The sequence below is a fragment of the Streptosporangium nondiastaticum genome (genome assembly GCF_003011965.1).
In the GTDB taxonomy this organism is placed as follows: Bacteria; Actinomycetota; Actinomycetes; order Streptomycetales; family Streptomycetaceae; genus Streptomyces; species Streptomyces nondiastaticus.
The window spans coordinates 1-41053 of record NZ_PXWG01000055.1; the positions used below are offsets into that span (position 1 = coordinate 1).

41 protein-coding genes and 1 tRNA gene are annotated in these 41053 nt (G+C 68.9%); 28 read left to right on the plus strand and 14 right to left on the minus strand.

The genetic code is table 11. The features are described 5' to 3' along the window. The 3 genes from B7P34_RS20020 to B7P34_RS20030 all read left to right on the plus strand — a co-directional run. Nucleotides 1-761 (plus strand): CAP domain-containing protein (locus B7P34_RS20020; protein WP_146166867.1); only part of this gene is annotated, 761 nt, incomplete at its 5' end. Between the two features lie 77 nt (nt 762-838). Continuing rightward, nucleotides 839-1477 carry an ABC transporter ATP-binding protein gene (locus B7P34_RS20025; RefSeq protein WP_223268031.1) on the plus strand — a complete coding sequence of 213 codons (639 nt, stop codon included), beginning with the start codon at nt 839-841 and terminating at the stop codon, nt 1475-1477. 4 nt (nt 1478-1481) lie between these two features. Further along, a complete protein-coding gene (locus B7P34_RS20030) occupies nt 1482-2282 on the plus strand; it encodes a hypothetical protein (RefSeq protein ID WP_106678323.1) in 801 nt (266 codons plus the stop codon). Here B7P34_RS20030 and B7P34_RS20035 read toward each other — a convergent pair. Further along, on the minus strand, nt 2260-3012 hold the full coding sequence (locus tag B7P34_RS20035; protein WP_106678324.1) for a succinate dehydrogenase/fumarate reductase iron-sulfur subunit: 753 nt from the start codon (nt 3010-3012) through the stop codon (nt 2260-2262). The genes B7P34_RS20030 and B7P34_RS20035 overlap by 23 nt on opposite strands. Nucleotides 3013-3296: 284 nt before the next feature. Between B7P34_RS20035 and B7P34_RS20040 the strand changes: the two genes are divergently transcribed. Beyond that, nucleotides 3297-4505, plus strand: a complete 1209-nt coding sequence (locus B7P34_RS20040) for an RNA-guided endonuclease InsQ/TnpB family protein (RefSeq protein WP_106678326.1) — start codon at nt 3297-3299, stop codon at nt 4503-4505. A gap of 44 nt (nt 4506-4549) precedes the next feature. Here B7P34_RS20040 and B7P34_RS20045 read toward each other — a convergent pair whose 3' ends face one another. Further along, nucleotides 4550-6514, minus strand: a complete 1965-nt coding sequence (locus tag B7P34_RS20045) for a fumarate reductase/succinate dehydrogenase flavoprotein subunit (protein WP_106678328.1) — start codon at nt 6512-6514, stop codon at nt 4550-4552. Between the two features lie 2 nt (nt 6515-6516). After that, nucleotides 6517-7230, minus strand: coding sequence for a succinate dehydrogenase cytochrome b subunit (locus tag B7P34_RS20050; RefSeq protein WP_106678330.1), 714 nt, complete (start codon nt 7228-7230; stop codon nt 6517-6519). An 89-nt stretch (nt 7231-7319) separates the two neighbouring features. Between B7P34_RS20050 and B7P34_RS20055 the strand changes: the two genes are divergently transcribed. Beyond that, nucleotides 7320-8219 (plus strand): LysR substrate-binding domain-containing protein, encoded by a 900-nt coding sequence (locus B7P34_RS20055; RefSeq protein WP_106678375.1) that lies wholly within the window; start codon nt 7320-7322, stop codon nt 8217-8219. A gap of 7 nt (nt 8220-8226) precedes the next feature. Here B7P34_RS20055 and crcB read toward each other — a convergent pair whose 3' ends face one another. Genes crcB through B7P34_RS20070 form a run of 3 tightly spaced genes read right to left on the minus strand, consistent with a single transcriptional unit; the run spans nt 8227 to nt 9418 of the window. Continuing rightward, on the minus strand, nt 8227-8586 hold the full coding sequence (gene crcB / locus B7P34_RS20060; RefSeq protein WP_106678332.1) for a fluoride efflux transporter CrcB: 360 nt from the start codon (nt 8584-8586) through the stop codon (nt 8227-8229). After that, entirely contained in the window at nt 8583-8942 is a 360-nt protein-coding gene (locus B7P34_RS20065) for a DUF190 domain-containing protein (RefSeq protein ID WP_106678376.1), read from the minus strand. The genes crcB and B7P34_RS20065 overlap by 4 nt, the downstream gene beginning before the upstream one ends. Further along, complete coding sequence (locus B7P34_RS20070) at nt 8939-9418, minus strand: fluoride efflux transporter FluC (RefSeq protein ID WP_106678335.1); 480 nt, start codon at nt 9416-9418, stop codon at nt 8939-8941. Before B7P34_RS20070 ends, B7P34_RS20065 begins: the two co-directional genes overlap by 4 nt. Nucleotides 9419-10183: 765 nt before the next feature. On the opposite strand from B7P34_RS20070, the gene B7P34_RS20075 reads away from it, so the two are divergent. The 3 genes from B7P34_RS20075 (at nt 10184) to B7P34_RS20085 (ending at nt 14667) form a co-directional block, all read left to right on the plus strand. Further along, nucleotides 10184-11152 carry a polyprenyl synthetase family protein gene (locus B7P34_RS20075; RefSeq protein ID WP_223268032.1) on the plus strand — a complete coding sequence of 323 codons (969 nt, stop codon included), beginning with the start codon at nt 10184-10186 and terminating at the stop codon, nt 11150-11152. A gap of 449 nt (nt 11153-11601) precedes the next feature. Further along, nucleotides 11602-11841 (plus strand): chaplin, encoded by a 240-nt coding sequence (locus B7P34_RS20080; RefSeq protein ID WP_106678337.1) that lies wholly within the window; start codon nt 11602-11604, stop codon nt 11839-11841. A 297-nt stretch (nt 11842-12138) separates the two neighbouring features. Then, nucleotides 12139-14667, plus strand: coding sequence for a tetratricopeptide repeat protein (locus tag B7P34_RS20085; RefSeq protein ID WP_223268033.1), 2529 nt, complete (start codon nt 12139-12141; stop codon nt 14665-14667). Between the two features lie 22 nt (nt 14668-14689). Here the strand turns inward: B7P34_RS20085 and B7P34_RS38720 are convergent, their stop codons facing one another. Next, nucleotides 14690-15877 (minus strand): hypothetical protein, encoded by a 1188-nt coding sequence (locus tag B7P34_RS38720; RefSeq protein ID WP_223268034.1) that lies wholly within the window; start codon nt 15875-15877, stop codon nt 14690-14692. 852 nt (nt 15878-16729) lie between these two features. Between B7P34_RS38720 and B7P34_RS20095 the strand changes: the two genes are divergently transcribed. From B7P34_RS20095 to B7P34_RS20110, 8 genes are all read left to right on the plus strand, one after another. Continuing rightward, nucleotides 16730-18241: a DNA-3-methyladenine glycosylase 2 gene (locus tag B7P34_RS20095; protein ID WP_286157494.1), complete on the plus strand. Its 1512-nt coding sequence runs from the start codon at nt 16730-16732 to the stop codon at nt 18239-18241. Nucleotides 18242-18302: 61 nt separating this feature from the next. Next, nucleotides 18303-18848 carry a methylated-DNA--[protein]-cysteine S-methyltransferase gene (locus tag B7P34_RS20100; protein ID WP_106678341.1) on the plus strand — a complete coding sequence of 182 codons (546 nt, stop codon included), beginning with the start codon at nt 18303-18305 and terminating at the stop codon, nt 18846-18848. Between the two features lie 4 nt (nt 18849-18852). Further along, on the plus strand, nt 18853-19971 hold the full coding sequence (locus tag B7P34_RS20105; protein ID WP_223268035.1) for a DUF5937 family protein: 1119 nt from the start codon (nt 18853-18855) through the stop codon (nt 19969-19971). A gap of 1322 nt (nt 19972-21293) precedes the next feature. Next, entirely contained in the window at nt 21294-22001 is a 708-nt protein-coding gene (locus B7P34_RS36800) for a hypothetical protein (RefSeq protein WP_146166869.1), read from the plus strand. Continuing rightward, nucleotides 21985-22971, plus strand: a complete 987-nt coding sequence (locus tag B7P34_RS36805; RefSeq protein ID WP_146166870.1) for a hypothetical protein — start codon at nt 21985-21987, stop codon at nt 22969-22971. Before B7P34_RS36800 ends, B7P34_RS36805 begins: the two co-directional genes overlap by 17 nt. Nucleotides 22972-23627: 656 nt before the next feature. Next, complete coding sequence (locus B7P34_RS36810) at nt 23628-23996, plus strand: hypothetical protein (RefSeq protein ID WP_146166871.1); 369 nt, start codon at nt 23628-23630, stop codon at nt 23994-23996. Between the two features lie 57 nt (nt 23997-24053). After that, entirely contained in the window at nt 24054-25046 is a 993-nt protein-coding gene (locus B7P34_RS36815) for an LPO_1073/Vpar_1526 family protein (RefSeq protein ID WP_146166872.1), read from the plus strand. 337 nt (nt 25047-25383) lie between these two features. After that, on the plus strand, nt 25384-26079 hold the full coding sequence (locus B7P34_RS20110; protein ID WP_223268036.1) for an FkbM family methyltransferase: 696 nt from the start codon (nt 25384-25386) through the stop codon (nt 26077-26079). Nucleotides 26080-26523: 444 nt separating this feature from the next. Here the strand turns inward: B7P34_RS20110 and B7P34_RS20120 are convergent, their stop codons facing one another. Genes B7P34_RS20120 through B7P34_RS37565 form a run of 3 tightly spaced genes read right to left on the minus strand, consistent with a single transcriptional unit; the run spans nt 26524 to nt 27655 of the window. Further along, entirely contained in the window at nt 26524-27267 is a 744-nt protein-coding gene (locus B7P34_RS20120) for a GntR family transcriptional regulator (RefSeq protein WP_106678344.1), read from the minus strand. Continuing rightward, nucleotides 27264-27494, minus strand: a complete 231-nt coding sequence (locus B7P34_RS20125; protein ID WP_106678346.1) for a hypothetical protein — start codon at nt 27492-27494, stop codon at nt 27264-27266. The genes B7P34_RS20120 and B7P34_RS20125 overlap by 4 nt, the downstream gene beginning before the upstream one ends. Next, nucleotides 27494-27655 carry a hypothetical protein gene (locus tag B7P34_RS37565; RefSeq protein ID WP_189382911.1) on the minus strand — a complete coding sequence of 54 codons (162 nt, stop codon included), beginning with the start codon at nt 27653-27655 and terminating at the stop codon, nt 27494-27496. The genes B7P34_RS20125 and B7P34_RS37565 overlap by 1 nt, the downstream gene beginning before the upstream one ends. Nucleotides 27656-28195: 540 nt before the next feature. Between B7P34_RS37565 and B7P34_RS20135 the strand changes: the two genes are divergently transcribed. Next, nucleotides 28196-28951, plus strand: a complete 756-nt coding sequence (locus tag B7P34_RS20135; RefSeq protein ID WP_106678350.1) for a GntR family transcriptional regulator — start codon at nt 28196-28198, stop codon at nt 28949-28951. On the opposite strand, the gene B7P34_RS20140 is transcribed toward B7P34_RS20135, so the two are convergent. Together B7P34_RS20140 and B7P34_RS20145 are read right to left on the minus strand one after the other, a co-directional pair. Continuing rightward, entirely contained in the window at nt 28941-29699 is a 759-nt protein-coding gene (locus tag B7P34_RS20140) for a glycosyltransferase family 2 protein (RefSeq protein ID WP_223268037.1), read from the minus strand. The genes B7P34_RS20135 and B7P34_RS20140 overlap by 11 nt on opposite strands. Before the next feature lie 5 nt (nt 29700-29704). Next, nucleotides 29705-30493 carry a GntR family transcriptional regulator gene (locus tag B7P34_RS20145; RefSeq protein ID WP_106678354.1) on the minus strand — a complete coding sequence of 263 codons (789 nt, stop codon included), beginning with the start codon at nt 30491-30493 and terminating at the stop codon, nt 29705-29707. Between the two features lie 216 nt (nt 30494-30709). Here B7P34_RS20145 and B7P34_RS20150 point away from each other — a divergent pair, with 216 nt between their 5' ends. The 9 genes from B7P34_RS20150 (at nt 30710) to B7P34_RS20190 (ending at nt 36869) form a co-directional block, all read left to right on the plus strand. Then, complete coding sequence (locus tag B7P34_RS20150; RefSeq protein WP_106678356.1) at nt 30710-31084, plus strand: hypothetical protein; 375 nt, start codon at nt 30710-30712, stop codon at nt 31082-31084. 48 nt (nt 31085-31132) lie between these two features. Further along, nucleotides 31133-33205, plus strand: coding sequence for a cell division protein FtsK (locus tag B7P34_RS20155; RefSeq protein WP_223268038.1), 2073 nt, complete (start codon nt 31133-31135; stop codon nt 33203-33205). Between the two features lie 140 nt (nt 33206-33345). Further along, complete coding sequence (locus B7P34_RS20160) at nt 33346-33609, plus strand: hypothetical protein (RefSeq protein WP_106678358.1); 264 nt, start codon at nt 33346-33348, stop codon at nt 33607-33609. A gap of 19 nt (nt 33610-33628) precedes the next feature. Further along, nucleotides 33629-33823 carry a hypothetical protein gene (locus tag B7P34_RS20165; protein ID WP_106678360.1) on the plus strand — a complete coding sequence of 65 codons (195 nt, stop codon included), beginning with the start codon at nt 33629-33631 and terminating at the stop codon, nt 33821-33823. Between the two features lie 21 nt (nt 33824-33844). Further along, nucleotides 33845-34060, plus strand: coding sequence for a hypothetical protein (locus B7P34_RS20170; RefSeq protein WP_106678362.1), 216 nt, complete (start codon nt 33845-33847; stop codon nt 34058-34060). Between the two features lie 94 nt (nt 34061-34154). Continuing rightward, nucleotides 34155-34769 carry a hypothetical protein gene (locus tag B7P34_RS20175; protein WP_106678364.1) on the plus strand — a complete coding sequence of 205 codons (615 nt, stop codon included), beginning with the start codon at nt 34155-34157 and terminating at the stop codon, nt 34767-34769. Then, complete coding sequence (locus B7P34_RS20180; protein WP_106678365.1) at nt 34766-35137, plus strand: hypothetical protein; 372 nt, start codon at nt 34766-34768, stop codon at nt 35135-35137. Before B7P34_RS20175 ends, B7P34_RS20180 begins: the two co-directional genes overlap by 4 nt. 149 nt (nt 35138-35286) lie before the next feature. Beyond that, nucleotides 35287-35484, plus strand: a complete 198-nt coding sequence (locus B7P34_RS20185; RefSeq protein WP_106678367.1) for a helix-turn-helix transcriptional regulator — start codon at nt 35287-35289, stop codon at nt 35482-35484. Further along, nucleotides 35481-36869, plus strand: coding sequence for a tyrosine-type recombinase/integrase (locus B7P34_RS20190; protein WP_106678369.1), 1389 nt, complete (start codon nt 35481-35483; stop codon nt 36867-36869). The genes B7P34_RS20185 and B7P34_RS20190 overlap by 4 nt, the downstream gene beginning before the upstream one ends. Before the next feature lie 374 nt (nt 36870-37243). Here the strand turns inward: B7P34_RS20190 and B7P34_RS20195 are convergent, their stop codons facing one another. After that, on the minus strand, nt 37244-38257 hold the full coding sequence (locus tag B7P34_RS20195) for a DUF262 domain-containing protein (RefSeq protein ID WP_106678371.1): 1014 nt from the start codon (nt 38255-38257) through the stop codon (nt 37244-37246). Nucleotides 38258-39320: 1063 nt separating this feature from the next. Between B7P34_RS20195 and B7P34_RS20200 the strand changes: the two genes are divergently transcribed. Then, on the plus strand, nt 39321-39557 hold the full coding sequence (locus tag B7P34_RS20200; protein WP_223268039.1) for an integrase: 237 nt from the start codon (nt 39321-39323) through the stop codon (nt 39555-39557). Between the two features lie 193 nt (nt 39558-39750). Here the strand turns inward: B7P34_RS20200 and B7P34_RS20205 are convergent. Further along, a tRNA-Arg gene (locus B7P34_RS20205) sits at nt 39751-39823 on the minus strand. A 298-nt stretch (nt 39824-40121) separates the two neighbouring features. On the opposite strand from B7P34_RS20205, the gene B7P34_RS20210 reads away from it, so the two are divergent. Beyond that, the coding region (locus B7P34_RS20210) for a dynamin family protein (RefSeq protein WP_223268040.1) at nt 40122-41053 on the plus strand (932 nt) is incomplete at its 3' end.

Sequence of the window (41053 nt, forward strand, 5' to 3'; positions counted from 1 at the left end):
GCGCGAGCCGCCCCCGCACCGCCCGCCGGGCCGCGGCCGGCGCCGCCGTCCTGGCCGTCCTCGCCGGCGGCGGCCTCTACCTCTTCTCCGACTCCTCGGACGGCAGGAGCGTCTCGGCCAAGGACGGGCAGACGGCGCAGAACCGGGTCCAGGCCCTCGACGCCAGCACGGCCGCGCTGCCGCCCAGCGCCTCGCCGTCCCCGTCGGCGAGCGCGTCCGCCTCCGCCTCCGCGTCGGCCAAGCCGTCCGCGTCCGCGTCGTCCTCCGCCCCGCCCTCGTCCTCCGCGCCCGAGCCGAGCCGGTCCGCCGCGAAGCCCTCGCCCGAGGAGAAGACCGCGGCCCCGGCCAAGAGCGCCCCCAAGGCCGCGGGCCCCGGCGGCGGCTCCCTCGGCCAGCAGGTCACGGCCCTCGTGAACGCCGAGCGCGCCAAGGCCGGCTGCTCGCCCCTGACCGAGAACAGCACGCTGGACCGGGCCGCCCAGGGCCACTCCGACGACATGGCCGCCCGCGGCTTCTTCGACCACACCAACCCCGACGGCAAGGGCCCCGGCGACCGCATCACCGCCGCCGGCTACAGCTGGAGCACCTACGGCGAGAACATCGCCTACGGGCAGCAGACGCCGGCGTCCGTCATGGACTCGTGGATGCACAGCGACGGCCACCGCAAGAACATCCTCAACTGCTCCTTCAAGGAGATCGGCGTGGGCGTCAACCAGGCCCCGGGCGGTCCCCGCTGGACCCAGGTCTTCGGCGCCCGCTGACCCGTCCGCCGGTCCCGCCGCCGGCCGGAGTCCGCCGCCCGTCCGCAACGAGGCGCCCCGTCCGTCGTTGGACAGGCGTGTCCGCACCGCACGCACCCCCGCACGCCCTGCGCGTCAGCGGCGTGCACAAGTCGTACGGTGCCCGCCGGGTGCTGCGCGGCGTCTCGCTCGCACTCGGCCCCGGCACCCTCGCCGGCGTCGTCGGCGAGAACGGCGCCGGGAAGACGACGCTGCTGCGCATCCTGTGCGGGCAGACCGCCGCCGACTCCGGTGCCGTCGAGCACCGGGGCCGGCTCGGCTACTGCCCGCAGGAGACGGTCCTCAACGACTTCCTCACCGTCGAGCAGCACCTGCGCTACTTCCAGGTCGCCTACGGGCTGAGCAGCATGCGGCGTGCCGAGGAGCTCATGGAGGAGCTCCACTTCTCCGGGTACCGGCAGTCCCGCGTCGCCGTGCTGAGCGGCGGGACCCGGCAGAAGCTCAACCTGACCCTCGCCCTCATGCACGACCCGCAGGTGCTGCTCCTCGACGAGCCGTACCAGGGCTTCGACTGGGAGACCTACCTGCGGTTCTGGAGCGTCGCCGGCCGCCTGCGCGACCGCGGCTGCTGCGTCCTGGTCGTCTCCCACCTCGCCTGGGACGCCGACCGGCTCGACGCCCTCTACCGCCTGCACGACGGCGTCGCCGCGCCGTGGCGGCCCGGCCGGGGCGGGTGAGCGGATGGACAACCCGGGACGCCGCTTCGCCACGGCCGCCGCCTTCGCCCTGCTGGAGCACACCCGCAACCGCTTCGCGCTCGTGCTCGTCGTCTTCTACATCCCGTTCTGGCTGACGATGGAGCACTGGTTCGTCGCCGGCGCGCCCACCGGCTTCCTGCTGCGGGCCACCGGGCGGCACCTGACCGTCGACGGCAACCGGCTGACGATGGTCTCCGGCGCGATCAACGCCGTCACGCTGATCGTCGGCTTCATGATGTTCATGACGACGTTCAAGTCGCTGGCCTTCGACCGCCGCCTGGTCCTGGCCGGCTACCCGCGCGTCTGCCTGCTCGTCGCCAAGGTGGGCGCGATGCTGCTCGCCGCGGCCCTGATCTCCGCCTACGCGACGGCCGTCATCTGCTGGTACTGGGACCCGGTCCGGCCCTGGCTGCTCATGGCCGGCGTGTTCACGGCCGGCGTCGGCTACGGCGGGATCGGCATCCTGCTCGGGGCCTTCCTGCGCAACGAGCTGGCCGGCCTGTTCGTCATCATCATGACCAGCCTGCTCGACACCATGCTGCAGAACCCGATCAGCAACCCCGGCGCCACCAAGGGCGGCGTGCAGGCCCTGCCCGAGTACGGGCCCACGCAGGTGAGCGTGGCCGCGGGCTTCTCGGGCGACACCCCGTACGGCCATCTGATGCTGGGCCCCGCCTGGTTCGCGGCGATGTGGCTGCTGGGCACCGCCGCCTTCCGCCTGCGCACCCGCGACCACCGCCCGGCCGCGGGGCGGCGGCCGCTCAGCGCCGCCGCCCGCCCTTGAGGGAGGCCCGCAGGTACTCGCGGTTCATCGTGGCGATGGACTGCAGCGGGATCCCCTTCGGGCAGGCGGTGGCGCACTCGCCGGTGTTCGTGCAGCCTCCGAAGCCCTGGTCGTCCATGGCGTCCACCATGCCCAGGACCCGTGACTCCCGCTCGGGCGCGCCCTGGGGCAGGACGTTGAGGTGGACGACCTTCGCGGAGGTGAAGAGCATCGCCGACCCGTTCGGGCAGGCGGCCACGCACGCGCCGCAGCCGATGCACTCCGCGTGCTCGAAGGCGAGGTCCGCCACCGGCTTGGGGACGGGCGTCGCGTGGGCCTCCGGCGCGGAGCCCGTCGGGACGGAGACGTAGCCGCCGGAGCCGATGATGCGGTCGAACGCGGACCGGTCCACGACCAGGTCCTTCACGACCGGGAAGGCCGCCGCGCGCCACGGTTCGACGTCGATGGTGTCGCCGTCGCTGAAGTGGCGCATGTGCAGCTGGCAGGTCGTGGTCCGCTCGGGGCCGTGCGCCTGCCCGTTGATGACCATGCCGCACGCCCCGCAGATGCCCTCGCGGCAGTCGTGGTCGAAGGCGACGGGCTCGTCCCCGGCGAGGATCAGCTCCTCGTTGAGGTGGTCGAGCATCTCCAGGAAGGACATGTCCTCGCTGATGCCCGTGACCCGGTACGTGGTCATGGCGCCCGCCTCGCCGGCGTTGCGCTGGCGCCATATGCGCAGGGTGAGGTCCATCAGCATCCTTTCGAGGGGACCGCCGGCTGCAGCCGGCGGGGGAATCGAATCCGCAAACTGCGCTGCGTAGCGGCGCAGCGTCTGGTCCTGAGTGTGGGCCGGTCCCAAAGTGGTAGCATTTTGGTTGTGGCTAGGGGAGATGTCCGGGAGTCGCTGAATCTGCGTGTCCCCCCGGAACTGAAGCGGAAGGTCGAGGAGTACGCCCGGCTCAAGGGCCTCTCGATCAACGGCGCCGCGTGTGTCCTTCTGGCCGAAGGGCTCCGCTCCGAGAGCCGGCGTGAGAAGTGATCCGCGCCTACAAGTTCCTCCTGCGCCCCACCGCCCGGCAGGAACAGGGTCTCGGCGAGATGCTGGCCGACCACTGCTCCCTCTACAACGGCGCCTTGCAGGAGAGGCGTGGCGCCTACCGGCACGCCTCGAAGACGAGCATCAAGTACGGTGACCAGTCCGCCCAGCTCAAGGAGATCCGGGCGTTCGACCCCGAGAGGCAAGGACGCTGGTCCTTCTCCAGTCAGCAGGCCACTCTGCGGCGCCTCGACAAGGCGTTCCAGGCGTTCTTTCGCCGCGTGAAGGCCGGTCAGGTCCCGGGGTACCCCAGATTCAAGGGTGTCGGGCACTTCGACACCGTGACCTTCCCGAAAGATGGGGACGGCTGCCGGTGGGACTCCACACCGCACGACGCTCAGGTCCGCGTCCGCCTCCAGGGCGTCGGGCACGTCCGTGTGCACCAGCACCGGCCCGTCAAAGGCAGGGTCAAGACGATCTCGGTGAAGCGGGAAGGCCGGCGCTGGTACGTCGTACTCTCCTGTGATGAGGTATCCGCCGAGCCTTTGCCCGTGACCGGCAGTATCGTCGGTATCGACATGGGCACGGTGCACTTCTTCACCGACTCCAACGGCGTGCACAAGGAGAACCCGCGCTTCCTTGTCTCGATGGGTGAGGAGCTGGCTGCTGCTCAGCGGCACCTGGACACCTTCCCCAAGCGCACCAAGCGCCGGACGAAGAAGCACCGGTCTGCCGCGCGGAAGGTCGCGAAGATCCATGTGAAGATCCGGCGTCGACGGCTCGACCACCACCACAAGACCGCTCTCGCTCTGGTCCGCGAGCACGACGTGATCGGGCACGAGAAACTGAACACCGTGGGCATGACCAAGAGACCGCAGCCCAAGCCTGACCCCGAGCACGACGGTGCGTTCCTGCCTAACGGGGCTGCTGTCAAAAAAAGCTTGAGCCGAAGCATCCTCGACGCGGGTTGGGGGCTGTTCCTGGGAATTCTGGCGCAGAAGGCTGAGAGTGCCGCTCGCCGCGTGATTCCGGTGAACGCCCGCAACACCTCCCGCGAGTGTCCCGAATGTGGATACACAAGCGCGGAGAACCGCATCACCCAAGCAAAGTTCGAGTGCGTCACATGCGGCCACGTCGCCAACGCCGATCACGTCGGCGCGCTCAACGTGCTCAAGAGGGCCGGGCTGGTCCTCTGTGCGGAGGCATAGCCAGCGACACAGGAAGCCCGCGCGTCTATGCGTGGGCGGAGTCACTACGCGTAGCTCCGCTGGGTGGGGTGGACGTGTTCGAAGGTCAGGGCTTCCTTGTGGAGGACGGGCGGACTGCCCGTCCCCGTGAACTCCCAGGCCGCCGCGTACGAGAACTCCTCGTCCTTGCGGGCCGCCTCGCCGTCCGGGGTGGCGCTCTCCTCCCGGAAGTGGCCGCCGCAGGACTCCGTGCGGTGGAGGGCGTCCAGGCACATGAGCTCGGCGAGCTCCAGGTAGTCGACGATGCGGTTGGCCTTCTCCAGGGACTGGTTGAGCTCCTCGCCCGTGCCCGGCACCCTGATGCGCCGCCAGAACTCCTCGCGCAGGGCGGGGATGCGGCCGAGGGCCTTGCGCAGGCCCGCGTCCGTGCGGGCCATGCCGCACTCGTCCCACAGCAGCTCGCCGAGCTCGCGGTGGAAGGAGTCCGGGGTGCGGTCGCCGCGGGCGGCCAGCAGGCGCCGCAGCCGGTCCGTCACCTCCGCGACGGCCTCCGTCACGGCGGGGTGGTCCCCGGGCACGGCGTCGTGCGGGTGCCGGGCCAGGAAGTCGTTGATCGTGGACGGCAGGACGAAGTAGCCGTCGGCGAGGCCCTGCATCAGGGCGGACGCGCCGAGCCGGTTCGCGCCGTGGTCGGAGAAGTTGGCCTCGCCGATCGCGAAGAGGCCGGGGACCGTGGTCTGCAGGTCGTAGTCCACCCACAGGCCGCCCATCGTGTAGTGGATGGCCGGGTAGATCCGCATGGGGACCTCGTACGGGTCCTCCGCCGTGATCCGCTCGTACATCTCGAAGAGGTTGCCGTACTTGGCCTCGACCGCGTCGCGGCCCATGCGGGCGATCGCGTCGGCGAAGTCCAGGTAGACGCCCTGCCCGCCGGGGCCGACGCCGCGCCCCTCGTCGCAGACGTTCTTCGCGGCGCGCGAGGCGATGTCGCGCGGGACGAGGTTGCCGAAGGAGGGGTAGATCCGCTCCAGGTAGTAGTCGCGCTCGGCCTCCGGGATCTCGCCCGGCGGGCGGGTGTCGCCCTGTGCCTTCGGCACCCAGATGCGGCCGTCGTTGCGCAGCGACTCGCTCATCAGCGTCAGCTTCGACTGGTGGTCGCCGGAGCGCGGGATGCAGGTGGGGTGGATCTGGGTGAAGCAGGGGTTCGCGAAGTAGGCGCCGCGGCGGTGGGCCCGCCAGATCGCGGTGGCGTTGGAGTTCTTGGCGTTGGTGGAGAGGTAGAAGACGTTGCCGTAGCCGCCGCTCGCGAGGACCACGGCGTCCGCGAGGTGGGTGCTGACGGCGCCCGTGATCAGGTCCCGGGCGACGATGCCGCGCGCCCGCCCGTCGACGACGATCAGGTCGAGCATCTCCGTACGGGCGTGCATCTCGACGTTGCCCGCGTCGATCTGCCGGCTGAGCGCCTGGTACGCGCCGAGGAGCAGCTGCTGGCCGGTCTGCCCGCGGGCGTAGAACGTCCGCGACACCTGCACGCCGCCGAAGGAGCGCGTGTCGAGCAGCCCGCCGTACTCGCGGGCGAAGGGCACGCCCTGCGCGACGCACTGGTCGATGATCTCGACGGAGACCTGGGCGAGGCGGTGGACGTTGGACTCGCGGGCGCGGAAGTCGCCGCCCTTGACCGTGTCGTAGAAGAGGCGGTGCACGGAGTCGCCGTCGTTGCGGTAGTTCTTGGCGGCGTTGATGCCGCCCTGGGCGGCGATGGAGTGGGCGCGGCGCGGCGAGTCCTGATAGCAGAACTGCACGACGTGGTAGCCCTGTTCGGCGAGGGTGGCCCCGGCGGCGCCGCCCGCGAGGCCGGTGCCGACGACGATGACGGTGTGCTTGCGCCGGTTCGCGGGGTTGACCAGCTTCGCCTCGAAGCGGCGGCGGTCCCAGCGCTCCGCGATGGGCCCGGCGGGGGCGGCGGTGTCGGTGACCGGCTCGCCGGTCGTGTAGCGCGTGTAGTCGGAAACACCGGGTGTGTCAGGCATGGTCAGCTCACGACTCCAGTCAGGACGCCCACGGGCACGGCGATGAAGCCGCAGGTCAGCACCAGCGCCAGCGCATCGGCGAGGAATTTCAGCGCCCGGTCGCGGCGCGGCGAGTTGGCGCCCAGCGTCTGCGCGGCGCTCCAGAAGCCGTGCCGGATGTGCAGGCCGAGGGCGAGCATCGCGACGATGTAGAAGGCGCTGACGGCCGGGCGGTCGAAGGAGGCGACGAGGTTCTCGTACGGCCGCCCCTCCTGCGCGTTGGGGTTCACGTCCAGCGTGGTGAAGTCGAGGATGTGCCAGACGATGAACAGGGCCAGGATCACCCCGCCCCAGCGCATCGTGCGGGTCGCGTAGCTCGCGCGCGGGCGGCCCCGCTCGTACTTCCGGGGGCGGGCGGCGCGATCGCGGCGGCTGAGCTGGTACGCGGCCACGCCGTGCAGCACGACCGCCGTTCCCAGGCCGGCGCGGGCGATCCACAGGAACCACTCGTAGTGCAGGAAGGGCTCGCCGATGGTGCGGATCCAGTGCCCGTAGTGGTTGAACTCGCCGGCGCCGAAGAACACCTTCAGGTTGCCCACCACGTGGGCGACCAGATACGCCAGCATGATCACGCCGGTGACCGCCATGACCGCCTTCTTGCCGACGGTCGACCGCCACACGGAGCCGATGAGGGACGGAGGACGTGGAGGACGGTCCGTCCGGGTCGCCAGTGCCATGGCACCAGACGCTAGGCAGCACCCTGTCGATCCGTCCAAGACATGATGAAGCTGGTTTCCATAGGCTCTGCCTATCTATGCTGCTGACCGTGCAACTCCAGCAGCTCCGCTACTTCGCGACCCTGGCCGAAGTCCGTCACTTCACCCGGGCCGCCGAGGTCCTGCACGTGGCCCAGCCCTCCCTCTCCCAGCAGATCCGGGCCCTCGAACGGGAGCTGGGCGCCGAGCTCTTCCAGCGCGCCCGCGGCAACATCACCCTCACCGACGCCGGCGAGGCCCTGCTGCCGTCGGCCCGGCAGATCCTCGCCGACACCGAGACCGCGCGCCGCGAGGTCCAGGAGGTCGCCCAGCTGCGGCGCGGCCGGGTCCGCCTCGGCGCCCCGCCCAGCCTGTGCGCGAGCCTCGTCCCCGACGTGCTGCGCGCCTACCACGCCCGCTACCCCGGCATCGAGCTCGTTGTCGACGAGGGCGGCTCCCAGGACCTCGTGCGCACCCTCGCCGGCGGCGGCCTCGACCTCGCCCTGATCATCACGCCGCTGGCCGTCGGCGCGCCGGCCCTCGCCACGACCGAGCTCCTGCGCGAGGACCTCGTCGTCGTCACCGCCCCCGGCGAGCCCCCGCCCACCCGCCGCCGCGCCCTGCGCGTGGCGGACCTGGAGGGCCTGCCCATGGTGATGTTCCGCCGCGGCTACGACCTCCGCGAGATCACCACCGCGGCCTGCCGCGCCGCCGGCTTCGAACCGTCCTTCACCGTCGAGGGCGGGGAGATGGACGCCGTCCTCGGCTTCGTCCGCGCGGGCCTGGGCCTGGCCGTGGTGCCCGGCATGGTGGCCGCCCGCTCGGGCCTGCGCGTCACGCCCTTCGAGGGCACCCGCATGCGCCGCACGGTCGCGCTCGCCCACCGCAAGGACGTGGCCCCGCCGCGCGCGGCACGGGAGCTGCGGGCGGTGCTGCTGGAGCACCTGGGGCTGGGAGAAGAGGCGGAGTGAGCGGGGCTCAGCCCCACAAGGCCCGCCCCAGCGCCACCCCCGCGAACGCCGCGCCCAGCCCGCACACCACGCTCAGCGCCGCGTTCGCCACGGCGTAGCCGCGCGCGCCCTCGCGGGCCAGCGTCAGCGTCTCGTACGAGAACGTGGAGTACGTCGTGAGCGCGCCGCACAGACCCGTGCCCAGGAGCAGCCGCAGCGGGGACGGGGCGGCGGCGGTGAGGATCCCCAGGATCAGGCTGCCCACGACGTTCACGGTGAACGTGCCCCACGGGAAGACCGAGTCGTGGCGGGCCTGCACCGCACGGTCCGTGAGGTAGCGCAGGGGCGCGCCGGCCATCGCGCCGGCGAGGACGAGGAGCCAGTTCACGCGCCGTCCTCCGGGGCGGCCGGCCCGGACTGCCCGAGGCGCGGCACCTCGACCGGTTCCAGCGTGACGAGCCGCTCCCCGGCGACCTCCCCCAGCGCGGGCAGGAACGCCCGTACGCGCTCCTCCGCGTCCACGATCACCACCGTCACCGGCAGGTCCTCGCTCAGCGAGAGCAGCCGCGCCGTGTGGACGACGGACGAGGCGCCGTAGCCCTCGGTCCCGCGGAAGACCGTCGCGCCCGCGAGCCCGGCGGCGTGCGCGCGGTGCACGATCTCGGTGGACAGCGGCCGGTGGTGCCACCGGTCGGACTCGCCGAGGAAGACCGTCAGGCGCAGCGCCCTGCCGGCGGGCCTCACCGGGCGCTCCCGCGGAGCAGGACCGCCCGCGTCGCCGTCGCGGCCGCCCACACGGCCGCCATCGCGGCGAGCAGCGTGCCCGCCAGATACGCGAGCGCCGTCGCGACGTGCCCGTCCTCGGTCAGCCGCTGGACGTCCACCGCGTACGTCGAGAAGGTGGTGAAGCCGCCGAGCACGCCCGTGCCGAGGAACGGCCGCAGCAGCCGGTGCGGCGCGGCGAGCTCGCCGATCACCGCCAGCAGCACCCCGATCAGGGCGCAGCCGGCGACGTTGATCAGGAAAGTGGTCCAGGGGAAGGCGCCCGCCGGGGTGGTCCACAGCAGCCCGGCGCCGTAGCGGGCCGCGGCCCCGGCGCCGCCGCCGAGCGAGACCGCGCAGACGACCGGGCCCTGCCCGCGCGCCACGGGCCGCCGCCCGGGGTGGCGCGTCTGCGGGGGCGGGCCGTCCGTGACCGTCCCGGGCCGGGTGGTGCTCATGCGGTCCTTCCGCCTCTTCGTCGTCGTGCGCCCAGGCTATCCACCGTCCGCCGGAACCGCCGCGCCGGCCGCTCCCACGGCCGTCAGGTACGTGTCGGCCCGGTACGCGCCCGTGAACCCGCTCCGTGCACCACTCCGGGAAGTCGGCCGGTCCGCCGGCCCGACCGTGCCGTACTGGACGCGTCCGCCCTGCGCCTCGAACCGCTCCAGCCGGCCCGTCGTCTTCGCCCGCAGGTCGACGGACTGCGGAGGCGGGGGCGGTGAGGCTCCCGACGGGGGAGCGGGGCGGGTCCGGACCCCACCCGTTGCCGCGGCGTGCGCCGCGCGCTGTACAGACGGCGCCATCATCGTCCCCGCGGGCCCGACCCCGTACGGTGTTGGCCTGAAGTTGACGGCCTGCGGGGGACGGCTTCACTGCAGGTCACACGGGTGAATCGGCGGATGATACGACCGGTCGCCGGGGAGGCCGGGGCGAATCGGCCCAGGCCGGCCGGGCGGTGACAGCCGATTATGAGCCACACGCGCACCACGCTCGTACGCGCGCACGGGCCGCAAGCCGCCTCCTGGGGCCGTTCCGGCGGCTCGGAGAGGGCGGCGAGAGCGCCATGAAGCAGGAGGGATGACGCATTCCGGTATGGCAGGAAACCGTCGCTTCCCGAGCGCTCCCGTGGGCAGTCTTCTGGCCGGTCAGGCTCCGCCGCCCCGGGCGGGCGCCCGCCCGGCAGGGTCGGTCGCAGGACCGAAACCGATCCAGGGAGGCACACGATGACGACGCAACCCCAGCTGCCCCGCGCGGTGGCGCCCCAGGAACCGGTCCCCCAGCTCCAGCGCGCCGGGATGCTCGACCAGGTCGAGAAACGGCTGCGCGGCCTCCTCAATGACGAGCACCGCCGCTGGCGCACCGCCGACGCGCGGGGCGCCGGCGTCGTCGAATCCCTCGCCGAACTCGTCGCCGTGGGGGCCGACCGGGTCCGCCCGGTCATCCTCCTCACCGGCTATCTGGCGGCGGGCGGCGACGCGGACGCCCCGGCCGCCGTCGAGGCCGCCGCCGCCCTCGAACTCCTCGACACCTGCACCCTCATCCGCAGCGACGTGCGCGACAACGCCGCCCTGCGCCGCGGCATCCCCACCCTGCACGTCAGCCGCGCCGCCGAGCACGAGCGCAACGGCTGGGCCGGCGACGCCCGCCGCTTCGGCGAGTCCACCGCCACCCTGGCCGGCGACCTCGCCCTCTCCCTCGCCGACCGGCTCGCCGCGCGGCTGCCCGCCGCCGCGTGGCAGATCTGGGACGAGATGCGCGTCGAGCGGGTGATCGGCACGTACGCCCACGAGGCGATGGCCGCCGAGTACCTGGACGACCCGTGGCCCGGGCGGTGCATATCGGGATGCGACCGGGGCTGTACCGCGGGCTGGTACGCCCTGCGGCACCCGCTCCGGCTGGGCGCCGCGCTCGCCGACCGGCCCGACCTCGACACCGCCTACGACGCCTACGCCCGCTCGCTGCACGCCGCCTGGCGCCTGCGCGGCTTCCTCGACGGCGGCCCGGAGTACGACTGGGACGCCGAACTGCTGCGGGAGATCCTCCTGGAGCGCGAGGAGCGCGGCATTGCCGAGCGCCTCATCCGCGAGCTGGTGGACCGGGCGTCCCGGACCGCGGCCGCCGCGCGGCTCGCGGCGGGGTGGTGCGAGGAGCTGACGGCCTTCGCGGTGCGGATGGCGGCGGAGCGGGCGTAGGGGCGCGGGACCGGGGGTCCGGCCAGGTGCAGGGGCGCGGGACCGGCGGTCCGGTCAGGCGTAGGGGCGGCAGGACCGGCCGCCCGGTGCGGATTCCCGGGGTCCGCCGCATCGGGCCGCATTGGGCCGTACGGGTAATTCTGCGGAACCGCATTTGTAGGGCTATTCCTATCCGCGACACCGGCCCCTCCGCGGCTGCCGCACAGCGCATTAGACCGACGACCTGCCGAAATGACTGCAGGAGGGCGGGGGATCGCCGCGGATTTCTCCGTGGCCCCGGCACGGACCGGCACACGGACACGGCCGCCCGGAGGGGATAAACCGGTCACCCATCCGCACCACGGACGAAACCTTTGCGAGTACGGGGCGTTGAAAAGCACACCCCGGCCGTCACGGCCGGGTGCCTCCCAGTACGACCGAGCAAGATCAAGCAGCAAAGGTGTCTCCGCATGTCACGAATCGTCAAAACGGCTGCCCTGACCGCCACCGTGGGCGCGGCGCTCGCGGGTATCACCGGTACCGCGCTCGCCGACTCCGTCGCCAAGGGAGCGGCCGTCGGTTCCCCGGGCGTCATCTCGGGCAACGTCATCCAGGTCCCGATCCAGATCCCGATCAACCTGTGCGGCAACACGATCGACATCGTCGGACTGCTGAACCCCGCGTCCGGCAACGTCTGCGTCATCGACTGACGCAGGAGGAAAACCGGCGGATTCGGGGTGCCCCCGCCCCGGGCCGCTTCCGTGTGGCGCCCCCGATTTCCGTCGCGGGCGCCACGCCGTTTTCGCGGGGCGTTTCGCTGTCCCTGCACGGTTTCCCCGCTCCGGTACGGAATCGCGCTCCTCAGCAACTGCTGTCCCAGGCAACTGCCCTCGCCCGCGACTGCTCTCCCCAGCAACTGCTCCCCTCAGCAAGCTCTCCCCAGCAACTGATCTTCCCGCTAGCGTGGTCGGGTCCGTGGGGGCGGGGAGAGCTGGGGGAGGCGTGCGGTGGATCCGTTCACGATGACGGCGGTGCTGGCGGCCGTGGACACGGCGGCGTCGGGGGCGCTGTCGGGCGCGGCAGGGGAGCTGGGGCGGCGGACCGCGGAGGGGCTGGCCGGCCTGGCCCGCCGGGCCCGGCGCAGGGACGGGGGCGGCGAGCCGCTGGCGGCGCCCACCGACGACGGCGAACGCAGGGCCCTCGCCGCCCTGCTGATCGAACGGGCCCGCGCCGAGCCCGGCTTCGCCCGCGACCTGGCCTCCTGGCTCCGCGAGAGCGAGTGGCTGGCGGCTGCCGTCGCCGTCCCCGCGACGGCTGCCGGCGCGGCCCGTCCGCGGATGCTGCCGCCGCTGACGTCGGCCTTCACCGACCGCGAGGACGTCCTGGCAGCGGTCACGGCGCTGCTGGACGAGGGGGACGGCGGCAGCGAGGGGGCCGCCTCCCCGCGCATGGCCGCGTCCATGGCCCTGCTCACCGGCCCCGCCGGCGTCGGCAAGACCGCGGCGGCCGTGCACTGCGCCCGTGCCCTGGCCGCCCGCTTCCCGGACGGCGAGCTGTACGCCGACCTGCGCGGAGCCGCCGCGGCCACGGCCGTCACCCCGTCCGAGGTGCTCGTGCGCTTCCTGCACCGCCTGGGCGTGCCGGCGGACCGGGTGCCCGCCGGCGAGCAGGGCCAGGCCGACCTCTACCGCGAGCGCACCGAGGGCCGGCGCATGGTCGTCCTGCTCGACAACGCCCACAGCGCCGCCCAGCTGGCCCCGCTGCTGACGGCGTCGCCCGGCTCGCTCGTGCTGGTCACCAGCCGCCACCGACTGCCCGAGCTCGTCCGCGACCACGGGGCGCGGATCGTACGGGTCGGCCCGCTGTCCGACGCCGACTCGTTCCTGCTGCTGACCCGCATCGCCGGCCCGGAGCGCGTCGCCGCGCAGCGCACCCACGCGGAGGCGGTGGCCGCGCGGTGCGGTGGCATTCCGCTCGCGCTGTGCGAGACGGGCGCCCGGGTGCAGACGCGGGAGCGGCTGAGCTGGGAGAGCCTGGAGCGCGAATTCGCGGCGGCGGTCGCGGGCTTGAGAGGGAGCGGGCACGGACAGGCTCCCGGAATGCCTGATGATGCTGATGGTCTTGATGACACTGCAACCCCTGATACGCCTGGTGTTACGTCAGGTGGTAGTGATTCACCGGTTGGTGGTGGCGAGTCACCGGTGGAACCGGCCCTCCTCGCCACCGACCTCTCCTACCGCGACCTGGCCCCCGACGCCGCCCGCCTCTACCGGCTGCTGGCCCTGCGCCCCTGGCCGGACATCCCCGTAGGCGCCGCCGCGGCCGCGGCGGACACCGGCGAGGCCGAGGCGCGCCGCCTGCTCGAAACCCTCGCCGCGGCCCACCTCCTGGAGGAGACCGGCGAGGAGCGCTACCGCTTCCACGACCTCGTCCGCCTCCACGCCGAGCGCCGCGCCCACGAGGAGGACGGCCGCGGGGCGACGGCCCTCGCCGTCCGCCGCACCGTCACCTGGTACCTGCGGCTGGCGGCCCGCGCCGACGCCCTCGTCGTCCCCGGCCGGTGGCACCTGGGCCCCGCGTACGCCCGTACGCGGGGCGGCGACGGTCCAGTCGGCCGTACCGCGGGGGCGAGCCGTACCGCGGAGGAGGCCCGCGCGGCCCTGGACGGGCTGCGGCGCGAACGCGCGAACCTCGCCGAGGCCGTACGGGCCGCGGAGGAGTACGGCTTCGACGAGGAGGCCTGGCAACTGTGCGAGGCCATGTGGGGCCTGCACCTGCGCCTCGGCTTCCACGACCAGTGGGTGGCCACGCACCTCCGGGGCGTCGAGGCCGCCCGCCGCTGCGCCGCCGGCATCGGCGACCCGCGGGCGGAGGGCCGGATGCGGACCCAGCTCGCCTTCGGCTACATGGGCCTCGGCCGGTACGCGGAGGCCGAGGCCCAGCTGACCGCCGCCGCGGCGGCCGACGAGCGCGCCGGCCACCACCGCGGCCGCGCCACGGCCACCGAGTCGCTCGGCCTGCTCTGCCTGCGGCAATGGCGGTACGAGGCCGCCGAGGAACACTTCCGGCAGGCCCGGAGCACCCTGGACGGCATCGCCCCGGGCGGCGACGGCGCGGCCGACGTGCCGCGCGCCGACGCGCTCCTCGCCCACCACCTCGGGCGGGCCCTGCGCGGCCAGGGCCGGCACGCCGAGGCCCTGGCGCAACTGGCCGACGCCCTCGCCCGCTTCCGGGCGCTGCCCGACCGCGACCTCTACAACGAGGCCCGCGTCCGGATGAGCCTCGGCGAGACCCACCTCGCCGCCGGCGACCCCGCCGCGGCCCGTACGCCCCTCGACGAGGCACTCGCCGTCATGGCGTCCGAGGGCGCCGTCCTGCAACAGGCCGACGCCGCCGAACTCCGCGCCCGCTGCGCCGAGGACCCGGCCGACGCGGTCCGCCACCTGCGCCTGGCCCGCTCGCTGTACGAGGAGGTGGGCGAGACGGCGGGGGTGTCCCGCACGGGCGCGCTGCTGAGGGAGCGGGGGGCGGACTGACTGATCGGCCCGGGCGGCCTGACTAACCGAGCCGTTCGACGTCCACCCCGTGCCGCACCCTCCCTGTCACCACCGTGATGCCGCTCGCCACCGCCTCCTCCACGGACTTGCCGCCCGCGAGCCAGGCGTGGAGCGCGGAGGCGTGGGCCGCCGGGTCGCACAGGTCGGCCCGGCCGTCCGCGCCGGGGCGGGCGGTGAGCCGGAGCAGGTCGCCGCCGCGGGTGCGGACCGTGCAGCGCCCGGGCCCCGTCACATACGCGGCGAGCGCGCAGCCCGGGTGCTGGCCGAGGACCTCCGCGGTCCAGGCGGCCGGCGGCCCGACGCGCGGGTCGTCGGCCGCCGCGTACCGCACGATCACGTCCGCGATCCGCAGCCGGCCCGGGTCGGGGGTGTCCTCGTGGACGGAGGTGTGGGCGTCCCACCCGATGTCGTCGCCGGAGTCCGGCCCGTATCCGTACCCGGACCCGTATCCGGGCCCCGGCCCGTCGTCGTCCGCCGCGCAGCGCACCACGGCGATCTCCGGAGGCCCGGAGGCGTCGGTCAGCCTGCTGAGGACACGGACGGGTGCCGTGCGCTCGGCCGGCGCGTACGACGGGAGCCGCAGCGGGTCGAGGAGCGCGGGGCGGCCGGCGGGCTCCGGAATGCCGATCAGGCCGTAGAACGCGCGGCGCAGGAGCGCGGCGGAGCGGCCCGGCGCGGAGCTGACGTGCTCGGCCTGGGCGCGGAAGCTGCCGGGGTCGTGGCGGTCGACGGCGCGGTCGACCTGCGCGCGCAGGTCGTCGTACGGGCGCAGCCGCGGCGCGGCCCGGCCGAGGGCGGCGACGGGCGAGTCCGGGTCGAGGGCGCCGCCGGGGAACGCGCCGAGGAGGACGGGCCTGCCGATGGCGGCCGCGTAGTACGTGACGGAGCCGTGGTCGCCGATCACGCAGTCCGCGGCGATCAGCGCCTGCCGCCAGTCCTCCAGCGGGTCCACGAGCGCGAGCCCGGCGTGGCGGGCCCGGTCGAGCCAGGCCCGTATCTGGCCGGGGCCGTGGCCGTGCCAGATGTTGGGGTGGAGGACCGCGGCCGTGCGGTACTCGTCGGCGGGGAGCTCGGCGGCCAGCCGCGGGAGGAGGGACGGCAGCAGATCGCCCTCGGAGTCGTCGTCGCCGAAGAGGGAGCCGGGCGACCAGGTGGAGTTGACGACGACGAGCCGCTGGCCCGCGGCCACGCCGAGGGCCCGGCGGAAGCGGTCCCGGTGGGGGAGGGCGGCGAGGATGCGGTCGTAGCAGGGGTCACCGGCGAGGACGGCGGTGCCGGCCGCCTCCGGGCAGGCGGCGCGCAGGCGGCCGAGCTGCTCGGGGTGCGAGAGGACGGTCGCGGCGGCGAGGGGCCGGCCGTCGTGCAGCAGCCAGTCGGGGGAGAGCCCGAAGACGGGGGCGGGGGCGGAAGGAGGGGCAGCGGCAGCGGGTGTCCGGTGTCCGGTGTCCGGTGTCCGGTGTCCGGTGTCCGGTGTCCGGTGTCCGGTGTGGCCAATCTCTTATTGTAGCCAACGCCGTGCGAGAGGATGGCCAAATCCCCGCGTATCAGCTCCAGTTCACCGCCGTAGCTGGCGGACACGGCCAGGTCGACGGGCGTCTCCTTGGCCTGCTCCCAGGGCAGTACGGGCAGTCCCACGGACGCCAGCAGCTCCGGCACGCCGGCGAGGAACGGCGACGACCCCGTGCAGGTCACGAGCAGCTGCACGCGGAGGTCGTCCCGGAAGAGCGGCAGCACGTCCAGCAGCCGGGTGGCGGAGGTGACGTTGTGCACGACGAACAGGACGCGGCGGCACGAGGCCCGGGTCACCCACCGGTGGGCGTCGTCCCCGACGGGAACCCGCAAGCGTGTCTCTTCACCGGCCCCATGCATCGCTGCAGCCCCCCAAAGATCACCGACAACACTGACAACACCAACAACACTGACAACAACGGAAACGCTGGAAGCACCGGGAACGCCGGCCCCACTGAAGCACAGCACACCTCCGACGTGGATGTCGGATTTCCGCCGGATCGGAGCTGTGACCTCCGCCAATACTGGCGGCATGCGCAACGACGTCATGCACACGGACACGGACCGCTGCGTCCGGGCCGTGCAGTCCAAGGACGCCCGCTTCGACGGGTGGTTCTTCACCGCGGTGACGACCACCCGCATCTACTGCCGCCCGAGCTGTCCCGTCGTGCCGCCCAAGCCGCGGAACATGACCTTCTACCCGAGCGCGGCCGCCGCGCAGCAGGCCGGTTTCCGCGCCTGCAAGCGCTGCCGGCCCGACGCGAGCCCGGGCTCGCCCCGCTGGAACGAGCGGGCCGACCTGGCGGCCCGCGCCATGCGCCTGATCGCCGACGGCGTGGTGGACCGCGAGGGCGTGCCGGGGCTCGGGGCGCGGCTCGGGTACAGCACCCGGCAGGTCGAGCGGCAGCTCCTCGCCGAGCTGGGCGCGGGCCCCCTCGCCCTGGCCCGCGCGCAGCGCGCCCAGACGGCGCGGCTGCTGATCGAGACGACGTCCCTGCCGATGGGGGAGGTCGCGTTCGCCTCCGGGTTCGCGAGCATCCGCGCCTTCAACGACACCGTGCGGGAGGTCTTCGCGCTCTCCCCGAGCGAGCTGCGGACCCGCGCGGCGGGCCGCGGGCGGGGCGGGGCGGCTCCGGCAGCCGCGGCCACCACGCCCGGCACCGTGACCCTGCGCCTGCCCTACCGCGCCCCGCTGTTCCCGGACAACCTGTTCGGGCACCTGGCGGCCACCGCCGTGCCCGGCACGGAGGAGTGGCGGGAGGGCGCGTACCGCTGCACGATGCGGCTGCCGCACGGGCACGGCATCGCGACCCTCCGCCCCGCGGACGGTCACATCGCCTGCCGGCTGACCCTGACGGACCTGCGCGACCTGGCCGCCGCCGTCAGCCGCTGCCGCCGCCTCCTCGACCTCGACGCGGACCCCGAGGCCGTCGACGGGCTCCTGCGCGAGGACCCGCTGCTGGCCCCGCTCGTCGACCGCGCGCCCGGCCGCAGGGTGCCGCACACCGTGGACCCGGCCGAGTTCGCCCTTCGCGCGGTGCTCGGCCAGCAGGTGTCCACGGCCGCGGCCCGCACCCTCGCCGGGCGCCTGGTCACCGCCCACGGCACTCCGGTCGAGGACCCGGACGGCGGCCTCACCCACCTCTTCCCGGCCCCCGGGGAGCTCGCGGAGCTCGACCCCGCCGGCCTCGCCATGCCGGGCACGCGCCGCCGTACGTTCACCGCCCTCGTGGCCGCGCTCGCCTCGTCCGGGCTCGACCTCGGCCCGGGCAGCGACTGGCAGTGCGCCCGGGAGCGGCTCGCCGCGCTGCCGGGCATCGGCCCCTGGACCGTGGAGACGATCGCCATGCGCGCCCTCGGCGACCCGGACGCCTTCGTCGCCACCGACCTCGGCGTCCGCCTCGCCGTGGCGGGCCTCGGCCTGCCCGCCACGCCCGCGGCCCTCACCCGCAGGTCACGGGCCTGGCAGCCCTGGCGGTCGTACGCCGTGCAGCACCTGTGGGCGACGGGCGACCACCCGGTCAACCGCATGCCGGCGGCCTGACCGCACCGCACGCACCTCAGGCCGCACGTACCTCAGGCCACATGCACCTCAGGAGGAACCCATGCCCCACCGATCCCACAGCGTCGTGTCCCACGTCGTGTCCCACACGGTCATCGACAGCCCGTACGGCCCCCTGACCCTGGTGGCCGCTGACGACCGGCTCAGCGGCCTCTACATGGAAGGCCAGCGCCACCGCCCGCCCCAGGAGACCTTCGGCGCGTACGACCCGCAACCGCACGCCCGGGGCTCGGTGTTCGCCCGGACCCGGGAGCAGCTGGAGGAGTACTTCGCCGGCGCCCGCACCGCCTTCGACCTCCCCCTCGCGCTCGCCGGGACCGACTTCCAGCGCACCGTCTGGCACGCCCTCCAGGAGATCCCGTACGGGGAGACCGTCTCGTACGGGCTGCTGGCCGCCCGCATCGGCCGCCCGGCCGCGTCCCGGGCCGTTGGACTGGCCAACGGTCGCAACCCCGTCGGCATCGTCGTCCCCTGCCACCGCGTCGTCGGCGCGACCGGCGCCCTCACCGGCTACGGCGGCGGCCTGCCCCGCAAACAGCGCCTGCTCGCCTGTGAACGCGCAGGTAGCGCGCACGAGGAGGCATCATGACGGGGTGAGCGTGAGCATAGACATCACCGGCCTGGCCACCGAACGGATCGTCTTCGAGACATCCCCGATGGGCGAGTTGTGCCTCGCGCTGCACGTGCTGTCCGAGCCCGGCCACCACCCGGGCACGGCCGGCTGGGCCACGGCCACGGCCGCCGCGCTCCGCCCCGACCTCGCCGACCGCCTCCAGGAAGCCGACTTCCTGTGGCGCACCACCTTCTCCGACCTGTTCATGCCCTGGGCCGGGCTGCGCGGCGGCGAAGGCAGGCCCGGGGCGACCCTCGCCGAGGAACTGGACCTCCTCGACCTGCTGGACGACGACCAGTTCGTCACCACGGCCCTGGAGTTCGCCTGCCTCGCCTCGTACAGCATCGGCGGCCCGTCACCGCTCACCCACCGGCCCACGCGCGCCCGCACCCTGGAACTCGCCGCGGCCCGCGGGCCCCGGCAGGTGGAGTTCGCCGAGCGCCTGCTGAAGGACCCGGCCTCCGTACGGGCCTGGGTGCGCCGCCTGTTCGAGGACTGCGACGAGGCGTTCTTCGCGGACATCTGGCAGCGCGTCGAGCCCCGCCTCGCCGCCGACGTCCGGCACAAGACGGAGCTGCTGCGCCGCAAGGGCCTCCGCGAGGCGCTCGCCGCGGTCTCCCCGGCCCTCCACCTGGAGGACGGCGGCCGCCGCATCCGCGTCGACAAACTGGCCGAGGGCCGCGCCACGGCGACCGGCCCCGCGGTCCGCCCCGGCCTCACCCTCGTCCCCTCCCACTTCGGCTGGCCGCACCTGATGGTCCTGCACCGCCCGCAGTGGCGCCCCGTCGTCCACTACCCGGTCGGCTCGCCCGAACTGCCCGCCCCCACCTCGGTCGACCTCCTCAAACTCCGCCTGGAAGCCCTGGCCCACCCTGTCCGCATACAGGTCTGCCGCAGCACGGCCCGCACCCCGCACACCACGGGCGAACTGGCCGGCGTCCTCGGCATCAGCCCCCCGGAGGTCTCCCGCCACCTCTCGGTCCTCAAGAAGGCGGGCCTCATCACGTCCCGCCGCCGCGGCCGCTACGTCCTCTACCAGCTGGACGTCCGCGCGGTGGCCCGCCTGAGCAGCGACTTCCTGGAAGGAATCCTCCGCTGACCCCCACAGCCCCACGAAACAGCCACTGACCAGCAAAAACGCCCCTCCCGAGGGGAGGGGCGTGCAGTGTGGGTCGAGCGCCCCCGGCAGGACTCGAACCTGCGGCCAAGCGCTTAGAAGGCGCGTGGCGTGGGAGGGTTCGTAAGATCTCTGACCTGCGAGAATGCGCCCAGCTGCTTCTGTCGCTGAGGAAAACTCTTCTGTTCTCGGGAAGGGTGTCAGGTCGCGTGCTGTGACCGTACTGGGTGGGCGGGGCCTTGCCTCCTGCTCCCTTCTTTGTCCCGAAGCGATTTGGATCGGCGCTCTACCTCGGGTTGGGGGCAGCTGCTCTGACGGTCCGCAGGTGCTCGCTCGCGCTAGCCCGCCGCTGCACGGCGGCGCTGTCACGCAGTTACTGAGCTTGAACTTGTGTTGCCAGTACGGCACAGACATGCGGTAAGCGCAGAGTAGTGGACTCACTGACGAGCGGGGGTTCAGAGAGGAGCTTCGTTTCTGACCAGCCGAGCGGTTTGCCCTGGGCGGGAGGAGTTCCGCCCTTCTGAGACACCTGCCGGCCAACCTCTTGGGCGTGATGACGGGCGCCTTCGAAAGAGTGCCACGGTAACGCACAGCTTCGCGATGCGGCACGGGTGTTCCAGAGATAGCCTGAGGTAAGGAAGGACTTCCCATTTATGGGAATGGGGGCGCCTACTATGGGATCTACCTTTTTTCCTCTGCCCGATCCTGAGCAAGACGAGGTAGCTCTGGATCTGGGCACCGCTACAGCTGATGACAGACAGACGGCTTCTGGCGAAATGTTGGCGAATGAGGGAGGGAGTGGGGGAATAGGCGAAGGGGGTGGCGGCGAAGGGGGTGGCGGCGACGGCGGATCTCGTCCCCAACCAGGAAAGACTCCACCCGAGTTGCTGGACGAAATGATCGGATCCAAAGAGACTGCCCCGCTCCAAAGTAGCGGTAAGGCAAGCCGCAATTTCGCGAAGCTGGTCTCAAAAGGAGAGAAAGCGGATCCGCTCCTTGCCGGGATCTTTTGGTGGGGCATCCTACACAGCAGGATTCTGGATCGCCAGCTGCTTCCCTTCCTCGCGAGGCCACGCCTTACGCAGCGCCTTATCGTAGCTCATGCGAATGCCAGCCGATTTGACCTTCTACTGCTAGCTCGCGATTACCATGGGGATCCGATCCAGATGCAACTTCCTTACCGGACGGCACCACCTCTAGCTGGCGCAAGAAGTCGATTTGCTGTCACGTACGGAGCTTTTGTGGATGCCCATGCGCAAGATAGAGGGACTGTAGTAGATCGAATAAAGGAGAGATATCCTCGAGTGACCAATGAGCTTGTGTTCCAGGTCATAGAGGAAGTGGCTGCCAAAGGTGAGTTTGGTGTCGTTTTGGCCAACGCTCCAGAGGAATTGCAAACTGCTTTTGTGCCCGAGCCTGGAGCGGGATTCATTAGGCAACAAGCTACTATGGATCCCCGTCAGCTCCATATTGCCACGGCAGGTATCGTCTTGAGGCGAAACGGAGGATGGTGTGCGACTACTGCCCGGCATAGTTTGCTTCAAGGAAGCACCTTCCTGCCGCGCGTAGAAATAGGCGCTACGACAGGCAGAGTATGCGCAGATGATCTCGTGACTGATTCTTGCTTGGTCGCCCTGGACAGCGATCCAAGAATACCCAGTGCAGCAGACTATGCAGGTGTTCGTCGGTGCATTATGCCTGCAATGGGGGCGGGCGAGCGGGCATGGTTTTGCCGTGTTGATGAGCCAGGAAGGGTTGGCGCTGTTGTTCATGGTGTCGATGCCAGCATTCTCGAACCACAGCAGGATTTTGCATCCTTGGTTTACACGGACCCCGTCACGCGAACGGGCGATTCCGGGGTCGCACTGCTTGATTCACAGAATCGCATGGTTGGCTTTGCTGTTCGCCGTACGAGCATCAGGGCGCCGATAGTTCAGTCCTACTGGATATACGCCGAACAGGCACTAAGTGCCCTGGGTGTCCTGGAGGAAGCTGATGAGTTGGTGGAGTAAATCCCTTCGAGATGAGGCCAAGAGCTGGTACTTTTCGCCAATTCCCCCGGAGCGAACACCGACGCTTGCCGAACAGCGATCAATAACGCCGGAGAGCGGTTACCTTAACGCTTTTCTGGCGTCGATGCGCATTGCGAATGCCCGAGTGGCCACGCGTACCTACTACGGTACAGTAACCAGCTCGTTCGTGGTGTCAACACGCGGCAGTGGGCAATCTGAATTCATAGTTGTCACGACCCCGCAAGCGTTGAAAGATTTGGATTCAAAACACCTAGGTCGTGTTGTTACCATAAATAAGCGACTGCTTGGCCCGCTGCCCTACAGGGGAGGGGATATTGACATCGAAATCGGACTGTTCGGAATGCAGGCAGCAGACCTGCTTGAGCCCTATCTTGAGGTTGTTGAGAAGATCAGCGATCTCGCCGGAGTAGGACTAGTGGCGACAGGGGTCCCCCTCGTGCCGACCATCAAGCTCGCATTGAATGGACTATTGGGATCGAATGATTCACCTAAGCTCGAACTGGGTTTGGTGACCACCTTTGACAGCCCGCAGACTGGCTACTACTGCGCAGTTCGCGCAGATCGCGACGATCAATTTATGGCAGATATCGGGATTGGAAAAGATGGTCGACTGATTCATGCTAACGGAAATGAGGTGAAGGAGCCATACCTTGTCTTCAATCTCGAATACACAGAGCGTCGCGATGACTGGGCGCAGATACCAGGGCTTGCTGCTTCCTACGAGGATGTGAAGAGAGCTTGCCTCCGAGGGGATCTGCCAGAGGCTGAGCGGGCTCTTTCTGCATTTAGCCGCACCGCAGTCTTCTGCCCGGATTTGATTGCGCACGACGGTCAACGTGTTCGCGATCTAGTCAAGCGGGAAGTTGATATGGCCTTTCCGGCCACTCAGACGGCTGGCGGCGTGCCCTACCGGATGCCCGATCTGGCTGCGTTGCCTCTCTACGGGTAGGCCGATCATCGCCCAGGGGGGGATAATGAGCGGAACGCAGCGTGGGTTTTGCGGCTAGCGTTGGCTGGAATGTCACTCGCTCTTTCTTGTCGTGAGGACGGGCGGACAGTCCCCATACCGACCGTCCTCTGCCGTCCCGCTCGACAGCCCGTCGGGCAGTCACCCGGAGGGAGAAGCCTTGCCGGACCAGGAGCTGGGCGGTGTAGGTCGTGTGAAACCCGGCCGATCGCTGCCTTGACCGGGGACGGCGTCCACCGCTGGTCCCCGAACTGGACCTCATCTAGTCTCGGCAGCGAGGCCGGGCCCTTCGAGCGAAGTGCTCCCGGTCGGCTTTGCGCCAGCCCTTTCGCGAACGCTCGACTGACCGCACATGAACCCGTAAGCCCTTCGCGATCACCAAACTTCTCCTGCGCAGGGTGAACCGCTCGGCCGCCTGAAGCCGCAGTTGCTCGTGGAACTCCCCCCTCTCGTCGGTCAGCCCACCACCTGGCGGGTACCGCGTACCCTGGTCGTACCTCAGGGATCAAGACCTGTCAGCCACTACGACACCGCGAGTTGAGCCTCAGTAACACTCACCGGGGCGCCCGCCACCGGTTGCCAGCGAAGCAGTCGGGAACGATCACCGGCACAGGTGTCTATCGGTTGTTCACAGGTTGGTGACAGTTGAGGCGCGGGATGCCATCAATGGTTCTAGCTGGGCCATTCTGGGCTGCATGACACCGCAACGTCGCATGTGGCTCTGGGTCTTGGCAGCTGCCTGTGGGCTGATCTCGGTCGGACTGGGTATCTACTTCATTAAGGTCGGTCTTGACCGGGCCAACGAAATTTCCGGAACCCTAGGCTTGTTTGTGGCCATTGCCGGGCTCGTGGCCTCGATTTGCTCCATCGTGCAAGCAAACTCGACACGTCACGGCGTCCGGGCTGGACATGTTCGGATGGCTCAAAATAGCGGGAGCAACTCCATCAATATTCAGTCTGCTGGCGATGTTAATATCGGCGACAGCAACACGCTGGGAGGTCATTGAATGCCATGGTTTCGCCAGAGGGCTGGCGACAACTCTCAGCTGGTTCAGGCTGACACTGTGAACAATAATTACGGACTTAGCGTAAAGGATGCTGAATGCATCTGCCTCAAATTGATGGAGGAGAGGTTTGTTAGTCACTCCGAGGAGGCGTACAGGATTGCAAAAGGGCGATTCGAGGAGTTCGTCTTCAATTATCTCAAAACGCTGACTGAAAGAGCCCCCCATGCTATTGGGAATCTGAGTGACCCAGGCATCCAGTCGGCGATCCTAGAAGCTGAAGAAGGTTTTGCGAAGACGGGTGATATCGACCTTGGTCAGATTCTTGTTGAAATGCTTGTCAAGCGCACGTCGGAAACTCGAAGAGACGTCAGGCAGCTAGCGTTGAATGAAGCCATCGCTGCTGCCCAGAAGTTGGCTACCAAGCATATAGATGCCCTTTCTCTACTCTTCTTTGTCAGGAGGGTCCAGGTAAACTCGTCGTCTCTTCAAGATTTCATTGAGCGCGCGACGGGCCTGCTGGCCCCCCTCTGTGAGAGCTTCGCTCATTTTTCTGTATCCGATGCTCAATATCTGGAGGCGACTGGGTGTGCCGTGCGTGTCGGTACCATTAGCTGGGCGGCGGCGATGCGGGAGCGGTACCCTGGCTTTTTCTATAGAGGTGTAATCAGGGAGGAAACTCCGGCTGTAGCCCAGATTTTGGACAGAGCCACAGCGCGGGAAGATTTGCTATTTCAGCCCAGCTGGCATGATCCGAATGTGATCCGGGTGAATGCGGTGACTAAGGATCAGGCGCGCGAGTTGGCTGAGTCTTCCGGTCTCGATCGAGAAGATCTCGCTAATCTGATGTCATCATACCCGCTATCTGATGAGCAGATCGCCGAAATGTTTACCGCGGTGACGCCGGCCCTGGGGTCGGTACTGGAGCTATGGTCGACTGTAGGTTTCGATTCGCTCGAAGTGTCTCTCACGGGAATTGCTGTCGGTCATGCAAATTTCAAAAAAACCGTTGGTGATCTATTTAACGCTGAGATAGATGTTTGGATTAACTGAGGTGTATGGAAAATCAAGGTCGCTTCTGAGGCGCCAACATGGAAGAGTGCAAGACTTCGGCTGCAGGGTGCATAAGGGGGCACGCTGAACCCAGTTGGGTAGGTGTTGGATGAGCAGCTGTACCGCAGAGTTATTGGCCTCGATAGGACGCCAGTACGTGCGCCATGGCCCCGAATCGCTGGGGAAGTCCTGGCTGGCCGCTAGGTGCCTCAACCCTTACCTGCGCGACCGGCCCCGCCGGCGCATCGCTCGGACCCGATTTGGGGCGAGTATCGCTGTCGATACGCAAGATCTCATCCAGCGGTACATCTACATGTTCGGGACGTGGGAGCCCCACATGACGCGATGGCTGAGCCGGCGGCTTCGGGCTGGGGATACGTTCGTCGATGTTGGGGCGAACATCGGGTACTTCAGCCTGTTGGCGGCCCGCCTGGTCGGGCCCTCGGGGAGGGTTGTTGCCATTGAGGCCTCTCCTGCGTTCCACCGGAGTGTGTTGGCAAACGTGCGGCGTAACGCCTGTCGTAACGTGCGGGCGGTCAATACGGCAGTGTCCGATGCCCGGGGGGCCTTGAGGTTCACGCTTGCCAGTTCTCGCAACCTGGGGGCGAACAGCGTCGTTCCGTACGACGGGCCGGCGGAGTCCAGTTTCGAGGCGCAGGCACTCCCGCTCACCGAGGTACTTACCGCCTCCGAGGTAGCCGGCGCCCGCGTGATCAAAGTCGACGTAGAAGGGGCCGAAGGGAGCGTGGTCCGAGGCATGGTCCCTTTACTTGATCGGCTTCGTCCCGATGTCGAGGTCACGGTCGAGGTGACCCCCGAGCGCATGGCTCGGTTAGGGGATTCTGCAGAGGAGCTGCTGGCCACCATGCGCGAGCACGGATTCCACGCCTACCGCCAACCCAACGACTACGCCCCGGAGAGCTATCCGGCCGCTCTTCGCTGCGCCGGCACTGCACTCGCCCGCCTCAGGGGGCCCGTCCTGGGGGAGTGCGACCTCGTCTTCTCGCGAGTCGATGCGGACACGCTGCCCTGAACGCGAACGGTCCGGCCCTTCAGGGCCGGACCGTTCCACCAGTACGTAGTCGATGTGGGCGTTACCTCTATAGGCGGAGTGCTCTCTTTCCTGACTCCTCCAGCGGCGCATCTTCCGGGCCTGGCGGAGATAAGCGCACTCCGCGGCTTTCGGCCACTCGTAGGACTTCGCTTAGTGCCTTGGCCGTCCGCTGAAGAGCTATCTGAAGGCGGCGCGGGCACGCTTCCCGGTCTGCGAGAAGTTCCTCCGCTTCGGCCAGAGCATCCGCCCCGATGGCCATCAGCGCGTCCTCTACGTCGTCGGCGTATCGGGAAACCACCCCCTGGCCATCGGAGGTGCTCAGGAGAGATGTTTTGTGATCCGGGGTGTCCCAAGGGAGTAGACGAAGCCAGCTGACGTCGCCGTTCGGCTCCGGCTCGGGGGCTCTGCCGTCCGGGCTGGTTGTCATCCGGCTTCCTCCCGGTTTTCGGCGTGCGTGCGCGTGGTGAAGAGGACTTCCGCGCGGTCGCCTGGAAGGAGCAGGAGCGCCCACTCCACCACTTGCCCAGTGACGTCCATCGACGTCCGTTCCACAGTCAGCACAGGTGCGGGACTGCGGAAGAGCTCCCTCTCCTTGGCGCTCGGCAGTCGGGACGTGACGCGCTCGATGCTGGACGCCACGTGCACTCCGGCCGCGGTCAGCAGCTCCCGGACGTTGTCGCCCCACGGAGATAGCGGGGCTTCGGGACGGTTGAGCCTCGCCACCTTGTGGGGAACGTAAAGGCGAGCAATGCTCCGTACTGAGGTGCCGGCGAAGCTGACGTACTCGTACTCGGTCAGTGGGGAGCCGGCTTGCACCTGCAGGAGCGACGCGACGCCTGCGGAGGCCTTCACACGGCGGATCTCGACGGTGACGCGCAGCGCGGCGCAGGGCTCCGGCGGGCGGTCCGACGTGTGTCGTGCGCTGTCGTAGACAGTGCGGTCTCCGGGGCGCCGTACGAAATTGCCTCGGCCGTGGAACTTCTCCACCAGTCCTTCCGCCTGCAGCAGCTCCAGCGCGCTCCTCAACGTGGGCCGGCTGGTCCTGTACAGCGAGGCGAGTTCCGTCTCCGGCGGGAGCTGCTCGCCTGCACGCCACGTTCCGGCGGCGATGAGCTGGCGGAGGTCTTCCGCGATGGTCTGGTAGCGGCTTCCCACGGTGGTCTTCACCGCTTCCTGAAGGCGCGTACCGCGGACAGTTCTTCATCCGACTCCACGATCAGCTCTTCCCCTGTGCGGAAGCGCAGGCCCGTTTTGCCGCCGCAGAAGCCGAGTACATCGATCACGGTGTACCCCCGACCGCCGAAGTCGATGACGTCTCCGGTCCGGACCGTCTTCCCGGTGACCTGAACGCGTACGTGGTGGTGCGTGGCCATGGACGTGGCGATTTCGAGCATCAGTGCACCTCCGCCACGATCAGGGGAAGATCAACCGTAAGGGGACGCCAGCGCGGCTCCAGTCGCCGTCGGGCACGCTCGTCGTCGGTCATCACGTACAGGCGGACGAGGGCCCTCTGCTCGGCGTCGCGCAGTTCTGCGTACCACTCCGGCTGACGCATGGGCGGGACCGGCAGACTCGTCTTCTCGGCGGGCCGAGGCTCGGCCGGCGCGCGGTGGTGGTGCGGCCCGATGGCGGGAACGAATTGTCGCCTAGCCCAGCCAAGGGCTCGGCGGATAAGGTCAATCACGTTGCTCAGCTCCTTACAGCTGACGGCCACGCCCCCGGGCCTCCACTGCCGCGGGGGTTTCCTTGTTGACGCCTGCCCAAGCTGATCGGCCGCTCTTGTTGCCGGTGGTCATTCCCGACCAGTCGGCTGCGGCTAGAGCCGCTAAGAGCTCCTGCCATGACTCGGCGGTGACCCGCTCGGGTACCTCCGTCTCGATGTGGGTGTGGGTGTCGTGATCTGTCACTCGCGGGGTGAATCCGACGGCGTGGAGGCGTGCAGCGATGTCCTGAACACGAGCGTCGTGCGTGGGCACAGCGCGTTCCTCCGTCGCCGTGTTTCACTGTCGGCAGCGCTAGGCGCGCTAGCTGAAAGCTGTCTAGCTAGCTTAGCTGCTGTAGAGCAAGGTTAGAGCTAAGGGTCTAGATTTTCCACATGCGTGAGCAGCCTCCGTACCTCCAAACCGCTGACCTGCTCCGACAGCGCATCGCGAACCGGGAGTGGGCGCCGGGCGACCGCCTGCCCTCCCGGGCGCAGTTGGCGCAGGAGTGTGGCGTAGGTGAAGCCGTCGTACGTCGCGCCCAGGAGACGCTCATCTCGGAAGGCTTCCTGGAAGGGCGTGCCGGCTCGGGGACCTACGTCGCCGAACCGCGTGAGCGCGTCCGCATCGTTCGCTCGCCGGAACGCGAGCAGGCCGGGGGTGCGCCGTTCGTTGCGGACATGGCGGAGCTGGGCAAAAAGGCGACTTGGGAATGTCGCAGCGACGCGATGGTGCCTGCCCCGCCGGACATTGCCGTGCGTCTCGGTATCCCCGAGGGGGACTACTGCGTGCGGTCGTCGTACGAGTACCTCGCCGACGGCAAGCCCGTGTTGCTGTCGACGAGTTGGGAGCCGTACGCGGTGACGTCAGGCACCCTCGCAGTACTGCCTGAGGGTGGGCCCTACGCAGGGATGGGCGTCGTTCGCCGTATGGCGGAGATCGGGATCACGGTCAGCCGTGCCGTAGAGCGTCCGCAGCCTGGACAAGCGAGTGCCGAGGAGGCGAACCTCCTCGGCATCCAGCGTGGCACGTCCGTGACGCGCATTCAGCGGACCTACTACAGCGATGAAGGGCGCCCGGTAGAGACGGCCGATCTTGTCGTGCCCGCCTCCCTCTGCGAGATCGTCTACGAAGTGCCGATCAGCTCGTAGCCGGGTAGAGCCAGCGGTTGTACGCGAGGGCCTGCGCGCGGGCCTGGACGACGGCCATGCGCGCATCACGCTCCGCGGTATCGGTGTGGGCTGCCTGCCCGGTCGCCTGTCCGGGCCACTTGCGGTAGAGGAGCCCCACCTCGCGCGTGAAGTACCCACGGCTGACCGCATCCAGGGCGAGCAGAAGCCCGGTGTCCTCCGATGCCGGAAGCGCCATCCATCCGCCCAGCGCGACGAGCAGGTCACGACGTACGCAAAGCGTCGCGGGGTGAACCTGCGCCCGGAAGCCGTGCGCCTGCCAGTGCGCAAGTACGGCGCCCAGCTCTATCGGCCCTTCCTCCGGGTCCTGGTCGAAACCGACCGTGGTCCCGTCGGGCAGCAAGTCCAGGACGCGTGATGTCGTCCAGCCGATGCTGGGGTCACGTTCAAGGACGGCGATGTCGCGGGCCAGGGCGCCGGGCGGGAGCTGGTCGTCGGCGTCCAGGATCTTGACGTACTCGCCGTCGGCGTGAGCCAGAGCCATGGTCCGGGCAACCCCGGGGCCGCCGCGCCGTCCCTGCCGGAAGGTCACGCGCTCGTCGTCCGGGACGTGGGGGGCGACATCGTCCGTCTGCCCGTCCTCCTGGATCAACCAGTGCCACTCCCACCCCTCGGGGAGCTCCTGAGCGCACAGCGACTTGTAGGCGTCGTGGAGGTGGTGGGCGGAGGGTCCGTGCACAGCGGTGACGATGATGATGCGCCGGCGCACGGCACTCACCACCTTTCCAGGGGAGTGGTGAAGAGCATCTCCGTCCGGTCGCCGGGCAGCGTGATGTCGGAGAGCTCCACAACGCGGTCGTGGGTGTCGTACGAGGTCTTGCGCAGCAGGATCACGGCGGTGCCGGGCGGGAGTTCCAGCTCCTCCGCCTCTTCCGGCGTGGGCGGCCGGGCGGTGACGTGTTCCTCGATGCGGTCGAGCTCGATGCCGATCGTGAAGAGCTGGTTCTGGGTGCCGCCGGGCCATGGTTCGTTGGACTCGTCCAGGAGGTCCGGGTTCGACGCGACCATGTCGCGGACGAGGTACGAGGTGACCAGTGCGAACGGGGCGCGTTCCGCCGCATAGCGCGTCCGGTAGGTGCGCTCCAGGAGCACTTCGCCTTCCTCGACCCCGAGAGCCTGCGCGAGATATTTGCCCGCCTTGATCTCGCGGTAGGACGCCTGGAAAACGAGATCGTGCAGCGTCAGGCCGGTGTCATGCTCGGTGGCTCCGGTCTTCGCCCGCTGCTCCTCGGGCTGCTGGACGCGGTCCTTCTCCCACTGGTGCCTGACGTTCGTTCGGAGGACGGTCGCCCGGGGCTGCCGGACGAAGTTGCCGCGGCCGTGCTGCTTCTCGATCAGCCCCTCGTCGCGCAGAAGGCGCAGTGCTTCGCGGATCGTGGGGAGGCTGCGGCCGTACTCCTCGGCGAGTGCGGTCTCGGATGGGAGGCGGTCTCCGGCGCTCAGCTGACCTGCGCGGATGGCTTCTCGCAAGCCGTCCGCAATCCGCTCGTACGCCTTCGCCATCGGTGCTCACCCGCCTGTCGTATCGACGGCGCTCAGCATACGACTCCTAAAGAGGACTTGACGAGTTAGTGAGACCCGCGTCATAGTCCCAATCTGAACTCCTCAAGTCCTCAAGAGGACTTGACCTCTTGATGAGTCATCAGCGTCCGATGCGCTCACGACGGACGCACTCGTTCCCTGCTGCCTGCACTGCTCCCAACCTCAGAGGTGGATCACATGCAGCTCACCCTCGGCGACGTCGCCCGCAGCCGCGAGGACATCACCCTCGGCACCGTGGCCGGCATCGCGGACCACGGCGAAGGCAAGCTCGTCGTCTTACGGCTCCCGAACGGGGGGCTCAGTTTCGTCGAACCGTGCTCCCTGGTCGTCGTGGGGCGCTACGCCCCGCCGGCCTCGGCCCGCCGCAGCGTCGTGGCGCTGGTCTTCCTGGGCTTCGCGCTCCTCGTGGCCTACATCAGTTGCCGGTCGGCTGAGGACGTCGGCGCGGACTGGCTGCTGACGCTCTTCGCCGGGCTGGGCGGGTTCAAGGTCGTGGCGCTCGCGTACCAGTGCTGGGCGCGCCTCACCGGGCCGCGGCGCTTTCGCGTCTGAACGCATCTCTCCCGTTCTTCCGTCCCGCCCAGGATTTGGAGGGGTCACGTGAACGACCAACTGACGGAGAGCCCCGCCGCTGCCCCGGGCGACGAGACCATTGCCGTCGACGGCCCCGGAGGACCGTCGGGTCCCGGCTTGGCGGACCGGGCGCGGAGCGCGAAACGCCGTCCGGTCATTCCCGCGTGGGCGAAGTCGCGTCAGGAATTCCTTGCGGCCGGCAAGGGCGTCGCCGCGTACGCCTGGCATGTCTCCGCGTATCACGCGGTACGTACGCCCTGGTACGCGATCCGCCTTGCGTTACAGGCCCCGCGCGGTGCCGCACGGTTCGTCGGCGGCAGGCTGCGATGGGTCGCGGATGTCGAAGGCGAGCCGTTCCGGCAGTACGCGGCGGCTACCGATGACATCGCCAAATACCTGCAGCTCTCGCGCCAGAGGGACCGCCGTGTCCGCTGGCGGGCGGCAGTCGCCCTCGTTGCCTCGCTCGCAGGGACCGCCACGGCCCTCGCGCTCCACGTCATTGCGCCGCAGTGGTTGCTTTCGCTGTGCGGCTTCGCTCTGACGATGGCCCTGGGATGGCTGGGGCAGCCGGCTGATGCGCCGGTGATCCACCGGGCAGTGGAGATCCCGAGGGCGACGAGGCTCACCAGCGACATCGTCCTCCGTGCTCTCGGCTCCCTCGGCATTCAGGGGATCAATCAGGCCCAGTCGAAGGGCGGGGATGGGTTCGCCTTCACCGCCCCCATCACGCGGGACGGCCCCGGTTGGCTCGCCGAGGGCGACCTTCCCCACGGCGTGACCGTCACAGACGTCGTGGACCGCCGGGAACGACTGGCCTCCGGCCTCCGGCGGCCGCTGGGAACGGTCTGGCCCGAGGCGGTTCGGAACGAGCACACCGGCCGCCTGAGGCTGTGGGTCGGCGATCAGGACATGTCGCAGACCTCGCAGCCGGCATGGCCCCTCGCGAAGTCGGGCACGGTGGATCTCTTCAAGCCCGTCGCGTGGGGGAGTGACCAGCGCGGACGCTGGGTGGAGATCACCCTCATGTACCTGGCGGGCGTGATCGGCGCCATCCCGAGGATGGGCAAGACCTACCTCCTGCGTCTCCTCCTGCTCATCGCCGCGCTCGACCCGCGCGCCGAGGTGCACAGCTACGACCTGAAGGGGACCGGCGACCTTGACCCTGTCGGCGACGCCATCGGCTTTCGCCACCGGGCGGGCAATCGCGACGAGGACATTTTTTACGGATTGACCTCCCTGCGTGAGCTGCAGGCCGAACTGCGGCGGCGTACGGACGTCATCCGCGGTCTGCCCCGGGATATCTGCCCCGAGTCGAAGGTGACGACGGAGCTCGCTTCGAAGAGGTCCCTCGGCTTGCACCCGATCGTGGTCGGGGTGGACGAGTGCCAGAAGTGGTTCGAGCACCCGAAGCACGGCAAGGAGCTTGAGGAGATCTGCACGGACCTCGTGAAGCTCGGTCCGGCCACGGGAATCGTGCTGCTGCTGGCCACTCAGCGGCCGGATGAGAACAGCCTGCCCAAGGCGATTTCCGCGAATGCATCGGCCCGCTGGTGCCTGAAGGTCATGAGCCACGTCGAGAACGACATGGTCCTCGGCACCGGAGCGTACAAGCGGGGCGTACGAGGAACGATGTTCGCTTGGGAGGACAAGGGCATCTGCTACTTCCTCGGCGAAGGTGCGGATGCGCAGATCGTCCGGGCGGCCGAGGTCAATGCGGTGGAGGCCGAAGTCATCGCCCTGCGGGCCCGGAAGATCCGCGAGCGCCTCGGCACCCTGGCCGGTCACGCGCTGGGGGAGCACCCCGTAGCCGAGTCCGGCCCGTCCTACGACCTGCTCTCTGATCTCCTCACGGCGCTCCCCGCCGACAAGGAAAAGCTCTGGAACGAAGCGATCGTCGCCGCCCTCGCAGAGCTCCGGCCCACCCTGTACGGCACGTGGACCCCGGAACAGCTCACCGCAGCCCTGAAGCCGTACGGCATCCGCACCACGCAGGTGTGGGGCACCACGGAAGACGGCCGGGGCGCCAACCGGCGCGGAATCAAGCGCGCCGACGTCCTGAGAGCGCTCGCGGAACGTGACAGCACCCACGCCGCGGCATAGCCGTAGCCGCCGCTAGGCCTAGCAGGACGGCCGCTAGGTCTAGCACCCCCGCTAGCAGCACACCACGCACCTGACCTGCGCACTAGCACCTAGCGGCGCTCGCCGAGCGCACCCCGAATTCCTACCCGGAGAGGGTTCTGATGAGTTCCCTGCTCGACGCTATGCCCGGCCTCATATTCCTCACGCTCTGCTACGCCGTCATCTGCTCCCTCAGCCCGTTCGGCGCGTGCCGCAAATGCGGGGGATGGGGAGCGAAGATCCGCCAGACCCGCAGCGGCCGGCTCAGGCGCGGCCGCGAATGCCGCCGCTGCGAGGGGCAGGGCCTGCGCCTGCGCTTCGGCCGGCGCCTCTACAACTCCGTTGCCGAGCTTTACCGCGACGGCACCGGCAAGGCCCGACGCTGACTTCTCGAGGAGCCCCGCGATGTCCTTCTCTATCTCCGCGCTCATGCTGTTCGGCCTCCTCCTGGCCATGCTCCTCCGCTCGAAATCCGTCGGCATCGGAGGCGCCACGGTCGCGATCCTCTTCGGTTACTACCTCAGCCGCACCGGTATCGCCGCGCCGATTGATCAGGTCATGGGCGCCATCGCCCACGCCGTCCCCGCCCTCGACAAGTGATTAGGCGAAGGAGCCTCTCCCATGAACAAGATCTCCCTCATGGCCTCCGGCGAGCTGCGTGATGCGCTCACAGCCATCGAAGAAGGCAAAGGGCCTGCCGCTATCGCCGCCCTCATGGCCATCGACCCCACCTCGTGGCAGGCCATCGAGCACCGCCTCAAGGCGGTCATCGGCACCGACCTCCGCTCGCTCTTACTCCACACCGTGGAGAGCGCGGCAGCGCAGGCCATCGACTGACGGCTCCCTGTGCGGGTCCAACTCCTGCGGAGGTGGGGCCGTGCAGAGGGCCGGACAGTCCGGCTCGGCAATTCCGACAGCGGAGAGGACGCGCATGTCCAACATCACCACCATCGCGTGGTTCGACGACTTAACGGCGAGCGTGTTCGCGCTCGGCGCCGCGGCCCGGGAGATGCGGCTCGCCCACCAGGCGGCCCAGGTCGCCTCGTGGCAGATCGAGCCGGCCCGCCTGCGGCTGGTGATCGGCGACGTGAACATCCGCGGGGAGTACAAGATCAGCCCCTGCGACATCGCCCTGAGCCAGGTCCGCGGCCTGTCCCGCGCCTACCAGCGCATGACCACCGACCTGTACGAGAACCTAGCCCTCACCTACGCCTACGGGACGGCAGCCGCCCTGCTCGCGGTCATCAAGGGATACCGGCCGCGGTACGTCGAGCTCCAGCGCGACCAGACCGACCACTACATCGTGCCGGGCGATCCGCTGCCCGACTTCCGCGGAGACCTAGGCGACTGGAACGGCCAGAGGCGCCTCACCCTCCTCCGCTCCCTCGTCGCGGCCCGCAGGCTCGACAGCGCCGGGGAGCTCAGCCACGGTTTGCTGACCGACTTGGCGGACGCCGCCTACGCGTACGGCGAGCAGGCCGAGACGGCCCTTCACCACCTGCTCCTCACCTCCCGCGCGGACCACGGCCCGGGGGAGGAGCAGTGACGAACGGATCGGACGCCACCGACAACCCCACAGTTGCCTACGCGGCCGCCCCGGGGATCACTTCGGAGATCGGCTGGGTGATCCGGCACAGCATCCCCCGTTCCTCGGGGACGGAGTACGAGCGGGAGTTCCTGCTCCGTAAGGCCGCCGCCTTCGACCGCATGGCGCTCGCAGAAGCAGCCAGGTGTGCTCCCCAAGCCGCCGCGCCGACCATCGAGTCCGCGGTCGAGGCCGCACGACAACTGATGGACCACGACGTTGCGCATTGCGGCCTGTCCCTCCGCGGCGCCGAGATCGCGACAGCTGATGACTGCCGCGCGTACGTCCGCCGCGAGTACCACGCCTGGAACCGCACTCAGCCGCTCTGATTTCGCCCGGGGCAGCGGTCTACCCGGCAAGGACGCCCGCTGCCCCGGCCTCCCCATCCCGTACAGGACTCAGGAGGTGCCACCAGCATGCACCAAATCGACAACGGCCCGCCGCCCGGGGCCGCCGGAACCGGCATGGGGGCCACGTGATGACCCGTGGCCGTAAGGGCGGCGACAAGCTGACCGTCGACGAGCTGTGCGAGGAACTGCGCATCGCACGCTCGACCTTCTACGACTGGCGCCAGAAGGGCCGTGGCCCGCGCTGCATACGGCTCCCGAACGGAGCCCTGCGCATTCGCAGGGACGACCTCGACAACTGGCTCACGGACTGCGAGGACCACGCATGACGACCCGGTCCTTCAAAGTGAGCTTCTACGAGACCGAGATCTACGAGGGCAAGCGCGGCACCACCTACACCGTCCGCTGGTCCGTCAACGGCAGGCGGCACGGGGAGACCTACAAGACCGGCCCCCTCGCCGATTCCTTCCGCGCGACGCTCCTCGTGGCCGCGAACAACGGCGAGCCCTTCGACATGGAGACCGGCAGGCCGGTCTCGCACGCCACGCCGGCTGCTGAGACCACCTGGTACGAGTTCGCCCTGCAGTACGTCGACATGAAATGGGCCCGCATCTCGGCGAACAACCGCAAGAACACTGCCAAGGCCCTCACCAAGGTCACCATCGCACTGCTGCGCGCGGAACCGAAGCAGTTCGACCCGGTCGACGTGCGCAAGGCCTTACGCGAGTACGCCTTCAACAAGCTCCGCAGAGACGAGGCCCCACCCGAGGTCCGGACGACCCTGTCCTGGATCCGGCGCAACTCCCTCCCCATGAGTACTTGGGAGGACACCAAACACGTGGACCACGTCATGCTCGCGCTCAGCACACTCCTGGACGGCAAGCGCGCAGCCGCCAGCTCGGTCAATCGCGAGCGACGGATCCTGAACGTGGTCATTAAGTACGCCATCCGAGAGAAGGTCCTGAAGACCAATCCGCTGCCCAAGGGCAAGGACGAAAACGCCCCGCCCAAGGCGCTCCAGGCCATCGACAAGCGCTCCCTCCTCAACCCCACCCAGGTCGCCCTCCTCCTCGCCTGGATCGCGGCCCGCCCCCGCACCGGCAACCGCCTCCACGCCTTCTTCGCCACCCTCTACTACGCGGGCCTACGCCCGGAGGAAGCCGTGGCCTTACGCAGCAAGGCAGCCACGTTGCCGGAGTCCGGCTGGGGCGAGCTACTCGTCCACACCGCCGAGCCAGAGGTCGGTAGCGCTTGGACCGACGACGGCACGGTCCACGAGACCCGCGATCTCAAGGGCCGCGCCGCCGGCGACACCCGTCCCGTCCCCGCCCATCCCGCCCTCGTCGCGATCCTTCGCGACTTGATCGAGCGGGACGGCCTCAAGCCGGGCGGCCTCCTCTTCGCGGGGGAGAAGGGCGGCCTGCTCGCCGGCTCGGTCTTCCGCCGCGTCTGGCGCAAGGCCCGCAAGGCCGTCCTCAAGGAGCACGAATACGACTCACCCGTCGGCAAGCGCGTCTACGACCTCCGCCACACCTGCCTGACGACCTGGCTCAACAGCGGCATCCCGCCCGCCCAGGTCGCCGAGTGGGCCGGCAACAGCGTCCCCGTCCTCCTCGCCACCTACGCCCGCTGCATCACTGGTCAGCTCGCAGACCTCCAGAAGCGCATCGAGGGGCCGCAACAGCTGCCCGGCACGGCTCGCACGCCGGAGTGACCGCGGCGGATCACCCGTCAGAACTTCGAGAGGTTCTCGGGAAGAACACCCGCCGACAGCAGTCCTAGACCAGCTCCAACTGGACAACCCCGTCCGGGGTAGGGCCAGCCTCGCTGGCCGTGACGCCGTCTGGCGCACGGCCTAAGAGGTGCCTGGCGAGCAATTATTCCCCCTCCAGGGAGTGCGGTGCGGGTCGAGTACCGGCAGGATTCAGACCTGCGGCCAAGCACTTAGAAGCGAGTGATGCGAAATTTCTGTCCGCATGGCTGCGATCTGAATCTTCGCAGAGTCGCCCGCTCGCCTGCCCTTCGACACGCTCGACATAGAGGTGAGGGCTGAGGCCATGCATGGCAGTCGCTACTCACGTGTACAGGCTAGGCAGTTGAACACGTTGAGAGGGCCTTCTGAATCGCCGCACCGCGATTGATCCTGCTATTTCTGTCATTGATCCCAGATCGCACTCGCCGGTAGTACTCAGCTGCCTCGGGTGATGGATTTGGGGCATGTGTAACGCCTTCGACCTCCTCGTAGAAGGAAATAAGCACGGTGGCCGCGATGGCCGGAGAAACCCGCTTACCTTCGTCGATGATTGCTCGGTAAAGCTCCACGATCAATGTGAAAAGGTCAGCCTTCTGCCACACGCGACTCTTGGCCGGAAAATTACAATCATCGATGAACGAGAAGACCGTATCGAAACCAGCCCGGAGATCCCCTGCCATGGGGAAGTCATCGTTGTAGTGGTCGAGATACTGCTCATGCTCGTCATCGCGCCTGAAGTAGCCGCTCAAGACGGTGATGATTACCGTCAATGCAAAGCGGATATCGTTCATGCGTCGACCATCGAGAGATGTGAAAATCTTCCTGTCTTGGAAGAATTGATGGTTTGCAAGCTCCTCGGCGAAAGCCTTCAATGCCCCATCGAATCGGGAGTTATTTACCTCCATGGCGTTGAGTGAATAGTTTGTTGAATTGATTCGGTGGAAAATTTGACGTGTCTCATCTTCGCTGAGCGGTCCGAGATCCCTGATTACTACCTCATATTCGAGAAATTCTCGCTTCTTGGCCTCTGCGAGTTGCTTGTATGTCGGGATGATGCTATTCGTGATGCGCAACTCGGGTGATCCGGTGAAGTACTGGTGGAGAGTGGTGATTCGTTGCTGCCCGTCTACGATGAGCTCGGTTCCATCTCCGGTGTCTGGATTCACATCGCCAGCCGAAATGAAGATTTCGGGGAAAGGTAGCCCGTCCAAGACGGTGGCGACGAAGGCGATTTTGTGTCCGTTCGACCACACCAAACGACGTTGGAAGTGGGGATTGGGGATCAGAGTCTTGTCGCGGATGCCCGTGAGCAACATGCGAAGCCTCTTGTTGGTTGCTGAAGTCTGCATCTAAGAAGCCTCCATAGCCTCGCGGCAAGACCGGACTGCTCGGCGTTGATACTGGGTGAGGAAATGCATGTCGTGATATAGGGCACCCGCAATTTTGTACGGCCCGAACTGCCTACCTCGCTGGAGTTCTCGAAAGAACTGCCGCCACTCTTCAGAAAACTGGAAAGACGGAGATCTGGGTAGCATATCCGGGCGAATCCAGCCCCATGATATGTACTGTTCAAACTTCCCTTGTCGTGGCCACCCTGCCCCCGAGTCGGCGTATGCGTGCGCTTCGTGCCAGACCTTCTCGTACAAGTTGTGACTTACGATCGCCACATCTATGTCAGATGCGTCGCCAAAGAGTCGGTACCTCTTGTGGGGCGCCACGCTGAATCCGAGTTTTGCCGATCCGACAATAAAGACCTCTTGATGGGGGGAGATTGAAAAATGATTTGCAATGGCCTCCTTCAAGGAGAAATGCTGATCTTCGGACAGGGCGTAGCATCCTCCATGCAAGATCTTTGAGTTCACTACGCGCTCATCGCTTAGGTCGGCAAGGAGGATGCTTTCGAAGTGCTTCTTGGGTTCTTCGATGGACTGCTCGAAACTGTTCGAACCCACGGTCCCCCCACGGCCGGTTTGAGCGTCACTCGGTGGTGAAGATACACCTAACCCCAGTTGGCTACGATCAGTTGAGCATTTCGGGCGGGCTCCCGCTAGCTGGTGCACCGGGAGGCCTGCCAGGGGTGACCGGGGTTGGTCGAGGGTAACCACGGGCGATCTCACCAGGCGTCCCGACATGGCCTCAGCTGCCTGGCTCGGTCTGCTGTGGTTTGTCTGGGTTGACGGCAGGCGGGAATGGCGGCCTCACCTGCACCCCGAGCTGGCTAAGCCCTGAGCCAGTGGCGTGCGGGTGGTGGTCCGAGCTGTGGCGGGGCGTAGGCAGGGGCGCGGGCCTAGGAGTGATGGGCGCGCGACGCCGTGCTGCGTGCGCGGCGGATGTGTCCTTCGTGGGGCAGGGGGGCTCGGAGCCATGTCGTTGGAGGGCTGGGTACTGCGCATGGTGCCCGAACTATCCTCGATGAGGTACGAGTACGACTCACCCGTCGGGAAGCGCGTCTACGACCTCCGCCACACCTGCCTGACGACCTGGCTCAACAGCGGCATCCCGCCCGCCCAGGTCACCGAGTGGGCCGGCAACAGCGTCCCCGTCCTTCTCGCCACCTACGCCCGCTGCGTCACAGGTCAGCTGGCGGACCTCCAGAAGCGCATCGAGGGGCCGCAACAGCTGCCCGGCACGGAGTGCAGTCCAGCGTGACCGGCCGAAACTTCGGGAGGTTTTCGGGAAGAACACCCGCCGAGAACCGTCCGAGACCGGCTCCAGCCGGACCCAGCCGGTGACCACCTACTCAACTTGAGTAGGTGGTCACCGGCTTCTGCCTTCGCGCTCCATGCCCTCTGACCAGCAAAAACGCCCCTCCCAGAAGGAGGGGCGTGCAGTGTGGATCGAGCGCCCCCGGCAGGACTCGAACCTGCGGCCAAGCGCTTAGAAGGCGCCTGCTCTATCCACTGAGCTACGGGGGCCGGTGTGTGCGGCGGTGTCGCGGACGGCTGAAGCCCCGGGCTCGGTGGTGCCGTGACCTTGCCGGGGACAAGGATAGGGCTCCGCTCACCTCGTCCCGGTTGCTTCACCTCCGTGCCACGATGTGGAGGTTTAGTGAAGCGGTCCTGATAATCGCAGGCGGGTACGAATCTTGCACCGTTTTTCACGCCTCAGGCGACGGGTGTTGTGTACTCGTTATGCCTGAGCCCCGTGCGCCACGCCTCGCGCGCCATGGCCTATACGCTTCAAAATCACACCAGAATTGGGCATTCTGCACGTGTGGCGACCTTGGACGTACGGCCCCGACTGCTCGACGCACTGTCCGCACTGCGTGACCGTGTCGACGCCGCACGCTTCCCCCTTCCCCTTCCCGGCGCCGCCCGCGCCCGCCGGAACCGTGCCGAACTCCTGGCGCAACTCGATGACTACTTGGTGCCCCGCCTGTGCGCCCCCGAAGCGCCGCTGCTCGCGGTCGTCGGGGGATCGACGGGGGCCGGCAAGTCCACCCTCGTCAACTCCCTGGTGGGGCGGCGGGTCACTGAGGCGGGGGTGCTGCGGCCGACGACCCGTACGCCTGTACTGGTCTGCCACCCGGACGACCACCACTGGTTCGCGGGCCAGCGCGTCCTGCCCGAGCTGCGCCGCGTCTGGGTGCCGGCCCAGGACGTCTCGACCCTCTACGACCCGGACCCCGACGCCCGCCGCGGGGACGAGGACGACGCCGGCGAGCCCCCGTCCCTGCGCATCGAGACCGACCGCGCCATGCCCCCCGGGCTCGCCCTCGTCGACGCCCCCGACATCGACTCCCTCGTCGCCCGCAACCGCGAGCTCGCCGCCGAGCTGATCTGCGCCGCCGACATCTGGGTGCTCGTCACCACCGCGACCAGGTACGCCGATGCGGTGCCCTGGCACCTGATGCGCACGGCAAAGGAGTACGACGTCACCCTCGTCACCGTGCTCGACCGGGTGCCCCACCAGGTCGCCACCGAGGTCTCCAAGCACTACGGGGCGCTGCTGGCCGCCGCCGGGCTCGGGGACGTCCCGCGCTTCACCATCCCCGAGCTCCCGGAGTCCGCGGGCGGCGGCACCGGCCTGCTGCCCGACACCGCCGTCGCGGGGCTGCGCGCCTGGCTGCACCAGCGGGCGCAGGACCCCGCCGCCCGCGCCGTGGCCTCCGCCCGCACCGTCGCCGGGCTGCTGGCCTCCCTGGG

What these genes read in the sequence shown, in the direction of transcription:
- B7P34_RS20080 (WP_106678337.1), top strand. Translation starts at nt 11,602, where the DNA reads ATGTCACGAATCGTCAAAACGGCTGCCCTGACCGCCACCGTGGGCGCG.
- B7P34_RS20160 (WP_106678358.1), top strand. Translation starts at nt 33,346, where the DNA reads ATGAGTTCCCTGCTCGACGCTATGCCCGGCCTCATATTCCTCACGCTC.
- B7P34_RS20185 (WP_106678367.1), top strand. Translation starts at nt 35,287, where the DNA reads ATGACCCGTGGCCGTAAGGGCGGCGACAAGCTGACCGTCGACGAGCTG.
- B7P34_RS20135 (WP_106678350.1), top strand. Translation starts at nt 28,196, where the DNA reads ATGCGTGAGCAGCCTCCGTACCTCCAAACCGCTGACCTGCTCCGACAG.
- B7P34_RS20150 (WP_106678356.1), top strand. Translation starts at nt 30,710, where the DNA reads ATGCAGCTCACCCTCGGCGACGTCGCCCGCAGCCGCGAGGACATCACC.
- B7P34_RS20125 (WP_106678346.1), bottom strand. Translation starts at nt 27,494, where the DNA reads ATGCTCGAAATCGCCACGTCCATGGCCACGCACCACCACGTACGCGTT.
- B7P34_RS20190 (WP_106678369.1), top strand. Translation starts at nt 35,481, where the DNA reads ATGACGACCCGGTCCTTCAAAGTGAGCTTCTACGAGACCGAGATCTAC.
- B7P34_RS20170 (WP_106678362.1), top strand. Translation starts at nt 33,845, where the DNA reads ATGAACAAGATCTCCCTCATGGCCTCCGGCGAGCTGCGTGATGCGCTC.
- B7P34_RS20145 (WP_106678354.1), bottom strand. Translation starts at nt 30,493, where the DNA reads ATGGCGAAGGCGTACGAGCGGATTGCGGACGGCTTGCGAGAAGCCATC.
- B7P34_RS20200 (WP_223268039.1), top strand. Translation starts at nt 39,321, where the DNA reads ATGAGGTACGAGTACGACTCACCCGTCGGGAAGCGCGTCTACGACCTC.
- B7P34_RS20175 (WP_106678364.1), top strand. Translation starts at nt 34,155, where the DNA reads ATGTCCAACATCACCACCATCGCGTGGTTCGACGACTTAACGGCGAGC.
- B7P34_RS20070 (WP_106678335.1), bottom strand. Translation starts at nt 9,418, where the DNA reads ATGAGCACCACCCGGCCCGGGACGGTCACGGACGGCCCGCCCCCGCAG.
- B7P34_RS20165 (WP_106678360.1), top strand. Translation starts at nt 33,629, where the DNA reads ATGTCCTTCTCTATCTCCGCGCTCATGCTGTTCGGCCTCCTCCTGGCC.
- B7P34_RS20030 (WP_106678323.1), top strand. Translation starts at nt 1,482, where the DNA reads ATGGACAACCCGGGACGCCGCTTCGCCACGGCCGCCGCCTTCGCCCTG.
- B7P34_RS37565 (WP_189382911.1), bottom strand. Translation starts at nt 27,655, where the DNA reads ATGCGTCAGCCGGAGTGGTACGCAGAACTGCGCGACGCCGAGCAGAGG.
- B7P34_RS20095 (WP_286157494.1), top strand. Translation starts at nt 16,730, where the DNA reads ATGCGCAACGACGTCATGCACACGGACACGGACCGCTGCGTCCGGGCC.
- B7P34_RS36805 (WP_146166870.1), top strand. Translation starts at nt 21,985, where the DNA reads ATGAGTTGGTGGAGTAAATCCCTTCGAGATGAGGCCAAGAGCTGGTAC.
- B7P34_RS20110 (WP_223268036.1), top strand. Translation starts at nt 25,384, where the DNA reads ATGACGCGATGGCTGAGCCGGCGGCTTCGGGCTGGGGATACGTTCGTC.
- B7P34_RS20050 (WP_106678330.1), bottom strand. Translation starts at nt 7,230, where the DNA reads ATGGCACTGGCGACCCGGACGGACCGTCCTCCACGTCCTCCGTCCCTC.
- B7P34_RS20045 (WP_106678328.1), bottom strand. Translation starts at nt 6,514, where the DNA reads ATGCCTGACACACCCGGTGTTTCCGACTACACGCGCTACACGACCGGC.
- B7P34_RS20100 (WP_106678341.1), top strand. Translation starts at nt 18,303, where the DNA reads ATGCCCCACCGATCCCACAGCGTCGTGTCCCACGTCGTGTCCCACACG.
- B7P34_RS20195 (WP_106678371.1), bottom strand. Translation starts at nt 38,257, where the DNA reads ATGCAGACTTCAGCAACCAACAAGAGGCTTCGCATGTTGCTCACGGGC.
- B7P34_RS20035 (WP_106678324.1), bottom strand. Translation starts at nt 3,012, where the DNA reads ATGGACCTCACCCTGCGCATATGGCGCCAGCGCAACGCCGGCGAGGCG.
- B7P34_RS20075 (WP_223268032.1), top strand. Translation starts at nt 10,184, where the DNA reads ATGACGACGCAACCCCAGCTGCCCCGCGCGGTGGCGCCCCAGGAACCG.